The sequence below is a fragment of the Streptomyces sp. NPDC002088 genome, from assembly GCF_040296605.1.
GTDB lineage: Bacteria > Actinomycetota > Actinomycetes > Streptomycetales > Streptomycetaceae > Streptomyces.
Map to the genome: position 1 here is coordinate 57,672 of NZ_JBEOXO010000025.1, position 57,671 is coordinate 115,342.

The following is a 57,671-nucleotide window of genomic DNA, read 5'->3' on the forward strand; positions in this document are numbered from 1 at the left end:
GCCGGCGCCGCCCGCCGGGCCGAGGCCATGCTCGCACCCGTCCTGCCGCGCCGCCGCGCCCCGCGGGACGCCCCACTCGACGCGGTCGCGGCCCCCGACGGCACGGAACTCTTCTTCTGCGCGACGGACCACCCCGAACTCCCCAGCTGGCGCGCCGACTTCGAGAACACCGACCACCGCCCGGCCGCCACCGACGTCACCCGCATCGACCACCTCGCCCTCACCCAGCCCTGGCACCACTTCGACGAGGCCGCCCTGTTCCACCGCAGCGTCCTCGGCCTGCACGCACAGGAGAGCGTCGACGTCGCCGACCCCTACGGTCTCTTCCGCAGCCGCGCCGTCACCAACGCCGACGGCAGTGTCCGTATCGCCCTCGCCGTCGGCCCGGCCCCCGCGGAGGACGAGGTCCGCGCCCAGCACATCGCGCTGGCCACCGCGGACGTGGTCGCCGCGGCCCGCCGCTTCCGCGCGGCCGGCGGCCGCCTGCTCCCGGTCCCCGCCAACTACTACGACGACCTGGCCGCCCGCCACGACCTCCCCGCCGACGAGCTGGCCACCTACCGCGACCTCGGCATCCTCTACGACCGCGACGCCCACGGCGTCTTCCGCCACTGCTACACCCACACCGTCGGCCGCGTCTTCTTCGAACTCGTCCAGCGCGACGGCGGCTACCGCGGTTACGGCGCCCAGAACGCCCCCGTGCGCCTGGCCGCGCAGCACACCGCGCGGTGACGGTGACGGTCACTCACTGACGGCTGACGGACCTGGTCACGCCCGCGACGACCGTCGTGGCCAGGATCCAGCCGGTGACGATGAGGACGTAGGACAGCGTCTGGTACCAGCCGTCCGGCGCGAAGGCTCCCTCCTGTCCGAAGGAGATCACCGGCAGCAGCAGGTCCAGGGTGTAGAACACCGGGTCGAAGTGGGGTGCCTCGGCCGCCTTGAGCGGGCGCGGGTGGTGCAGGGCGTACGTGACCGAACCGACGGCGAGCAGCGACAGCAGCCAGACGGCGGCACGCAACGGGCGGAACCCGTAGCCGACGGCCGCGTCCTGGAGGTGGCCCCACAGGCGGCCGTACCAGGGGAGCGTGGCGCGGTGGCGGCGCTGCTTGGCGAGCTGGACGAGACGGGCGGCCTGGTCGTCGCCGATGCGGCGGTAGGAGGCCGCCAGTTGCTCGTAGGCGTGGGGGACGTAGCCGTCGCCGTCCCGTTCCAGCATGGGCAGGCGGCGCTCGGCGGGCTCGTGCGGGGTGAGCGCCGTGTAGGTCAGGCTGTTGAGGCGGACCTGGCCCGGCACCATCTCCGGCTCCAGGTAAAGGACTTCGATCTGGGAGCGACGCAGGTTGACGGCTCCCTCCACCGGAGTCCCTTTCCGGAGCCACAGTTCCGCGATGGTGCAGCTGGTGGCGTGCAGAGCGGTGCCGTGGGGGTTCGACAGGTGGGAGCGCGACAGGACGAGACGCCCTGCGACCCGGGCGCCCTGCAACTCCAGCAGACCCCGTGTACGTGCCTTGCGCAGCACCAGATCGGCTCCCACATCGAGGGCCTCCGCGCTGAGGGCAGTGCCGCCAGGGCGATACAACTCGGCTTCATGAAGGTTCACCGCCCCGGTGATGCCGGCGCCGGTCAGTCGTACTTCGCCGTGCACGCGCAGCTCCGGCGCCCACAGGTCGTCGCCTGTCGTGACCTGGTTGAGCTGGAGCGCCGGCTCCGCAGCGTCCGGCGCCGTGACCTGAGCCCGGTCCATGAACAGCGCCCCGGAGATCCGCGCCCCGCCGAGCCGTACGGGGCCCCGGAGCCGACAGTCCGTCATCCGCAGGACGCCGTCCACCCGCAACGTCGCGGCGACCAGTCCGGGCAGGACGGAGCCGCTCAGGTTGAGCTGCCGGATCCGGCAGCCGTACAGCTGGGGGACGTCGTCGAAGAAGCAGTGGCTCAGGCGCACGGCGTGGTCGGTCGTCGCGTACCGAAGGTCCAGTACACCGGTGATGCGCGCACCCGCCAGCTTCAGTGCGGCTATCTCGCCCGGTTCCTGGGGGCCGTTGAGCAGAAGTGCCCGCAACACGGCGGCCCGTACGGTCCGTTCGGGACCCCAGCCGTCACCCTGCGCCGCATCCCCCTCGGCTCCCTCGCGGAAGTCGACCCCCGCGCCCGTGGCGAACGCCCGCCACACCCGCTCCTCGGCCGCCGTCAGATCGTTGATCTCCATCAGCGGGGACTCTGGCGCGACCCACGCCGACTGTCAACCAAGTACGGCCATGGCCCGGTCCGTTCACCGAACGGACCGGGCCATGGCGCACGGCGCTACGGCCGGGTGTTCCACTCCGCGATCACCGGTCGGCCGTGCTCCGTCGACAGCCGGCTGACCGTCCCCGTCGCCAGCTGGAACAGCCGGCCGTCCGCCGGGGTCAGTCCCAGCCGCCGGGCCGTCAGGACCCGCAGGAAATGGGCGTGGGCGACGAGGATCACGTCGCCGTCGCCGCTCGCGAGTGCCGCGTCGACCCGGGACAGCAGACGGTCGGCGCGCCGGCCCACCTCCGCGGGCGACTCGCCCGGGTGGCCTTCGGGGCCGGGCGGGACCCCGTCGGTCCACAGGTACCAGTCGGGGCGGGTGCGGTGTATCTCGACGGTGGTGACGCCCTCGTAGGCGCCGTAGTCCCACTCGTGCAGGTCGGGGTCGGGTACGGCCCCCATCACACCGGCGAGTTCGGCGGTGCGCAGCGCGCGGTGCAGCGGGCTGGTGAGTGCGAGTGCGTAGGTCCGGGCGGAGAGGAGGGGAGCGAGGGACTTGGCCTGTTCCTCACCGTGCTCGGTGAGGGGCAGGTCGGTGTAGCTGGTGTGCTGACCCGACACGCTCCACTCCGTCTCGCCGTGGCGGACCAGCAGGAGATCCCCCACGGCCGGGCCTACTCCGCCGACTCGACGGCGTGACCGCCGAACTGGTTGCGCAGGGCGGCGATCATCTTCATCTGCGGGGAGTCGTCCTGACGGGACGCGAACCGCGCGAAGAGGGAGGCGGTGATCGCCGGGAGCGGTACGGCGTTGTCGATGGCCGCCTCGACGGTCCAGCGGCCCTCGCCGGAGTCCTCCGCGTAGCCGCGCAGCTTCTGAAGGTGCTCGTCCTCGTCGAGGGCGTTCACGGCCAGGTCCAGCAGCCAGGAACGGATGACCGTGCCCTCCTGCCAGGAGCGGAACACCTCGCGGACGTCCGTCACCGAGTCCACGGCCTCCAGGAGCTCCCAGCCCTCGGCGTAGGCCTGCATCATGGCGTACTCGATGCCGTTGTGGACCATCTTGGAGAAGTGGCCGGCGCCCACCTTGCCCGCGTGGACGTAGCCGTACGGGCCCTCCGGCTTGAGCGCCTCGAAGATCGGCTGGAGACGGTCGACGTGCTTCTTGTCGCCGCCGACCATCAGGGCGTAGCCGTTCTCCAGGCCCCACACGCCGCCGGAGACGCCCGCGTCGACGAAGCCGATGCCCTTGGCGCCGAGCTCCGTGGCGTGCTTCTCGTCGTCCGTCCAGCGGGAGTTGCCGCCGTCGACGACCGTGTCGCCGGCCTCCAGCAGACCGCCGAGCTCGTCGACGACGGACTGGGTGGCGGCGCCGGCCGGGACCATCACCCAGACGGTGCGCGGCGCTTCGAGCCGGTCGACCAGTTCGGCCAGGCTGCTCACGTCGGAGACTTCGGGGTTGCGGTCGTAGCCGATGACGGTGTGGCCCGCGCGGCGGATCCGCTCGCGCATGTTGCCGCCCATCTTGCCGAGACCGATCAGACCGAGCTGCATGTCAGTTCACTTCCTAAGCGTGCGGTAGGCCGCGACGAGGGCCGTGGTGGAGGGGTCCAGACCGGGCACGTCCGCGCCCTCGGTCAGGGCGGGTTCGACGCGCTTGGCGAGGACCTTGCCGAGCTCGACGCCCCACTGGTCGAAGGAGTCGATGTTCCACACCGCGCCCTGGACGAACACCTTGTGCTCGTAGAGCGCGATCAGCTGGCCGAGGACCGACGGGGTCAGCTCGCGCGCCAGGACGGTCGTGGTGGGCTTGTTGCCCTTGAAGGTGCGGTGCGGCACCTGCTCCTCGGACACGCCCTCCGCGCGGACCTCCTCGGCGGTCTTGCCGAAGGCGAGCGCCTGGGTCTGGGCGAAGAAATTGGCCATCAACAGGTCGTGCTGGGCCTTGAGTTCGCCGCTCAGCTCGTCCACGGGCCGCGCGAAGCCGATGAAGTCGGCCGGGATCAGCTTGGTGCCCTGGTGCAGCAACTGGTAGTAGGCGTGCTGCCCGTTGGTGCCGGGCGTGCCCCACACCACCGGGCCGGTCTGCCAGTCCACCGGGTTGCCGTCGCGGTCCACCGACTTGCCGTTGGACTCCATGTCCAGCTGTTGCAGGTAGGCGGTGAACTTCGAGAGGTAGTGCGAGTACGGGAGCACCGCGTGCGACTGGGCGTCGAAGAAGTCGCCGTACCAGATGCCCAGCAGGCCCAGCAGCAAGGGGGCGTTGGCCTCGGCGGGCGCGGTGCGGAAGTGCTCGTCGACCGTGTGGAATCCGTCGAGCATCTCGCGGAACCGGTCCGGGCCGATGGCGATCATCAGCGACAGGCCGATCGCGGAGTCGAAGGAGTAGCGGCCGCCGACCCAGTCCCAGAACTCGAACATGTTGTCCGGGTCGATACCGAACTCGGTGACCTTCCCGGCGTTCGTCGACAGCGCCACGAAGTGCTTCGCGACCGCCTTCTCCTCGCCGCCCAGCCCCTGCAGCAGCCAGGACCGGGCCGAGGTGGCGTTGGTGATGGTCTCGATCGTGGTGAACGTCTTGGACGCGACGATGAACAGCGTCTCGGCCGGGTCCAGGTCCCGTACCGCCTCGTGCAGGTCGGCGCCGTCCACGTTGGACACGAAACGGACGGTCAGATCGCGGTCGGTGTAGGCGCGCAGCGCCTCGTACGCCATCGCCGGGCCGAGGTCGGAGCCGCCGATGCCGATGTTGACGACGGTGCGGATCCGCCGGCCGGTGTGGCCGGTCCACTCGCCCGAGCGGACGCGGTCCGCGAAGTCGCTCATCTTGTCGAGGACCGCGTGGACCTGCGGGACCACGTTGGTGCCGTCGACCTCGACCACCGCGTCCCGAGGCGCCCGCAGCGCGGTGTGCAGCACGGCCCGCCGCTCGGTGACGTTGATCTTCTCGCCGCGGAACATGGCGTCCCGCAGCCCGAACACGTCGGTGGCGGCGGCCAGCTCCTGGAGCAGGGCGAGGGTCTCGTCGGTGACGAGGTGCTTGGAGTAGTCGATCCGCAGATCGCCCACGCGCACCACGTAGCGCTCCGCGCGCCCGGGATCCGTGGCGAACAGCTCACGCAGGTGCGTCTGCGGCTGCCACTCGGCGCGGTGGTCGGCGAGCGCCGTCCACTCCGGGCGCCGGGTGAGCCGGGGAGAGTCAGACATGGGAGGGGGTCTCCTTGGTGCCCTCGCCCCGCAGGGCGACGGCGTACATCTCGTCGGCGTCGAGGCGGCGCAGCTCCTCGGCGATGAGCTCGGAGGTGGAGCGGACCTTCAACGCGAGGGTGCGCGGCGGCTGGCCCGGCAGGGTCAGCGTGGCCAGCGGGCCCTCGGGGCGGTCGATGACGATCTCGCCGGCCGCGGTGCCGAGCCGCACGGCCGTGACGACCGGCCCGGCGGTGACCACGCGGTCGACCGTGACCTTCAGCCGGGCCTCCAGCCAGCGGGCGAGCAGCTCGGCGCTGGGGTTGTCGGCCTCGCTCTCCACGGCCGCCGAGGTGATCTTCGCCCGGGCCTGGTCCAGGGCCGCGGCCAGCATCGAGCGCCACGGGGTGAGCCGGGTCCAGGCGAGGTCGGTGTCGCCGGGCGCGTAGGACTTCACGCGCGTCTCCAGTGCCTGGATCGGGTGCTCGACGGCGTACAGGTCGGTGATCCGGCGCTGGGCCAGCGCGCCCAGCGGATCCTTCGAGGGGTTCTCCGGCGCGTCCACCGGCCACCACACGACGACCGGCGCGTCCGGCAGCAGCAGCGGCAGCACCACCGAGCCGGCGTGGTCGGACACCTCGCCGTAGGTGCGCAGCACGACCGTCTCGCCGGTGCCGGCGTCGGCGCCCACCCGGACCTCGGCGTCGAGGCGGGAGTTGGTGCGGTCGCGCGGGGTGCGGGCGTGCCGCTTGATGACGACCAGGGTGCGCGAGGGGTGCTCGTGCGAGGCCTCCTCGGCCGCCCTGATCGAGTCGTAGGCGTTCTCCTCGTCCGTGACGATGACCATCGTCAGAACCATGCCCACGGCGGGCGTGCCGATGGCGCGGCGGCCCTGCACCAGCGCCTTGTTGATCTTGCTTGCCGTGGTGTCGGTGAGGTCGATCTTCATGGCCTGCGCCAGCTCCGTCCGTCTCGTGCGAGCATCTCGTCGGCTTCCTCGGGTCCCCAGCTGCCCGACCGGTACTGGGCCGGCCTGCCGTGCTCCGTCCAGTACTCCTCGATCGGGTCGAGGATCTTCCAGGACTCTTCCACTTCCTGGTGACGGGGGAACAGGTTGGCGTCGCCGAGCAGCACGTCCAGGATGAGACGCTCGTACGCCTCCGGGCTGGACTGCGTGAACGACTCGCCGTAGGCGAAGTCCATCGTCACGTCCCGGATCTCCATCGACGTGCCCGGCACCTTGGAGCCGAACCGGACCGTCATGCCCTCGTCGGGCTGGACGCGGATGACGATCGCGTTCTGGCCGAGTTCCTCGGTGGCGGCGGAGTCGAAGGGGGAGTGCGGGGCGCGCTTGAAGACGACCGCGATCTCGGTGACCCGGCGGCCCAGGCGCTTGCCGGCGCGCAGGTAGAAGGGGATGCCCGCCCAGCGGCGGTTGTCGATCTCCAGCTTGATCGCGGCGTACGTGTCGGTCTTCGACTTGGGGTCGATGCCGTCTTCCTGGAGGTAGCCGATGACCTTCTCGCCGCCCTGCCAGCCCTCCGCGTACTGCCCCCGGACGGTGTGACTGCCCAGGTCCTCGGGCAGCCGTACCGACTTCAGCACCTTGAGCTTCTCGGTGAGCAGCGCCTCGGCGTCGAAGGCGATGGGCTCCTCCATGGCGGTGAGGGCCATCAGCTGGAGCAGGTGGTTCTGGATGACGTCACGGGCGGCGCCGATGCCGTCGTAGTAGCCGGCGCGGCCGCCGATGCCGATGTCCTCGGCCATGGTGATCTGCACGTGGTCGACGTAGGACCGGTTCCAGATCGGCTCGTACATCTGGTTGGCGAAGCGCAGCGCCAGGATGTTCTGGACGGTCTCCTTGCCCAGGTAGTGGTCGATGCGGAACACCTGGTCCGGCTCGAACACGTCGTGCACGACCCGGTTGAGCTCGCGGGCGCTGGCCAGGTCGTGGCCGAACGGCTTCTCGATGACCGCGCGCCGCCAGGAGCCTTCCGGCGCGTTCGCGAGGCCGTGCTTCTTCAGCTGCTGGACGACCTTCGGGAAGAACTTCGGCGGTACGGAGAGGTAGAAGGCGAAGTTGCCGCCGGTGCCCCGGGAGGCGTTCAGCTCCTCGACGGCCTCGCGCAGCTGCTTGAACGCGGTGTCGTCGTCGAAGTCACCGGGGATGAACCGCATGCCCTCGGCGAGCTGCTGCCAGACCTCTTCGCGGAACTCCGTCCGGGCGTGGTCGCGGACCGCGTCGTGCACGACCTGCGCGAAGTCCTGGTCCTCCCAGTCGCGGCGGGCGAAGCCGACGAGCGAGAAGCCCGGCGGCAGCAGACCGCGGTTGGCCAGGTCGTAGACGGCCGGCATCAGCTTCTTGCGGGAGAGGTCGCCGGTCACACCGAAGATGACGAGCCCGGACGGGCCGGCGATCCGCGGGAGGCGGCGGTCGCGCGGGTCACGCAGCGGGTTCACCCACTCCGACGCCGGGACGACCGGGATCCGCGCCTGGGCCGGTGCCGACTCCTTGGCCGGCGCCGTCTCCTGGTCAGGAGTGCTGGTCATTACGCGTCAACTCCCTTGCTGTTCAGTGACTTCGTCACGGCGTCCAGCAGGTCCTGCCAGGCCACCTCGAACTTGGCGACGCCCTCGTCCTCGAGCTGCTTGACGACCTCGTCGTAGGAGATCCCGAGCCGCTCGACGGCGGCGAGGTCGGCGCGGGCCTGTACATAGCCGCCGGTCACCGAGTCGCCGTGGATGTCACCGTGGTCGGCGGTGGCGTCCAGGGTGGCCTCCGGCATGGTGTTGACGGTGCCGGGGGCGACCAGCTCGTCGACGTACAGGGTGTCCTTGTACGAGGGGTCCTTCACGCCCGTCGAGGCCCACAGCGGGCGCTGCTTGTTGGCCTTGGCGCCCCCGAGGGCGGTCCAGCGGCCGCCGCTGAAGACATCCTCGTACGCCTCGTAGGCGAGCCGCGCGTTGGCCAGCGCGGCCTTCCCCTTCAGCGCCAGGGCCTCGTCCGTGCCGATGACCGTCAGCCGCTTGTCGATCTCGCTGTCGACGCGGGAGACGAAGAAGGAGGCCACGGAGTGGATCGCGGACAGGTCCAGGCCGGCCGCCTGGGCCTTCTCCAGGCCGGCGAGGTAGGCGTCCATGACCTCGCGGTAGCGCTCCAGGGAGAAGATCAGCGTGACGTTGACGCTGATGCCGAGGCCGATGACCTCGGTGATGGCCGGGAGGCCCGCCTTCGTCGCCGGGATCTTGATCATGACGTTGGGACGGTCGACCAGCCAGGCGAGCTGCTTGGCCTCGGCGATGGTGGCCTGCGTGTCGTGGGCGAGGCGGGGGTCGACCTCGATGGAGACACGGCCGTCGCGGCCGGCGGTCGCGGTGTATACAGAATGCAGGATATCGGCGGCTGCACGCACATCGGCGGTCGTCATCATGCGTACGGCCTCGTCGACGGTGACGCCCCGCACGGCCAGGTCGGCGAGCTGCTCCTCGTAGCCCTCGCCGGAGCCGATCGCGGCCTGGAAGATCGACGGGTTGGTGGTGACACCCACCACGTGCTTGTTCTCGACGAGTCCGGCGAGGTTGCCGGATGTGATCCGCCTGCGCGAGAGGTCGTCCAGCCAGATCGAGACGCCTTCTTCGCTGAGGCGCCCCAGGGCTCCCGCGGTCGCGGTTGCTTCGGTCACTGTGATCATCTTCTTTCTGGCGATCGGATCAACCGCGGGCGGCGGCCAGGGATTCCCGGGCGGCTGCGGCGACGTTCTCGGGGGTGAAGCCGTATGCGGCGAAGAGGGTCTTCGCGTCGGCGGAGGCGCCGAAGTGTTCGAGGGAGACGATGCGTCCTGCGTCACCTGTGAACCGGTACCACGTCAGACCGATCCCCGCCTCGATCGCGACGCGCGCCCGCACGGACGGCGGAAGGACGCGCTCGCGGTAGGCGAGCGGCTGCTCCTCGAACCACTCCACGGACGGCATCGACACCACCCGGGTACCGATCCCCTCGGCCTCCAGCAACTCGCGTGCGGCGACGGCCAGCTGGACCTCGGAGCCGGTGGCGAGGAGGACGACGTCGGGGGTCTGCGTCGACGCGTCACGCAGGACGTAGCCGCCCTTGGCCGCGTCCGGGTTCGGCGCGTACGTCGGTACGCCCTGACGGGTGAGCGCGAGCCCGTGCGGGGCCGGGGCGGTGCTGTGCCGGCGCAGGATCTCGGCCCAGGTGACGGCCGTCTCGTTGGCGTCGGCCGGGCGGACCACGTTCAGGCCCGGGATGGCGCGCAGCGAGGCCAGGTGCTCGACCGGCTGGTGCGTCGGGCCGTCCTCGCCCAGGCCGATGGAGTCGTGCGTCCACACGTACGTCACCGGCAGCTGCATCAGCGCGGACATGCGGACGGCGTTGCGCATGTAGTCGGAGAACACCAGGAAGGTGCCGCCGTAGACGCGCGTGTTGCCGTGCAGGGCGATGCCGTTCATCTCCGCGGCCATCGAGAACTCGCGGATTCCGAAGTGGATCGTACGGCCGTACGGGTCCGCCTCCGGCAGCGGATTGCCCGCGGGGAGGAAGGACGACGTCTTGTCGATGGTGGTGTTGTTCGAACCGGCCAGGTCGGCCGAGCCGCCCCACAGCTCGGGGAGCACCGCGCCGAGGGACTGGAGCACCTTGCCGGAGGCTGCGCGGGTGGCGACCGCCTTGCCCTCCTCGAAGACCGGCAGGGCGTCCTGCCAGCCCTCGGGCAGCTGACCGGCGACGACGCGGTCGAACAGCTGCGCGCGCTCCGGTTCGGTGCCGCGCCACTCCTCGATCCGCTTGTGCCAGGCGGCGTGCGCCTCGGCGCCCCGGTCGAGGGCCGTACGGGTGTGGGCGAGGACGTCCGCGTCGACCTGGAAGGACTGCTCGGGGTCGAAGCCGAGGACGCGCTTGGTGGCGGCGACCTCCTCCGCGCCGAGGGCGGAGCCGTGCGAGGCCTCGGTGTTCCGCGCGTTCGGAGCCGGCCAGGCGATGATCGTACGCATCGCGACGATCGACGGGCGCCGGGTCTCGGCCCGCGCCGCCGTCAGCGCCGTGTGCAACGCGTGGACGTCGATGTCCCCGTCGGCGGTGGGCTCGATCCGCTGTACGTGCCAGCCGTAGGCCTCGTACCGCTTCAGCACGTCCTCGGAGAACGCGGTGGCGGTGTCGCCCTCGATGGAGATGTGGTTGTCGTCGTAGACGAAGACCAGGTTGCCGAGCCTCTGGTGGCCGGCGAGGGAGGAGGCCTCCGCGGAGACGCCCTCCTGGAGGTCGCCGTCGGAGACGATCGCCCAGATGGTGTGGTCGAAGGGGGACTCGCCCTCGGGGGCGTCCGGGTCGAACAGGCCGCGCTCGTAGCGGGCCGCCATCGCCATGCCGACGGCGTTGGCGACCCCCTGGCCCAGCGGGCCGGTGGTGGTCTCGACGCCGGCCGTGTGTCCGTACTCGGGGTGACCCGGCGTCTTCGAGCCGTGCGTGCGGAACGCCTTCAGGTCGTCCAGCTCCAGCTCGTACCCGGAGAGGAAGAGCTGCGTGTAGAGGGTCAGCGAGGTGTGACCGGGGGAAAGTACGAAGCGGTCACGGCCGGTCCACTCGGGGTCCGCCGGATCGTGACGCATCACCTTCTGAAAGATCGTGTATGCGGCCGGGGCCAGGCTCATCGCGGTGCCGGGATGGCCGTTGCCGACCTGCTGTACGGCATCCGCCGCCAGAAGGCGGGCGGTGTCGACGGCACGTCGGTCGAGTTCGGTCCACTCGAAGCTGTCGGGCGTCTGCCTGCTCATCTTCAAGAAATCCTCGATGGGAGCGGTAACTATCGTCTGATGCGTTCAACCTTAAAAGTCTGACTTTTACGAGGGAAGGTGATCGTGTGCCAGCCTGTGGTGAAAGTGGGACACCGGTAGCACGACCAGGGCGGCACGAGAAGGACATGGCGGACACAAGCACCCAAGGTGCAACCACCCAGGGCAAGACCAGGGGCGCGGACAGCGGCGGCGGCGATGACGGGATCAGAACCTTCCCCTTCCCGGTCGATCTGAGCGTCGGCGGTGTCGGCATGCAGGCCGGCCCGATGGGCACCGGCCGCACCTGGCACGCCGACGCGCCCCTCGAACGCGTCCACCGCATCGACTTCCACGTCGTGATGCTCTTCGACGAAGGCCCCGTACGCCACATGATCGACTTCGCTGAGTACGAGGCCGCGGCCGGTGACGTGCTGTGGATCCGTCCGGGCCAGGTCCACCGCTTCTCCAGGACGAGCGAGTACCGCGGAACCGTCCTGACCATGCAGCCCGGCTTCCTGCCCCGCGCCACCGTCGAGGCCACCGGCCTCTACCGCTACGACCTGCCGCCCCTGCTCCGCCCCGACGCGGCGCAGCTCGCCGGGCTGCGGGCCGCCCTGGCCCAGCTGGAGCGCGAGTACGAGGACAGCGCGACCCTGCCGCTGAGCCTGCACACGGCGGTGCTGAGGCACACCCTGACCGCGTTCCTGCTGCGGCTGGCCCATCTCGCCGCGAGCTCCGCCGAGGCCGCGCGTCGCCAGGCCGACACCACCTTCACCCTCTTCCGGGACGCGGTCGAGCGGGACTTCGCCACCAACCACAGCGTCAGCGCCTACGCCGACGCCCTCGGCTACTCCCGCCGCACCCTCGTCCGCGCGGTCCGCGCCGCCACCGGCGAGACGCCCAAGGGCTTCATCGACAAACGCGTCGCCCTGGAGGCCAAGCGCCTCCTCGCCCACACGGACCTGCCGATCGGCCGGGTCGGCGCGGCCGTCGGCTTCCCGGACGCGGCGAACTTCTCCAAGTTCTTCCACCAGCACACGGACCTGACGCCGGCGGCGTTCCGGGCGGAGCTGCGCTAGCCGGGGTGCTTACGACAGCCTCTACGACAGCTCCCGCGATCGCTCCTGCGACGCGACCTGCTCGCCCAGCCAGGGCATCCGGCGCACCAGCGTGTCGCGCATCCTGCCGAGGGCCGCGATCCGCTCCTCCAGGTCGGCGACCCGCTGGGCGCCGACGGCGTAGTTGGCGGCGCACGACGCCGAGTACGCGAACACCTCGGGCAGATCGGCGTCGAGGAAGCGGACGAAGGACTTGACGTTCTCCACCGTGAACCCGGAGGCCAGCAGGTCGCGGATGTTGTGGACCCGGGCCACCGCGCCCGGCCCGTACACCCGGTAGCCCGCCGAGGTCCGCTCGGAGTCCAGCAGTCCCTGCTCCTCGTAGTAGCGCAGGGCGCGGGTGGTGGTCCCGGTCCGCGCGGCCAGGTCACCGATCAACATCGAAAGCCACCTCCGTCGTCACATGTACGACACGGTCAACTCCCCAGCCGTACCACGGTCTTCCCGGTGTACGCGCCGCCCACCAGGTCCCGCAGGGCCCGGGGCGCGTTCGCCAGCCCGTCGACGACCGTCTCGTCGTGGACGATCGATCCGTCGCGCAGCCAGCCGCGGAACTGCTCCCCGAACTCGGCCGCCCGGTCCAGGTGGTCCCGGAGAGTGAAGCCGCGGATGGTCAGCCGCTTGCCGACGACACTCAGCAGATCGCCGGGACCCGCGTCGGGGCGGGCGGCGCGCTGCCGGTTGAGCGCCCCGCACACCGCGATGCGGCCGTGCACGTTCATGACCTCGATCGCGGCCCGCAGCTGCTCGCCGCCCACGTTGTCGAAGTACACGTCGATGCCGTCGGGCGCGGCCTCGCGCAGCCGGTCCACGACGGGACCGTCGTGGTAGTCGAAGGCCGCGTCGAAACCGAGCTTCCCGGTCAGGTGGGCCACCTTCTCGGGCGATCCGGCGCTGCCGATCACCTGGGCCGCCCCCTTCAGCCGGGCGATCTGACCGGCCATGCCGCCCGTGGCACCGGCCGCGCTGGAGACGAACACGGTGTCGCCCGGACGCAGTTCGGCCGCCTCCAGGAGACCGACGTAGGCGACCAGGCCGAAGGAGAGGTGCAGGGACGGGCTCGGGTAGGCGGCCCGGTCGACCCGGCGGAACGCCCCGGCCCCCGCCACCGCGTACTCCCGCCAGCCCAGCCGGTGCACCACCAGGTCCCCCTCGGCCAGGGAGGTGTCGGCCGAGGCGATCACCTCGCCGACCGCGTCCCCGTACATCGGCTCGCCGACTTCGTAGCGCGGCATCGGAAGGCCGGGCTCGTCCGCGATCAGCAGGAGCATGCCGGGGTCGAGGGACATGAACAGGTTGCGGACGAGTACCTGCCCGGGTGCCGGATCGGGGACCGGGACCTCGGCGATCTCGAAGGCGTCGGGGGCCGGGAACCCGTCCGGCCGGGCGGCGAGACGAGCCTCCAGGCCGGTGCGGGACGTGCTCGTGCTCTTCGGAGTGGTGTTCGGGGAGGTGGTCATGTCGGCGACGCTAGAGGTTGACGCATACGTGAAGGTCAAGCCGCCCGGCGCCGCCGACGGTCGGTCACGGCACCCGTGTCAGTGGCCGAAGTCGAACCAGTTGACGTTCACGAAGTCCGCGGACTGGCCGCTGGTGAAGGTCAGGTAGACGTCGTGGGTGCCGGTCACGGAGCTGATGTTCGCCGGGACCGTCCGCCAGGACTGCCAGCCCCCGGTGTTGGCCAGCGAGAAGCTGCCTATGGGGGTGCTGGTACGGCTGTCCAGGCGCACCTCGACCAGACCGCTGACGCCCGATCCGGCACCGCTCGCGACCCGGGCGTAGAACTGCGTGGCCGCCGTGGAGCCGAAGGCGACGCTCTTGTACAGCGCCCAGTCGCCGTTTGCGAGCGAACCGATGTCCTGGCCGCCGCCGGTGTCGGTGGTGGTCTCGGTGCTGGTGCCGGACTGGCTGTCGTAGGACTCGGCCTGGATGGCGCTGTAGGCGTCGCGGTTGCCGGACGGCGGGGATGTGGTACCGCTCCCACTTCCCGTCGACTGGAGCACCTGCACGTAGTCCACGACCATCGGGTGGCCGGACTCGGTGGCGCTGTCCAGGCCGCCGCCGAGCGCGTCCGGGAAGGCGCCGCCCATCGCCACGTTCAGGATGAGGAAGTAACCGTGGTTGGTGGCGTTGGTCCAGGTCGTCGCGTCGACCTGGTTGGCGGTGACGGTGTGGTAGTTGACGCCGTCGACGTAGAAGCGGATGGCTTCCGGGCTCACCGAGCGGTCCCACTCCATGGTGTAGGTGTGGAAGCCGGACTGGCAGGTCGTGCCGGGACATGCGACGGAGTTGCCGATGCCGGTGGTCTCGTTGCACGGGCCGCCCGGGTTGGTGCCGCAGTGCATCGTGGCCCAGACCTTGTTCAGGCCCTGGACGTTCTCCATGATGTCCAGCTCACCGACGCCCGGCCAGTTCTGGTAGTTGCCCCGGTAGGGCGCGCCCAGCGCCCAGAACGCCGGCCAGTAGCCCTCGGCGGCGGTGCCGGTGACGTTGGGCATCTGCAGACGGGCCTCGACGCGCAGCTTGCCGCCGGCCGGGGGCTGGAAGTCGGTCCGCGTGGTCTCGATGCGGCCCGAGGTCCAGTTGCCGGCGGAGTCGCGCAGCGGGGTGATGCGCAGGTTGCCGCTGCCGTCCAACGAGACGTTGTTCGTGCTCGACGTCATCGTCTCGACCTCGCCGGTGCCCCAGTTTGCGGGGCCGCCGGGATACGAAGTTCCGGTGTCGTACTGCCAGTCGGAGGTGTTGACGCCGGAGCCGGCGGTGCCGTTGAAGTCGTCGAGGAAGACCTGCGTCCAACCGGACGCAGGGGTGGGGGCGGAGGCGTCGGCGGACTGGGTGGCGGCCGTGGCGACCGCGGCCGCCAGGCCGAGCGTGCTGAGTACGGCGATGAGCGCGCGTCGCCGTCTGGGTATGCCGGAGGTTGCACTCATGGGGTGCCTCTCGGGTACGGAGTGATGGGCTGCGGGGATGCCCTTGAGAGCGCTCTCAAAGTGGGCCCAATGTGCTCTCCGTCACCGGGGTCGTCAAGAGTTAAAGCAGGGAAAGTCCTTTCGGGGCAGGGACGTTCACGCCATGAACGCCGTATACGTGCTAAAGCGCACTCCCCGCCTTCCAGTCCGCCCAGGACAGGTTCCAGCCGTTGAGGCCGTTGGACGGGGTGACCGTCCGCTCGCCCGAGTTCTTCACGATCACCACGTCGCCGAGCATCGAGCTGTTGTAGAACTTGTAGCCCGCCACGGAGGAGTCGTTCGCGCCCTTGGCGTCGTGCAGGCCGACGCAGCCGTGGCTGGTGTTCTGGCTGCCGAACACCGATGTGGAGGCCCAGTAGTTGCCGTGGATGAAGGTGCCGGACGTGGTCAGGCGCTGGGCGTGCGGGACGTCCGCGATGTCGTACTCGTCGCCGAGCCCGACCGTCGAGGACTCCATGCGGGTCTCCTTGAGCCGCTCGCTGATCACCATGATCCCGGACCAGGTGGTGTGGTCGGAGTCGCCGCCGGTGACCGGGTAGGTGGCGAGAGTCGTGCCGTCCCTCTTCACTGTCATCTGCTTGCTGGCGAGGTCGACCGTGGTGATCTGCTCGCGGCCGATGTGGAAGGTGACGTCCTTCGACTGCATACCGTAGACACCATCCGTTCCCTCGACGTCCTTCAACCGCAGACTGAGCGTGATCTTCGTACCGGCCGCCCAGTACGTCTCCGGCCGGAAGTCGAGTCGGGTGTCGCTGAACCAGTGGCCGACCACCTCGACGGCGGGCTCGGCGGTCACGGTGATCGCCTTCTCGACCGCGGCCCGGTCCGCGACCGCATGGGTGAAGTTGATCGACACGGGCATGCCGACGCCGGAGGTGGAGTTCGCCTCGGGCGTGAAGTAGCCGACGAACGTCTCACCGGGCGACTTCGTGGTGAAGGTCGCGGTCCGGGCGGCGGCCCCCTGCACCTGGGTCGTGACCGTGTACTTGGTGCCCGAGTACGGGTTCTTCGCCGAGGTCCACTTGGTCTTCGCGTCGTTGAAGGACCCGGCCAGGGTGGAGCCGTCATTGCCGGTGACCGTCACGGACGCGAAGGTGCCGTCGGTCACGGTGACCTCGACGGGGCTGGTGAAACCGGCCTTCTTGGTGCCGTCGGCGGGCGTGACCGAGACGACCGGCTTCTTCGTCGCCGCCGCCTTCACGGTTGCCGTCGTCCCCTCCGAGGCGTCCGCCGTTCCGCTGCTGCACCCGGTCAGTGCGGCACCCGACACGGCGCCGAGGATCGCGAGGACCCCACGCCGGGACCACCTCTCCGGCAGCTGCTCCGACCGGTTCGATATGTGCGAGACGCCCACGGTTCGCCTTCCTGAGATGTCCACGTATGCGGGTGCATCCTGCGACTCCTACCTGGGGCGCTCCTTTGAATCCCCGGTCAGTGGCCTGAGATTTCCGTGAGGATGTGTGCAGTCGCTAACCTGCCGTGATCAGGTCCGGACCACGACAGGGGAACCATGAGTCTGCGCCGTAACCGTCTGCTGTCCGTCTGCGCCGCCGTCTGCGCCGTCGCCCTCACCGCCTGCTCGGGCTCGGGTGGCACGGGGGGATCCTCCGAGGGCAAGGGCGAGGGGGGTGGCACGGGCGGGGTGGTCTCGCTGGCGGAGGCGAAGGGCGTCCTGCGCGCCTACGTGAAGGTCAACAACGCGGCGAACGCCACGCAGGACGCCGAGAAGACGGCGACCGTGGAGAGCGGCGCGCTGCTGTCGCAGAGCCAGGCGTCCTTCCAGCAGTACCCGGCGTGGACGAAGAAGGAGCAGGCGGACTCCGAGGTCCCCTTCTCCTACCCCGTCGCGGACGCCCACTTCTACATCCCGCCGAAGGGATCCGCCGAGTTCTTCATGGTGGACACCCGGATCACCGGCGCGAGCATCGACAAGGACCGCCGTCGGCTGGTCGCCTTCAAGCAGGTCGTCGACGAGACGGCCAAGAGCGGCAAGACCTGGAAGGCGGTCGCCGTCGGCGAGATCACCGACGGGCTGCCGGCCGTCGCCGAGGACGGCGACGGGTTCGTCACCCCGGTCGCGGCGACCGACAAGGTGGGGTCGGTGAAGGCGGGCGACCTGATCGGGCTGTCCCAGGACTTCTACGTGACCGGCGGCAAGAAGGCGGCCGGCGCCTTCACCGACACGGACTCCGTCAAGGCCTGGAAGAAGGCGTATGCCAACCGTGCGTCCTTCAAGGACGACTGCGTCGACGGCAGCTACGAGGCCGGTGCCGGCGGCGCCGACGCGGCGTACGGCGTGAAGACCGAGGACGGCGGCGCGCTGGTCCTCTACGACTTCGGGTTCGTCTACAAGAACTGGACGAAGGCCGAGTGCCCCGGCAGTGAACTGCACCTCGACGACCTGCCCGTCGTCACCAAGATCTATCTGAACGGCAGGACCACGATCCTGAACCTCAGCCGCACCGAGTCGGTGATCGCCATGGCCGTGGTGCCCCCGTCCGGGAAGAAGGTCCGCGTCACCGGATACCAGGAGCAGCTGACCTACGCCCAATGACACCCATCGGGCGCGTACGACCGCGGTCCCGGTAGGTGCCGCGCGGGTGGGCCGGGTGGGCCGGGCGGTCAGCAGCGCTGCTGGTCCTCCGGGCGCCAGCCCAGCGCCCGCGAGATCCCGCGCGCCGCGAGCCGCACCGCCGGTATCAACACCGCTATTCGGGCGTGGATGTGGGGTACGACGACCGATGCGGCGGCGACCACCGTACCGCCCGGACCGCGCACCGGGGCCGCCACCGACAGCGCGTCGTCGGTGACCTGACGGTTGCTCACCGCCACTCCGGCACGCCGCACTTCGGCCAGTTCGCGGCGCAGGCGTGCCGGGTCGGTGAGGGTGTGCGGCGTGAAGGAGGCCAACGGGCCCGCGCAGTACCGTTCCTGGAACTCCGGCTCGCCGTGGGCCAGCAGCGCGAGCCCGACGCCGGTGGCGTGCAGCGGCCAGCGCGCGCCGACGCGGATGTGGACGCCGACCGACGAGCGGCCGGAGAGCCACTCGATGTAGACGACGTCCGATCCGTCCCGCACCGCCAACTGCACGTTCTCGTGCGTCGCCTCGTACAGGTCCTCCAGGTAGGGCAGTGCGACCTGGCGCAGCGCGAGACCGCGCGGTGCGAGTGCCGCGACTTCCCAGAGTCTGAGCCCGACGTGGTAGACGCCGGTCGCGTCCCGTTCCAGCGCGCCCCACTCGGTGAGCGCGCCCACCAGTCGGTGCGCGGTGGTCAGCGTCAGTCCGGCCCGGCGGCTGATGTCCGTCAGGGACAGCGCCGGATGCTCGTGGTCGAACGCGGCCAGCACCGACAGCAGGCGGTCGGGCGCGGAACGCGTGGTGGTCATGGCCGGGTTTCTCCGCCGAGCCCCGCCTCCGCCGCCCGCTGGAGCAGCGTGTGCAGGGTCTCCCGCTCGGCGGGGTCGAGGGGCGCCAGCAGTTCGTTGGTGACGTGCAGGCTCGCCTCGTCGGTGCCGTGCAGGAAGGCGCGGCCGGCCTCGGTCAGTACGACGATCCGGCTGCGGCGGTCGTCCGGGGCGGGACGGCGCTCGGCGAAGCCCAGTTTCTCCAGGTCGTCCACCAGGCCGACGATCGCGCTCGGGTCGTAGCCCAGCCGCTCGCTCAGCTCGCGCTGGAGGACGCCGTCGCCGGCGGCGAGGAAACGCAGCAGCGCGTAGTGGCGCAGGCGCAGGCCCGACTCCTGGAGGAAGGCGTTGAACAGTTGCCCCGAGCGCAGGCCCAGCCGGTACAGCAGATAGCCCGTGTCGGCGTGCAGCGTACGCATCCACGGCTCCTGCGCGTCGACGGAAACGGGGTTCGTGGCGTGCTGGCGGGCGATGGCGGGCTCCCTGGTCGAGGCCCCGGTCGGGGGCGGTTCTGCGGTACTGGTCCCAGTCTGACTCACCCCATCGGTCGGCAACAACTATTGACGTCAACAATTATTGCTCTTAGCTTCGATCTCGTGGTCGCGGCGACTGCAACCAGCCGCAACCAGCCGCGGTCAGTTGCAACGGCCGCAATCAGCCGCACCTGGCCGCATCGCCCGCAGCACCTCGTGAAGGGACTCTCCCGTGTCCAGCATCGATCTCACCGGCAAGGCCGCCGTCGTCACGGGCAGCGGCCGGGGCCTCGGCCTCGCCTATGCGCACGCCCTGGCCGCCCACGGCGCGTCCGTGGTGGTCAACGACGTCGACGAGGCCGTGGCCGAGCAGGCCGTCAAGTCCATCACCGAGGCGGGCGGCACGGCCGTCGCCGAGGTGGTCGCGGTCGGCACCGCGGCGGCCGCGGACCGGCTCGTGAACAGGGCGGTCGAGGAGTTCGGGCGGCTGGACATCCTGGTCACCAACGCGGGCATCCTGCGCGACAAGGTCCTGTGGAAGATGACCGACGACGACTTCGACGCGGTGCTCACCACCCACCTCAAGGGCACCTTCACCTGCGCCCGCGCCGCCGCCGTACGCATGCGCGAGCAGGGCGAGGGCGGCAGTCTGATCCTGGTCGGCTCCCCGGCCGGGCAGCGCGGCAACTTCGGGCAGACGAACTACGCCGCGGCCAAGGCCGGCATCGCCGCCATGGCCCGCACCTGGTCCATGGAGCTGGGCAGGGCCGGCATCACCGTGAACGCGATCGTGCCGGTCGCCGCCACCGCCATGACCGAGACCATCCCCGCCTTCGCCCCGTACGTCGAGGCCATGAGGAACGGTGAGCCGCTGCCGGACTTCCTGCGCAAGGGCGAGGGCTTCGGCACCCCCGAGGACTGCGCCGCCCTCGTCCCCTTCCTCGCCTCCGAGGCGGCCCGCGGCATCACCGGCCAGGCCATCGGCATCGGCGGCGACAAGGTGGCACTCTGGTCGCATCCGCAGGAGATCAGGGCGGCATACGCCGACGGCGGCTGGACCCCCGACGCCCTGGCCGACGCCTGGCCCACCTCGGTCGGCGCCGAGCTCCAGACGGTGGGCATTCCGGCCCCCAAGTTCCCGGAGGCGTGATGACCCCCTCCACGAACCCCTCCATGAACCTCGACGACCTCGTCGCGATCGACGTCCACACCCACGCGGAGGTCTCCTCCAAGGGGCACTCCTCCCTGGACGACGACCTGCACGACGCCTCCTCCGCCTACTTCAAGGTCGAGGGCAAGCGGAAGCCGACTCTGGAGGAGACCGCCGCCTACTACCGGGAGCGGAAGATGGCCGCCGTGATCTTCACGGTGGACGCCGAGTCCGCGACGGGCACGGAACCGGTCCCGAACGAGGAGGTGGCGGAAGCGGCGGCCGCCAACCCGGACGTCCTCATCCCCTTCGCTTCCATCGACCCCTTCCGCGGCAAGGCGGGCGTCCGGCAGGCCCGCCGTCTGGTCGAGGAGTACGGGGTGAAGGGCTTCAAGTTCCACCCCAGCATCCAGGGCTTCTTCCCCAACGACCGCTCGGTGGCGTACGACCTCTACGAGGTGATCGAGGAGACCGGCGCCATCGCCCTGTTCCACACAGGCCAGACGGGCATCGGCGCCGGCGTCCCGGGCGGCGGCGGAATCCGCCTCAAGTACTCCAACCCCCTGCACGTGGACGACGTCGCCGCCGACTTCCCGCATCTGAAGATCATCCTGGCGCACCCGTCCTTCCCCTGGCAGGACGAGGCCCTCGCCGTGGCCACGCACAAGCCCGGTGTGCACATCGACCTGTCCGGCTGGTCGCCGAAGTACTTCCCGCCGCAGCTCGTGCAGTACGCCAACACCCTGCTCAAGGACAAGGTCCTCTTCGGCTCCGACTTCCCCGTCCTCACCCCCGACCGCTGGCTCGCCGACTTCGCGAAGCTGCCGATCAAGGACGAGGTCAGGCCGAAGATCCTCAAGGAGAACGCCGCCCGTTTGCTCGGGCTGACGAAACCGTAAAGGGGCCGGAGATGCGCAACGAGGGACTGGGGTCGTGGCCCGCACGCCGGGCCCGCAAGACCCCGCACCGCACCGCCCTGGTCCACGGTGAGACGTCGACCGACTACCGCACACTGCATACACGCACCACCCGTCTGGCCCACGCCCTGCGCGCCCGGGGTATCCGGCGCGGCGACCGCGTCGCCTACCTCGGACCCAACCACCCCTCCTACCTCGAGACGCTGTTCGCGTCGGGCACGCTCGGCGCGGTCTTCGTCCCCCTCAATACCCGCCTCGCCGGACCGGAGATCGCCTACCAGCTCGCCGACTCCGGCGCGAAGGCCCTCGTCCACGGCCCCGCGTACGCCGGTCTCGTCGCCGGACTGCCGGGCAGCACGGACGTACGGACGTACGTCGCGGTCGGCGCCGAATACGAGGAGGCGCTGGCGTCGGCAGCCGAAGAGCCCATCGACGAGCCGGTCGGCGCCGACGACACCTGCATCATCATGTACACCTCGGGCACGACCGGCCGCCCCAAGGGCGCCATGCTCACCCACGGCAACCTCACCTGGAACGCGATCAACGTCCTCGTCGACACCGACCTGATCGCCGACGAACGCGCCCTGGTCTGCGCCCCGCTGTTCCACACCGCCGGCCTGAACATGCTCACCCTGCCGGTGCTGCTGAAGGGCGGCGCTTGCGTCCTGGTCGAGGCCTTCGACCCGGACGCGACCTTCGACCTGATCGAACGCCACCGGATCACCTTCATGTTCGGGGTGCCGACGATGTTCGACCAGATCGCCCGGCATCCGCGCTGGCCGGATGCCGACCTGTCCTCCCTGCGCATCCTCACCTGCGGCGGCTCCCCGGTTTCGACCCCGCTGATCGCCGCCTACCAGGAACGCGGGCTGACCTTCCTCCAGGGCTACGGCATGACGGAGGCCGCGCCCGGAACCCTCTTCCTGGACGCGGAACACGCGGTGAGCAAGGCGGGTTCGGCGGGCGTGCCGCACTTCTTCAGCGACGTACGGGTCGTACGCCCCGACCTCACGGCGGTCGGACTCGGCGAGACCGGCGAGGTCGTGGTCCGCGGGCCGCACGTCATGCCCGGCTACTGGGGGCTGCCGGAGGAGACCGCGGCCTCCTTTGCCGACGGCTGGTTCCGCAGTGGGGACGCGGCCCGGGTCGACGAGGACGGCTACGTCCACATCGTCGACCGCATCAAGGACATGATCATCTCCGGGGGCGAGAACATCTACCCCGCCGAGATCGAGGACCTCCTCCTCGCCCACCCCGGCATCGTCGAGTGCGCGGTCATCGGCGTGGCCGACGACAAGTGGGGCGAGGTGCCGCGCGCGGTCGTCGTGCCCCGCGAGGGCATCGACCTCGACCCCGAGGAGGTGCTCGCCTCCTTGGCCGGCCGCCTCGCCAAGTACAAGATCCCCAAGTCGGTGGTGGTCGCGGCCGAACTCCCGCGCACCGCCTCCGGGAAGCTCCTCAAGTCCCGGGTCCGCAAGCGCTACGGTAACCAACTCCCCTAAGGAACAAGCCACTTATGAGCATCACCGTCAACGGCCTCGACGAACTCAAGAAGCTGGCCGGCAGCGAACTCGGCACCAGCGAGTGGATCGACGTCACCCAGGAACGCATCGACACCTTCGCCGACGCGACGGGCGACCACCAGTGGATCCATGTCGATCCCGAGCGCGCGAAGGAAGGCCCGTTCGGCGCCCCCATCGCCCACGGCTACCTCACCCTCTCCCTCTTCATCCCCCTGTTCACCGAACTGCTGGACGTCCAGGGGGTCACCACGAAGGTCAACTACGGCCTGAACAAGGTGCGTTTCCCCTCCCCGGTGAAGGTCGGCTCCCGGATCCGCCTCATCGGGAAGCTGGCGGAGGTCGAGGACGTGCCGGGCGGAGTCCAGATCACCGTCGACGGCACGATCGAGATCGAGGGCGCCCCCAAGCCGGCGGCGGTGCTGCAGAGTCTGTCGCGGTTCTACGCCTGACGGTTCCAGGCGTGACGGTTCACGCGCCCGGTTGATGGGGTCGGCCACGCAGAGTCATCCACGGCCGGGCGCAGCCGGAATCAGCTGCGCCCGGAGGAACTCGGCCCCCCACCGCGCGTCCTCCTGACGACTCGGGCACTCTTGCGTGCCGGGGCCCTGGCCAAGGATCGTCGGCTGCGCGACGGCGGCCGTCAGTCCGTGACCTGGCGGTACGCGTACACGGTTGTCGCGAGCGCGCACACCCCCGGCGGGATCATCTCGGCGCGCAGTGTGCCGCTGTTCACGTCGTAATCCACGCCCTCCGCCTCGAACGTGCCGTCCGTGCACAGGCTGCGCTGCGGCAGGGCGAAGAGGCTCTTCACCGAGCCGGTCACCGGCCGGCCGTCCAGCTGGTGCGGCAGGTCGACCTGGAGGACGGGGCGCGACTCGGGGAACAGCGTGCCCGAGGCGTCGTCGGAGGCGCACACCAGGCGGGTGCCGGTGACGAAGTCGCAGCCCTGGATGTCGCGCACCGGCTTGTCCAGGGTGATCTGCCCGGCCGCCTGCAGCGCGCCTCCGGTCGGCGGCGTGGACGGGTTGAGCAGGGGAGCGGGGAAGACCTGGAGTCTGTCCTGGTCGCCCCACTCGCCCGACACCAGCCACTGCCCGTCGGGTGAGACGGTCGCGAAGGAGTTGTTCACCTTCTCGCCCGGGTCGAGCTGGTGGACGTACTCGTGGCGCTTCCCGGCCGGCGTGGTGACCGCGAACATCTTCGACGTGGCCGTGTCGGCGCCCTGGTAGGCGTCGAAGGTGTAGCCGCGCGCGACGTCCGGGTCGCCGACGTGGTTCCAGCCCTTGATCCGCAGGTCGAGGGGGATGGAGGCCAGACCGCGGTGCAGCAGTGAGCCGTCGGCCCGGCTCGCGAGCCCCTGGCCGCCGCCCAGCGTGTCCGTGTACGCCGTGCCGGTCTGCGCCCAGTGCGGCTCACCGGCGGCGAGCGCGGGGCCGGTGCCGAGCGTGAACGCACCCAATAAGAAGGAGGCGACGAGGATATGGCGCTTCATCAGGGTCAGGCTCCCGCTACGTCGACGAAGATGGGGTTGGCATAGAACCACGTATCGGCCCACGGGTCACCGTTTCCGGGCTCGTGCGGGATCGGCCCGTTCGGGTCGACCGACGCGCCGAGGTGGCCGGCGCCGTGCCGGTTGCCGTCGCTGCCGCGCAGCCGGACGTAGAAGGACTCGTCACCCGCGGTCAACGGAATGCGCAGGGTGTACGTCCCCTTGCGGCCGGCCACGTCCTCGGTCCGTACGACCCTGGTGTCCGGCGCCCGCCACGCGTCACGGTCGGACACCGCGCCGCGCACCGCGCCCCGGATCACGTCCACGTGCGCCAACTCGGGCAGGATTCCCTGGGGGTTGGGCCTGGACGCGGTCGTCACCGTCACGTTCAGCGTGAGCTTCTCGCCCTTGTGGACCCGCAGCCGGCCGCCCAGCGTGACGCCCCGGCCGTGGTCGCGGTCCCGCTTCAGCCGGACGTCGAGCCCGTCCAGCAGGTGCCCGTGGTCGAGCCAGACCCGGCCCGCGCGCAGGGCCGCCATGACCGAGCGGTAGCCGTAGCGGGTGACGCCGACGTGGGTGCGGCTGAACTGGCCCGGCCAGAAGTCGCTGCCCGGCTGCGGGCTGTCGGTGTCGACCGGGTCGGGCAGCTTACCGGTGTTGTCGAAGTTCTGTCCGGCCGGCCAGTCACCGTTCTTCCAGGTGTCGAAGACGATCCGGTGGGCGTCGGAGTTCGAGGTGATACTGAACAGCCTGCCCTCGGCCAGCATCGAGTCCCACAGGCCGCCGACCGTCGCGGTCGCCCAGTCGAAACCGCCGTACGTCAGATACGCGGCCGCCGGATAGCCCGCCCACGACTGTGCGGACGGCTTGTTCTCGTACTCGCCGCGGATCGACGTCGCACCGCGCCAGCCGGGGACGGCCGCGCCCTGGGCGCCCGGCGCACCCTCCATGCCGATCATGATCTCGGGGGCCGCGTCCCGCCAGTTGCGCATCTCGTGCGGGGTGTCGATGCCCAGGCGCATCGGGTGGTTGGCGAGGACCAGTACGTCGTCGACGTAGCCGGTGCGGCGCTGTTCGGCCAGCCACTGGATCGCCTTGACCGCGTGGGCCTCGTTGCGGGCGGTGTCCGCGGCACCGGCCGCACCCTCCGTGTAGCCGAGCAGCTTGCCGTCGTAGGCGCTCTCGAACCGGGTGAGCAGGTCCACCTCGTGCGGGCCCGGCGCGGCGAAGACCGTGCAGTGCTCGGCGGCCGGGATGTACCACTCCAGGCCCTGGAAGATCAGCTGGCGGGGGTTCTCGGCCCGGGCCCGCAGGATCTCGTCGTGCTCCAGCGGGGCCCCGTACTCGGCGTGTCCGAAGTTGGAGTGCTCGGTGAACACCATCCAGTCGAGGCCGTACTTCGCGCCCGCGGCGGCCAGTTGGGAGAACGTGTACTTCGCGTCGTGGCTGTAGACGGAGTGGATGTGGTGGTCGCCCACGAGATAGGCGAGGTGCGGGTCCTCGCCGCCGAACCCGCGCTCCGCGGCGACCGCGGGCGCCGCCGCCGACCCGAGGGCGAAGGTGGCGCCGAACAGTCCCGCGCGGCGCAGGAGTTGGCGGCGGGAGACACCCTGTGCGTCCAGGAAGGCGGGGGAGACGGACGGGTCGGCCCAGGAGGGCAGTTGCTGCTCGGTCATGGTGATCCTCGGGGAACCTGAAGTGACGGGTCAGTGGTTCATGAACGACGTGGCGGGCAGTGCCCGTTCGACGATGCGGACGTCGCCCAGCCGGCCGTGCAGGATCTGGTCGATCCGTCCCGCGTACTCGTAGCCGCCGAGCAGCCACGGCATCCCGACAGAGGTGATCCCCACGGCGGCCGCCGTCGGATTGCGGACGACCGGGCAGCCCTCGACGTACAGCGTGGTGTGCCTGCCGTCGTTGACGACGGCGAGGTGCCACCAGGTCTCCAGTGGTGTCTCCTGGCCCCAGTTGGTGGCGATGCCGTCCTGGTTGAGCGGGCGCATCGCCCACTGCGGCTCCCGGTCGTTCGACAGGGACAGCGTGGCCAGCGGTTCGTCCGGGTCGTCGGCGGTCTTCCCGGCGGCCCCGCCCGTGCCGGTGCGGCCGACGATGCCGGACCAGGCGTGGTGGGCGGGGTCCCAGTCGGCGGGGAGGCGGTAGAAGGCCTCGATGGTGTAACCGGAGTCGAAGGTGGCCGAGTTGAGCGGGGCGCCGTCGACCGTGCGCAGGTAGCCGCCCTTCAGCGGTGACTTGAAACCCTGGAACTCCAGGCTGCCGTGGCCGGGCTGGTCCGGGTGGTGGTCCGACGACCAGGTCAGCGAACCGCCGCCCACGGTCACCGGAGTGAGGTCGTTGCCGTGGCCGGACAGGTCACGGACCGTGCCGGAGACGGCGGTGGCGTCGTCGTGGCCGTCGAAGCGCCAGTAGGCGACCGTGCCGGGGACGAGCACCCGGGACGCGGGCCGCGCCGCACGGGCGGGCACCGGAGCGAAACCGGCGAAACGCTCGGCGAAGTCGATCCCGACCGAGAAGCGGTCCGCGTCACCGCTCAGCTCGATCTCCTGCCGCTCCAGCTCGTTGAGCCCCTTCGCGGCCCGGCCCAGGATCCACGGGGAGACCGTTTCGACGTCGATGACGTTCCGGTCCAGGTCGAAACGGTAGAGGCGGATCATCGCCGCACCGCCGAAGTAACGGTTCTGGTAGTTCGTCAGGTGCAGATGAACGTCGTTCCCCGCCGCGTTTGTGCGCGTTGCACGGGCGGCGGGCCAGTAGTGACCGTTGAGGGTGAGGAAGATCTGGTCGTGGTCCTCGATCAGCCGGTCCCACAGCTGCTGCCCGTACGTGGACAGCGAGTCGTCCTCGGCGACCAGTTCGTGCGTGGTGAGGACGACCGGCGCCTTCGGATGCCGGGCCAGGACCTCCTCCGCCCACGCGTACCCCTGCGCCGAAAGCCGCCAGTCCAGCGCCAGCACCAGCCACTCCCGGCCGGCGGCCCGGAACAGGTGGTACGTGTTGTAGCCGTCCGGGGAGGCGCCGCCGTAGGTGGACCTGCCCTTGAAGCGGTCCGGCCCGAAGACGTCCAGGTAGGGCGTCGGACCACGCTGGTCGTCGGTCGACGACCGCACGTCGTGGTTCCCGGTGAGGACGCTGTAACCGACGTCCCGCCGGTCGAGCATCCCGAACGCCTCGCCGATCGCGGCGACCTCGGCCTCGGCGCCGTTCTGCGTGAGGTCCCCGAGATGGGACAGGAAGACGATGTTCTCGTCCTCGCCGTGCTCCAGGAGGTAGCGCAGCGATGCCTCGACCGGCGCCCTGTCGATGCTCGGCCGGTCGAAGAGGTACTGCGTGTCCGGCATCACGGCCAGCGTGAAGCGCCGGCTGTCCGGGTCGGGCCGCCGGCGGCCCGACGGCGCGGCCTCGGCGATCGTCGGCAGCGCGACCCCGGCCGTGGCGGCGGCACCGAGAAGCGCCGTGGCTCTCAGAAAGCTACGTCGTCCGGCGCAGGCCTGCGCGGCCTCGCCGTGGTCGTGGGCATGCGAAGTACACACGTGTGCTCCGTGAGAGAGGACAGTCGGGGATTCAGAGAGTGCGCAGGGTCCAGCTCCAGCGGTGGACGCCCGGTGCGACGAGGTAGGAGGGGAAGGTGTCGGGGCCGCAGGAGGCCGTACCGAGCCCCCGGTGCGCCGCGTCGATGTGCACCACGCAGCCGGGGCGCGGCACCAGTTCGTCGTGGTGCGCGGCGGCGGTCAGATCCTCGGCGCGGTAGCGGGTGACGGAGACCTGGCGCGGCTCGTCCAGCGCGACCGCGAGTCCGGTGCCGTCCGGCGCGGACAGCGTGAAGCGCCGTACACCGTGCCGGCCGCCGCTCTCCTGCGGACGCAGGTAGGGGGTGAACAACGAGTCGACGGGGACCGAGTGGTGGCCGACGGGAGCGCCCGCGCTGCGGTCCGGGTACGACTCCCAGGGCCCCTGTCCGAACCACTCCAGCAGATCGAGCCCCGCCACCGTCTCGAACACCGTGCCGACCCGCGCCACGTCATCGAACTCGTCCGGCAGTTCGGCCTCCTCGTCGACCCGGATCCCGCCCTCGACCGGAGTGAACACCTGCCGGTGGCGGACCACGCCGACCGAGCCGGCGTACTCGGCGAGGACGCTCACCCGGCCCTCCTCGCGCCGTACGGAGACGACCTCGCGGACGAGCGCGTCGAGCCCCCAGGCCCGCCAGCGCAGCGCGATGCCGCCCAGTGCGTCGTTGTCGGTCGGCGCCCGCCACAGCGACAGCGTGGGAGCGGCCGTGAGCAGCGGGTGGACCAGGAGCCCGTCGGCGTCGACCTCGACGCGGCGGCCCGGCACGGTCACCTCCGCCACGGGCACGTCCGCCGGTACCGGGGCCGCGCGCAGCCGTACCTGCGGCGCGCACACCTCCGTGCCGCGCGGCGCCCACGGCTGGTCGTCCGCCGTCGTCACGCGCAGCGTCAGCCAGGCCTCGCCCCCGTCCCGCGGCAGCGCGAACGGCAGCGGCACAGCCGCTGTCTCGCCCGGGCGCAGGTCGGGCAGTTCCGCGGGCGCCCGCAGTGTGCCGCCGTCGGCGAGGGACAGCTCCCACTCGGCGGCCAGCCACTCCAGGCCCCGGAAATGCTGGTGGTTGGAGACGACGAGCCCCTCGTGCCGGAACGGCTCCAGCCGTACCGGCGCCGCGATCTCCCGGTGCTCGTACATCACGGGTTTGGGCGTGCGGTCGGGGAAGACGACCCCGTCGGCGATGAAGGCGCCGTCGTGGATCGGCTCGCCGAAGTCGCCGCCGTACGCCCAGCGGTGGCCGGGCGCGGCGACACCGCTCTCGTACAGCCTGGCGCCCCCACGCCCGGCCGGTCTTCCGTCGTTCACACGCTGGAGGATGCCGTGGTCCCAGAACTCCCAGATGAAGCCGCCCTGAAGTCCTGGGGTGGCCTCGATGGCGGCCCAGTGGTCGGCGAGCGTGCCGTTGCTGTTGCCCATGGCGTGCGAGTACTCGCACTGGATGAGCGGCTTGGTCTGCTCGCCCGACAGGGCATGCGCCACGCAGTCCTCCAGCGGCGCGTACATGGGACAGGCGATGTCGGAGGCGTCGTCGGTCGCCCCCCAGTCGAGCTTGGCGGCACCCTCGTACTGGAGAGGCCGCGTGGGATCGTGCCGGCGCACCCAGCCCGCCGCCGCGTCGTGGTTCGCGCCGTAGTCGGACTCGTTGCCCAGCGACCAGATGATGACCGACGGGTGGTTCTTGTCCCGCAGCACCATCCGCGAGACCCGGTCCACGAACGCGCCGAGGTAGCGCGGGTCGTCGGCGATCTCGTGGGCGTGGTCGTGGGACTCGATGTCCGCCTCGTCGACGACGTACAGGCCGAGCTCGTCGGCGAGGTCGTACAGCGCCGGGTCGTTCGGGTAGTGCGCGGTGCGGACCGCGTTGAAGCCGAAACGCTTCAGCAGGCTCAGGTCCGCGCGCATGTCGTCGTACGACACCGTCCGCCCCGTCAGCGGATGGAAATCGTGCCGGTTGACGCCCCGGATGTAGACGCGCTCGCCGTTGACCAGCAGGTCCCGGCCGACGATCTCGACGTCGCGGAAGCCGATGCGGTGGTACGAGGTGTCGGCGACCGTTCCGTCGGCGCGGTGCAGCCGGACGGTCAGGTCGTACAGCTCGGGCGTCTCCGCGTTCCAGGTGCGCACGTCCGCGACGGTGGTCAGCAGCCGTGCCTCGCCGAGGAAGCCGGAGACCCGCTCGTCCTCGGCGTTGATCCGGTCCAACTCCGTGTCCCGCGTGAGTGGTTGACCGTCCAGCTCGCCGCTGACGTACCACCCTTCGGGCAGCGCACCGCCCGAGTCCCGCACGCGGCAGTCGACCCGCAGGTCGCCGTGGCGCCCCGCCCGCACGGTCACGTCGGCGAGGTGCAGGGGATCCGTCGCGTACCACAGCACCGACCGCGTGACGCCGCCGTGCCACCACTGGTCCTGGTCCTCGATGTGCGAGGCGTCCGACCATTTCACGACCGTCAGCCGCACGACGGACCGCTCGCCGGGACGCACCACACCCGTGAGGTCGAACTCTGCGGCCAGATGGGAGTCTTTGGAGATCCCGACGGGCCGCCCGTCCACGTGCACCAGCAGCACGCTCTCGGCGGCTCCGACATGGAGCACGATCCGGCGTCCGGCCCAGTCGTGCGGGACGTCCACCTCGCGCTCGTAGACACCCGTCGGATTGGCCGCGGGCGACTGGGGAGGGAATTCCGCAAACGGCATACGGACGTTCGTGTACTGCGGACGGTCGTCAGTGTCCTGAATGGTCTGCATGGTCCATACGCCGGGGACGTACGCCGACGACCAGGCAGCGCCGACCGGAGCGTCCGGAGCGGGCAGCAGCTGGAAGCGCCAGTCACCGTCGAGACAGAGGGCTCCGGAGCGCCGGCCGACGGCGTTCATCGGCAGCCGCCCCCAGGAGGTCACCTCGGGTGCCTCCCAGGGGCGGAGCGCGAGCAGCGGGTCTGCCATCAGCGGATGGCTCCCTTGCCGAGATCGCCGATGATCTGCCTGGCGCCGATCGCGAAGACGATCAGCAGGGGTATGAGGGCGAGAAGTGCGCCGGTCATGACCATTCCGTAGTCGGTGGTTCCGTGGGTTCCGTTGAGCTGGGACAGCGCGACCTGGAGGGTGACGTTGTCCGGGTCGGTGAGGACGATCAGGGGCCAGGCGTAGTCGTTCCAGGTGCCCATGAAGGTGAAGATGCCGAGGAAGGCGAGGCCCGGCCGGACCACCGGGAGGGCCACGTGCCAGTACTGGCGCAGGAAGTTCGCCCCGTCGATCCGCGAGGCGTCGAGGAGTTCGTCGTGGATGGCGCTCTGCATGTACTGGCGCATCCAGAAGATACCGAACGCGTTGGCCGCCGCCGGCACGATCAGCGCGGTCATCGAACCGACCCAGCCGAGCTTCGCCATGATCACGAACTGCGGGATGGCCGACAGCTGCGCCGGCACCATGAAGATGACCATCAGCAGCGCGAAGAGCACCCGGCGGCCGGGGAAGTCGAACTTGGCGAAGACGAAGGCCGCCAGCGAGTCGAAGAACAGGACCAGGAAGGTCACCGAGCACGCCACCAGCAGCGAGTTGAACATCGAGCCGAAGAAGTCGATGTTGTCGAAGAGGTGGCGGGCGTTCTCGAGGAAGTGCGAGCTCGGCAGCAGCTTCGGCGGGTAGGAGAAGATCTCCGACGTCGTGTGGGTCGACATGATGATCGCCCAGTAGAACGGGAAGGCCGACAGCAGCAGACCGATGACGAGTACGGCGTGCAGCGCGATGCCCCGGCTCCGGGTGCCCCGGACGGCCCTGGGCCGGCGTGATCCTTGGACGGATGCCATGGTGACCGGCCCCCTAGTCTTCGCCCCGGCGCTGCACCAGGCGCCAGTTGATGATCGAGAAGATGATGACGACGAGGAAGATGCCCCAGGCCACGGCAGCGCCGTAGCCGAAGTCGTTGTTGTCGAAGGTCTGCTGGAAGAAGTAGAGGACCATCGTGCGGCCCGCGTGTCCCGGACCGCCCGAGAACGGCGAGTCGTTGGTGTTGGTCTGCAGCAGCACCTGCGGTTCGGAGAAGCTCTGCAGACCGGTCACCGTCGAGATGACGAGCACGAACAGCAGCACCGGGCGCATCATCGGCAGGGTGATCCGGAAGAAGGTCTGCACGGGACCGGCACCGTCCATGCGGGCCGCCTCGTACAGCTCGCCCGGGATGGTCTGCAGCCCGGCGAGGAAGATGATCGCGTTGTAGCCGGTCCACTGCCAGGTCATCAGTGTCGCGACGGCGACCTTGATGCCCCACGGTGTGTTCAGCCACGCCACCTGATCCAGACCCACCGCCTGCAACAGGCCGTTCACCAGGCCGAAGTTGGTGGAGAAGACCGACCCGAAGATGATGGCGATCGCGACGACCGAGGTGACGTTCGGCAGGAAGTAGGCGACGCGGTAGACGTTCTTGAAGCGGACCGCGGAGTTGAGCAGTACGGCCGTCACCATCGCCAGGAAGATCATGGGGAAGGTGGCCAGCGCCCAGATGACGATCGTGTTCCCGACCGAGCTCCAGAAGTCGCTGTCGCTCAGCAGGTACCGGTACTGAGAGAGGCCCGCCCACTCCATCGAGCCGAGGCCGTCCCAGCGGTGAAAGGAGACCCAGAGCGAGAAGCCGACGGGGATCAGGCCGAAGCCGAGGAAGAGGAGGTAGAAGGGGGAGATCGCGGCGTACAGGTGCCAGTACTTGCGCAGGCCCTTCTTCGGCCGGACCGTGGAGGTCCGCGTCACGGCGGGCGGGGTCTGCTCGATGACGGCCATCAGTAGCTCACCCCCAGGTGCTTCGCGATGCGACGGCACTTGCTCATGGCGTCGCTCCAGGCCTTCTTCGGGTCCTTGCCGAGGACGCCGACGTTCTTGATCTCGTCCTTGATGGGCTGCCCGAGCGCGATGTCGTACGGGCTGTTGTAGGCGACCGCGATCCTCTGCGCGGCGGGCCCGAAGATGTCCGTCGTGATCTGGCCGCCGAAGAAGGGGTCCGGGGCGCGCAGTTGCTTCAGGTCGTAGGCGGCGGGCGTGGAGGGGAAGAGGCCCGCGTCGATGTAACCCTGCGCCTGGTTGGCGGCGTTCATCATCCAGGTGATGATCTCGAAGGCCCGCTCCGGCTCCCGGCACGCCTTGGTGATCGACAGGAACGATCCGCCGTTGTTGGCCGGCCGCACGGGCATCTGGGCGATCCGCCACTTGCCCTTGGTCTTCGCCATGCCGCTCTTGAGGTCGTACGTCGCCCAGGAGGCGCCCAGCTGGCTGGGCAGTTTGCCGTCCACCGTGGCCGAGATCTGGTCCGGGGTGCCGGTGACGAGAGACGAGAGGAGCCCCTGCCGCTTGGCCTCCAGGGACAGCGCCCAGGCGTCCCGCACGTGTTCCTGGTCGCCGATGAAGTGGCGGTCCTTGTCGACGTACCGCTTGGTGCCCTGGTTCACCACGTTGTCGAAGACGCCGTTGATGTCGGTGAGCAGGAAGGTCCCGGGGAGGCGCTTCTTCAGCTGCGCGCCCGCGGCGAAGTACTTCTCCCAGGTGTTCAGCTCCTTGGTCACGTCGTCCGGTTCGTACGGCAGCCCCGCCTTGCGGAACACCTCGTACTGGTAGAGGTGCGCGACGGGGCCGCAGTCGATCGGGAAGGCGATCATCGAGCCGTCGTCGGCGGTGCCCTGCTCCCACTTCCACGCCAGGTACTGGCTCTTGTACTTGTCCGCCCCCAGCGTGCGCAGGTCCACGAACTGGTCGGAGTTGGGCAGGTAGGACGCCATGTCCTCGCCCTTGAGGCCCGCGATGTCGGGGATGCGGGCCCGCCCGGTCATCGTGGTGATCAGCTTGGAGCGGTAGTAGCCGCCGATCTTGATGGCCTGGAGGTCCACCGTGGAGTCGTAGCGGGCCTCGGTCTTCTTGACGACGGTGTCACCGAGGCCGCCGTCCCAGTACCACAGGACCATGTTCCGGCCGGTCGAACCGGTCGGAACGGCACAGCCGGTTGCCAGGCCGCCGAGTGCCGTGGCGGCTGTACCGCCCAGGCCCGCGCGGAGCAGGCCTCTTCGTGAGAGCCGCACAGCTCCCACCGCCTTTCGGATCTGTTCGGGACTTCGCATACGAGGGGTCAGCACGTGACGTGCGGGTGGGTCGTACCAGGGGTCGGTCAATACGGACGTGCGGGTGGGTCGTACCAGGGGCCGGTCAGTACGGACGTGCGGGTGGGGTCACGGGGGCGTACCGGACGGGTGGGCCGGGGTCCGCGGGGATGCGGTCGTCGAGGAAGCCGTACGCCCGCAGCAGTTCCGGGTCGTCGACCGAGCGCCACCAGCGGTCGACGCCGTACCAGCCGGGTGCCGCCAGTGCCCCGCCGTGGTGCCCCACGGACAGCCCCGCGGCGAGTACGGCGAACCGCAGCCGTTCCTCCAGCGGCCAGCCGCCGAGCGAGGCGGCGACGAAGCTCGCGCCGAAGACGTCACCGGCGCCCGTCGCGTCCAGGACATCGATGTCGAGGGCCGGGACCTCGGCGAACTCGCCCGTCGTCTGGTCGACGGCGACCGCGCCGTCCCCGCCGCGCGTGACGACGGCCACCGGGACCAGTTCGGCGAGCGCGCCGAGGGCCGCGATCGTGCTGTCGGTGCGGGTGTAGGCCATCGCCTCCGCCTCGTTGGGGAGGAAGGCGTGGCACAGGGAGAGCTGGCCGAGGAGATCGGTGGACCACTGCTGGGTGGGGTCCCAGCCGACGTCGGCGTAGATCAGCGTGCCGTTCGCGGCCGCCTTGGCGAGCCACTCGCTCGGCTCGGCCTCGATGTGCACGAGAGCCGTGCGCGCCTCGGGCGGGTCGCCCATCAGCGCATCCTGCGAGTACGGGGGTTCCTGGCCGTGGGTGACGAGGGCCCGGTCGTGGACGGGGGTCCCCCCTGCTCGGGCGGAGCCGAGCGCCGCGGGGAGCGCAAGGGCGACGGTGACGGGGGTGGGCCAGCCGTCCGCCCTGCGGGAGAGGGACAGGTCGACGCCCTCCTGCCCGGCCAGGACCTCCTGGCAGTACGCGCCGTAGAAGTCGTCCCCGAAGACGGTGGCCAGGGAGGTCTTCAGACCGAACCGGGACGCGGCCACCGCCAGGTTGGCGATGCCGCCCGGGCCGCAGCCCATTCCGGCCGTCCAGATCTCCTCGCCCGGCGTCGGCGGCCCGCCCAGACCCGTGAGGACGAGGTCGTAGAAGAGCAGCCCGGTCAGCAGCACATCGGGCCGGTCGTCGTCCACGCGCGCTTCCTCTCGTCGACACGTGCAGGAGGTCGTCAAAACTCTTCAATTCGGTGACCGGAATCGTGCGCTGCTCGGCGACATTGGTCAATGCCTGAGCAGAACTGAGCATAGAAATGATTGAAGATGACGAGTAGTGTTCAGGCCGTGCTGGCAGAACGACGACATCAACTCATCCTGCGGGCCCTGCGCTCCGGCGGTCCCGCGGCCGTGACGGATCTCTCCGAACAGCTCGGTGTAAGCCCCGCCACCGTCCGACGTGACCTGCTCAAACTGGAGGAAGAGGGCCTGCTCACCCGCGTGCACGGCGGCGCCGTCGTCGACGAGGGCGACCAGCCCTTCGCCGAGGTCGCCGAGGTGCGCGTGGCCGAGAAGGACGCCATAGCGGCGCGCGCGGCGGCGATGGTCGCGGACGGCCAGTCGGTGCTGCTCGACATCGGTACCACCGCCTTCCGGCTGGCCCGGCAGCTGCACGGCCGCCGGCTCACCGTGATCACCAGCAACCTGGTGGTCTACGAGGAGCTCGCCGACGACGAGGGCATCGAGCTGGTGCTGCTCGGCGGCATGGTCCGCCGCGAGTACCGCTCCCTGGTCGGCTTCCTCACCGAGGACAACCTGCGCCAGCTGCACGCCGACTGGCTCTTCCTCGGCACCAGCGGAGTGCGGCCCGGCGGGCAGGTGATGGACACGACGGTCGTCGAGGTGCCGGTCAAGCGGGCCATGATCAAGGCCAGTGACAAGGTCGTGCTGCTCGCCGACGCGGCGAAGTTCCCGGGTACGGGCATGGCGAAGGTCTGCGGTCCTGAGGACCTGGATGTGGTGGTGACCAACGCGCCGGTGGACGCGGTGACCCGGTCCTCCCTGGAGGAGGCGGGGGTGCGGGTGTTCCTGGCAGGAGAGGCGGGAGCAGCGTGAAGCTGACGATTTTGGGCGGCGGCGGATTCCGGGTGCCGCTGGTGTACGGGGCGCTGCTGGCGGACCGCGGTGAGGGGCGGGTGACGGAGGTCGTTCTGCATGATCTGGACGACAGTCGACTGTATGCAGTCGCCCGTGTGCTGGCTGAACAGGCGTCGACCGTATCCGACGCCCCCCGCGTGACGGTGACGACCGACCTCGACGAGGCCCTGCGCGGCGCCGACTTCGTGTTCTCCGCGATCCGCGTCGGCGGCCTGGAGGGGCGAGCGAACGACGAGCGGGTGGCGCTCGCGGAGGGTGTGCTGGGCCAGGAGACGGTCGGCGCGGGAGGGATCGCATACGGTCTACGGACGGTTCCCGTCGCCGTCGACATCGCCCGACGGGTGGCCCGCCTGGCCCCCGACGCCTGGGTCATCAACTTCACCAACCCCGCGGGCCTGGTCACCGAGGCCATGTCCCGCCACCTCGGCGACCGTGTCATCGGCATCTGCGACTCCCCGGTCGGCCTCGGCCGCCGTATCGCCCGTGTGCTCGGCGCGAACCCGGGTGAGGCCTGGATCGACTACGTCGGCCTCAACCACCTCGGCTGGGTGCGCGGCCTGCGCGTCGCGGGCCGCGACGAACTCCCACGCCTGCTCGCCGACCCCGAACTGCTCGGCTCCTTCGAGGAGGGCAAGCTCTTCGGTGTCGACTGGCTCCAGTCCCTGGGCGCGATCCCCAACGAATACCTGCACTACTACTACTTCAACCGGGAAGCCGTACGCGCCTACCAGCAGGCGGAGAAGACCCGCGGCGCCTTCCTGCGCGACCAGCAGGCCCGCTTCTACGAGGAGGCCGGGCGCGTCGGCGCCTCGGCGCTTCAGGCTTGGGACCGCACCCGCGCCGAGCGCGAGGCCACGTACATGGCGGAGAACCGCGAGACGGCGGGCGCCGGCGAGCGCGAGGCCGACGACCTGTCCGGCGGCTACGAGAAGGTGGCCCTCGCCCTGATGCGGGCCATCGCCCGCGACGAACGCACCACCCTGATCCTCAACGTGCGTAACCAAGGCACCCTCTCCGTCCTGGACGCGGACGCCGTCATCGAGGTGCCGTGCCTGGTCGACGCCAACGGCGCGCACCCCGTCGCCGTCGCCCCGCTGCCCGAGCACGCCACCGGCCTGGTGTGCGCGGTCAAGGGCGTAGAGCGCGAGGTGCTGTCGGCGGCCGAGTCCGGCTCCCGTGCGACGGCGGTCAAGGCCTTCGCGCTGCACCCGCTCGTCGACTCCGTGAACGTGGCCCGCAGGCTGGTGGAGGGCTACGCCGCGGTGCATCCGGGCTTGGCGTACCTTGCTTGAGTAAGCGCTTTCCCTCCGTCTGCCTCCCTGCCGTCTGCCTCCCTGCCGTCTGGACTCCCTGCCTTCTGGCCTCCCGCTGTTTCCTGGAGACTTCCCATGCACGACGAACGCCGCCGGATCGAGGAGCGCGTAGAGCGCGTCCACAACCAGCGCATCAAGCCCGCGATCTACGCCGCCACCGTCCCCTTCGAGGTCGAGGCCTGGCAGGCGCCGGGGGAGCCGGTCCCGTTCGAGGAGGCCGCCGCCGCGCCGTACGAGCCCTTCGTCATGGACACCCCGTGGGGGCCGCCCTGGGGTACGACCTGGTTCCGCATGCGCGGGCAGGTGCCCGCTGCCTTCGCCGGCCGGCGCGTGGAGGCGGTCATCGACCTCGGCTTCGTGGGCGACTGGCCCGGCAACCAGGCCGAGGCCCTGGTCCACCGGACGGACGGGATGCCCCTGAAGGCGGTCAACCCGCTCAACCAGTACGTCCCGATCGCCAACCCGGCGACCGGCGGCGAGGAGATCCACTACCTCGTCGAGGCGGCCTCCAACCCGGACATCCTGGCAGGCGACTTCGCCGCCCCGACCCCGCTCGGCGACGTCCTGACCGCCGGCGACAAGCCCCTCTACACCTTCCGCCGCGCCGACATCGCCGTCCTCGACGAGGAGGTCTTCCACCTCGACCTCGACATCCAGGTACTGCGCGAACTGATGCTGGAACTCGGCGAGCACGACCCGCGCCGCCACGAGATCATGCATACCCTCGACCGCGCCCTGGACCTGCTCGACCTGGACGACATCTCCGGCTCGGCGCCCGCCGTCCGCGCCGCGCTGAAGCCGGCCCTGTCCAAGCCCGCGCACGCCAGCGCCCACACCGTCTCCGGCGTCGGCCACGCGCACATCGACTCCGCCTGGCTGTGGCCGATCCGCGAGACCAAGCGCAAGACGTCACGCACCTTCTCCAACGTCACCGCGCTCGCCGACGAGTATGACGACTTCATCTTCGCGTGCTCGCAGGCCCAGCAGTACGAGTGGGTGCGCGACAACTACCCGCACGTCTGGGCCCGGATCCAGGAGTCGGTGAAGAAGGGCCAGTGGGCGCCGGTCGGCGGCATGTGGGTCGAGGCCGACGGCAACCTGCCCGGCGGCGAGGCCGTCGCCCGCCAGTTCATCCACGGCAAGCGGTTCTTCATCGAGCACTTCGGCATCGAGACCAAGGGGGTCTGGCTGCCGGACTCCTTCGGCTACAACGCGGCCTACCCGCAGCTCGCCAAGCTCGCCGGCAACGAGTGGTTCCTGACCCAGAAGCTGTCCTGGAACCAGACCAACAAGCTGCCCCACCACACCTTCTGGTGGGAGGGTATCGACGGCACCCGCATCTTCACCCACTTCCCGCCGATCGACACCTACAACGCCCGCTTCAGCGGCGTGGAGATGGCCCGCACGGTCCGCAACTACGAGGAGAAGGGCCGCGGTACGCGCTCGCTGGCCCCGTTCGGCTGGGGCGACGGCGGCGGCGGACCCACCCGCGAGATCATGGAACGGGCGCGCAGGCTCGCCGACCTGGAGGGCTCGGCGAAGGTCGTCGTCGAACACCCCGACAAGTTCTTCGAGGCGGCCCGCGCGGAGTACCCCGACGCCCCCGTCTGGGTCGGCGAGCTCTACCTGGAGCTGCACCGCGCCACCTACACCTCCCAGGCCCGTACCAAGCAGGGCAACCGGCGCAGCGAACACAAGCTGCGCGAGGCCGAGTTGTGGGCGACGACCGCCGCGCTGCACGCGACGGGGTACGTGTACCCGTACGAGGAGCTGGACCGGCTGTGGAAGACGGTCCTGCTCCACCAGTTCCACGACATCCTGCCGGGGTCGTCCATCGCCTGGGTGCACCGGGAGGCGGAGGCCGAGTACGCCCGCGTGGCCGAGGAGCTGGAGGTGCTGACGGCCGAGGCGGTCGCCGCGCTGGGTGGTGGCGCCGGCGGGGCGCGCGTGTTCAACACGAGCCCGTACGACCGCGCCGAGGTGGTCCGCACGGCCGAGGGCGTGCCGGTGTACGTGGAGGTACCCGCGAGCGGCAGCGCGCCCCTCGCCGGCGCCGAGCCCCCGCAGCCCGTGACGGTCGCCGGCCGTGTTCTCGACAACGGTCTGGTCCGTGTGGAGGTGACAGAAGACGGCACACTGTCTTCTGTATACGATCTACGGGCGAAGCGCGAAGTCCTCGCAGACAGGGGCAACCTGCTCCGCCTGCACACCGACCTCCCGAACTACTGGGACGCCTGGGACATCGACAAGCATTACAAGAACAGGTACACGGACCTGCTGGACGCCGACTCCGTCACGGTCGTCGAAGAGGACCCGCTCCTCGGCGCGATCCGCGTGGAGCGGAGCTTCGGCAAGGGCTCGAAGATCACCCAGACGATCACCGTCCGGGCCGGCAGCCCCCGTATCGACATCGAGACCGACATCGACTGGCACGAGGCCGAGAAGATCCTCAAGGCGGCCTTCCCGGTGGACATCCGGGCGCCCCACTCCTCCGCCGAGATCCAGTTCGGCCACGTCCAGCGCCCGACCCACACCAACACCAGCTGGGAGGCCGCCCGCTTCGAGGTGTACGGCCACCGCTGGGTGCACATAGGCGAGCCCGGCTACGGCGTCGCCGTCATCAACGACTCGACGTACGGCCATGACGTGACCCGCACGGTTCGCGAGGACGGCGGTACGACGACCACCGTCCGCCTCAGCCTGGTCCGCGCCCCGCGCGTCCCGGACCCCGAGGCCGACCAGGGCCGCCACCGCTTCACGTACTCGCTGCTGCCCGGCGCGAGCATCGAGGACGCGGTCGCTGAGGGCTACGCCCTCAACCTCCCGCTGCGGGTGGCGGATTCGGCGGGCGCGCCACAGCCGGTCGTCTCCGTCGACGGAGACGGAGACGGAGACGGCGAGGGCGTGACCGTCGAGGCGGTCAAGCTCGCCGACGACGCGTCCGGTGACGTGGTCGTACGTCTCTACGAGTCCCGCGGCGGCCGTGCCCAGGGCACCCTGCGCGCCGGCTTCCCGCTCGCCGGCGCCCAGGTCACCGACCTGCTGGAGCGACCGCTGGAGGAAGCCGCCACCGACGGTGACGGCGGGGTCCCGGTCGAGCTGCGGCCCTTCCAGATCCTGACCCTTCGTCTCCAGCGCGCCGACGCGGGCCGATAGGAGGGCGGCAGCCGTGCCCATGCACCCCTGGTTCACCGACGCCAAGTTGGGGATCTTCATCCACTGGGGCATCTACGCCGTCGACGGCGTCCAGGAGTCCTGGTCGTTCTACGACGACATCGTCCCGTACGACCAGTACATGTCCCAGTTCGACCGCTTCACCGCCGCCCGTTACGACCCCAGCGAGTGGGCCGCCCTCTTCGCCCGCGCGGGTGCCCGGTACGCGGTGCTCACCAGCCGCCACCACGACGGGGTCGCCCTGTGGGACACCGCCCACGGTGACCTGAACGTGGGCCGGGACCTGATCTCCGGCTACGCCGACGCCCTGCGCGAGCAGGGCATCAAGGTCGGCCTCTACTACTCGCACTCGGACTGGAGCCACCCCGACTACGCCTCCACACGCAAGCCCGGCCGCCCGCCGGAGCTGGAGGACAACCGGTACTCCGAGGTCGCGGCCGAGTGCGAGGACCTGGACGCCTGGGAGCGGTTCATCGCCTACCGGGACGGCCAGATCCGCGAGCTCACCTCCCGCTACCGGCCCGACCTGATGTGGTTCGACGGCGAGTGGGACCGCAGCGAGGAGCAGTGGCGCATTCCGGAGCTTGCCGCGCTCATCCGCTCCGAGGTGCCGGACGTCGTCTTCAACGCCCGCATGCTCAGCGAGGGCGACTACGCGACCCCCGAACAGGGCGCCCCCGTCGTCCCGCCCGAGGGTCCCTGGGAGCTGTGCCTGACGATCAACGACTCGTGGGGTCATCAGCATCACGACCACAACCACAAGTCGGTCGACCAGCTGATCCGCTACTTCGCCGAGACGATCGGCGGCGGTGGGAATCTACTGCTCAGCGTCGGACCGCGGGAGGACGGCACGATCCCGGCCGAACAGGCCGAGCGGCTGGAAGGGCTCGGCGACTGGATCGCCAAACATGCGGACGCCGTGTACGGGACCGGCCGCGGGCTGCCCGCGGGCCACCACTACGGCCCGAGCACCCTGGCGGCGGACCGGCGCACGCTGTATCTGATCCTCTTCGACGCCCCACGGGCGGAGATCAACGTACGTGGCCTGCTCGGCTCGGTGCGGCGGGTCACGGTGCTCGGCAGCGGGACCGAGCTCGCCCACCGGATCACCGGCGGCCTGCACGAGACCCCTGGTGTGCTCTGGATCGAGCCGCCCGCAGCGGCGGACCTCGACCCGCACGCCACCGTGCTCGCCGTCGAACTGGACGGGGAGCTGGAGCTGTACCGCGGATCGGGTCGCTTCTGAGGTTTCCCTCTTCGGGTCGGCCGGTCGCCCCCCGTGACAGCGGCCGACCGACCCGAGTCCCCGTTCCCCCGTGTTTCCCCCGTACCCCCGTGTTCCCCCGTTGTCTTTCACTCTTAAGAGCCCGCGGCCCGCTCCCTGATACACCCCGGGCAGAAAAAAGTCCCCCCGGCTCAAGGAACCGGGGGGACTTCTCGGTTTCGGGTTCGGTTTCGGGTTCGGAGTTGGCGTTGCTCAGCCGGTGAAGCCGGCCGTGATGGACGTGAACTGCCAGTTGGTCTGGCTGATGCCGGAGCAGTTGCTGACCACGCCTCCGCCCGCGCACGGCCGGTCGCGGTTGACCGACCAGTAGGCGAGTCGGGCGATGTGGTGGGAGTTGGCCCAGTCGCGGATCTGGGTCCAGATCGCCGGGGTGGTGTTCTCCTGCTGGTCGGACAGGCCGTTCATGCCGGAGATGCCGATGTGGGCGTAGGCCGTGGCGTCGTCCCACCCGAAGGTGGACTTCAGCTTGGTCTTCAACCCCTCAGTGGCGTTGACGGTGTTCCCGTACATGTCGGAGCCGCCGCCGAAGTCGAACGGCATGATCGTGAAGACGTCGATGTCGGCGTTCAGCGACTGGGCCTGTTCGATGAGGCGGTTGCCGTAGTAGGTCGGGCCGGTGGTCGAGGTGCCGAAGGTGACGATCGTCTTCAGGCCGGGGTTGTTCGCCTTGACGGTCTTCAGCGCGGTGAGGATCTTCGCCTGCACGGCCTCGTTCTCGAACTCGTCCGAGTTCTCGATGTCCATGTCGATCGCCTTGAGGGAGTAGGCGTCGATCACCTTCTGCAGGGCCGCCGCGAGCGCGCTCGCGGAGGAGCAGTTGGCGCCGAGCTTGCTGCCCTGCCAGCCGCCGAACGAGGGGACGATGTCACCGCCGGCGGAGCGGATCTGGTTGATGACGGTCTGGTCGGTGCCGCCGGTCAGCGGCCGGCTGCTGTCCCAGGCGGGGTTGCAGCCGCCGGAGTCCAGCATGAACGCCATCGTGTACCACTTGATCCCGGTCGCGCTCATCACCGAGGTCGCGCTCGGCGGGTCGCCCCAGCCGAGGTAGAGGTAGGGCGCGGCCTGTTTGAAGCCGGTGCCGCCGCTGCTGCCCGCGTCGGTGGTGACAGTCACGGAGTTGGAGGCCGCGGAGGTGTTCCCGGCCGCGTCCCGTGCCTTGACGGTGAAGGTGTACGAGGTGCTGGAGGAGAGTCCGCTGACCGTGGCGGTCGTCCCGGAGACGCTCAGCACCTGACTGGAGCCGCTGTACACGTCGTACGCCGTGACACCGGTGTTGTCGGTCGAGGCGCCCCAGGACAGGGACACGCTGGAGGAGGTCTTGCCGGTGGACGTCAGGCTGGTCGGGGCGGTCGGTGCCTGGGTGTCGCCGCTGCCACCGCCGCCCGGTCCGTCCAGGCTGATGTCGTCGGCGTAGTAGGTGCCCTGCGCGTACCAGCCGTGTACGTAGATCGTCGCGCTCGTCTGGGCGGCGCCGGTCGTGAAGGACACGGACAGCTGGCTGTACGCCGATGGCGACGTCGTCCAGGTGGAGGCGCCGCCGTCCACGCCGAGGTAGACGTAGCTGCCGCGCACCCAGCCGCTCAGCGTGTACGCCGTGTTCGGCTGGACGGAGACGGTCTGGCTGCACTGGGCGTTGTCGCTCGAACTCACCGCACCCGCAAGGGCCTTGGAGCCGCCGTGCACGGGGGAGGAGACGATCGAGCCGAGGTTGCCGGTGCAGGACCAGGGGGAGAGGGCGCCCGACTCGAAGCCGGGGTTGGTCAGGATGTTGGCCGCCTGTGCGGTGCCCGGGAGGGCGATGGCTCCGGTGACGGCGAGCGCCACGGAGCCGAGCAGGGCGAGAAGGCGACGTCTGGAACGTACGAGAAGTGTGGTGCGCACGTGATCTCCCTGGAGGAATGGGGGTGTTCGGGAGTGCACAGATGTGCGGAGGGAGTGCAGAGAGGTGCGCAACCAAGTTGGTATGGACCAATCATGGTGTCAAGATGCTGAGCCATGATTGGTCCAGACCGGTATGAAGATGTGGTGGGGGGGAAGGTCTGTGTCTACGCCGGGGCGGTGGCCGCGGCTCCGGCTTCCGAGCTGACGGGCTCGACCCGTCCGACCTGCTCGACCGCCTGGGCCGGGACGGCCGGCAGCAGGGCCTCGGTCTCCTCCAGCCGCTGCTGCGGCAGCGACACCTGCCGCAGCGGGCGTGGGCCCGACACCACCGTGTAGTCCTGGCCGAGGAACGGCGGCACGACCTCGCCCGGGTCCTCGCCGAGCGCCAACTGCACGGCCGCCCAGGGCGCGTTGACGCCGCACAGGGACAGCTGGTGCAGCCCCCCGGCCGGGCGGGTGTTGACGTCCATGAGGACCGGCTGGTCGCCGAACATGCGGAACTGGATGTTGGACAGGTAGTGCAGCCCGAAGCCCTCCGCGATCCGCCGTGCCGGCTCCAGCCACTGCTCGTGGAGGGTGAAGCCCCGGCGGCGGCCGTTCTTGGTGCGGCCCACGGCCAGCCGAACGCGGTTGTCGGTGCCGGTCAGGCAGTCGACGGAGACCTCCGGCTGCTCCAGGCGCGGCATCACCAGCCAGTCGACCGGCTCCTCGGCCCGCCGCAGCGCGTCCTCGACCACGTCGAGCGGCACGTACGGGGTCGGGAACCCGTTGAGGTGAACGAGCGAGAAGGGGGCGCGTGTGACGATGCGGAAGCCCACGCCGCCCGCCCCGGAGGCCGGCTTGAAGCATGCCTTGTGCCCGGCGGCCTCCAACTCCTCGACGGCGGCCAGGAGTTCGTCCGCCGTACGGACCCGCCACCACGGCGGCACGGGCACGCCGATCGCCTGGACCGCCTCATAGGCGATCACCTTGTCGTGGAAGACGGCCACGGCCTCGGGCGTCGGTGCCAGCAGCGCCGTACCCACCGCCGCGAAGTCGGCGCGGTGCGCCACGATCGCCGACTGGTGCAGCCGGGGTACGAACACGTCGATGCTGCGGCGCTGGCACTGGTCCAGCGCGTACTCGACGTAGGCGGCCGGGGACAGGCCCTCCGGCTCGAGGTCGGCGGTGTCGGCGGCGGCCAGCACGGGGGAGTCCGCGTCGCCGTGCGTGGCATGGATCTCGACGGCGCGGTCGCTGGGATTTCGCCGTAGCTGATCCATGAAGAACACGTTCTCCGCGTACGTGCGGTTGAGCCAGACGCGTACGCGAGAGAGCATGCAGGCCGCCTTTCGGGGCATTTCGGGCAGGGCAGAGCAGCCCGTGCCCGGGCAGGGGGAGTGGAGGGACACCAAGCCGCCCTGTGCGAAGGGATTCGTGGCGGTGGCGTTGGGGCGATCATACGGCTTGCCGGGGCCCCCGCGTGCAACGTGCGTGTTACGGATTTTCCGATCATGCCCAGCCGGAGGACGGGTCCGGTATGCCCCTGTAGTTCCCGGCAGCCGCGGGCCGCTCTTGTCCCCCGGACACGGATGTGATCTCGTGGTGCCGTAGGTGCGGACGTACGTGCCGCCGTACGCGCGGACGTAGGTGTGGGCGACCGGGAGGCGAGAGGTGACGTCGACGGCCGGCGGTGCCGGACAACTGCTGGCCATCAGCGATCTGCACATCGGCTACGCGGAGAACCGCGTGCTCGTCGAGCGGATGCGCCCCGACTCCGAAGACGACTGGCTCCTCGTGGCCGGCGACGTATCGGAGACCGTCTCCGACATCCGCTGGGCCCTGAAGACCCTCGCGAGCCGCTTCCGCAAGGTCGTCTGGGCCCCCGGCAACCACGAACTGTGGACCCACCCGAAGGACCCGGTCACCCTGCGCGGAGTCGCCCGCTACGAGCACCTCGTCGAGGTGTGCCGCGAACTGGGCGTGACCACCCCCGAGGACCCGTACCCCGTCTGGGACGGTCCCGGCGGACCCGTCGCCGTCGCACCCCTGTTCCTGCTGTACGACTACTCCTTCCTGCCGGCCGGCTGCACGACCAAGGAGGACGGGCTGGCGTACGCGCAGGGCACCGGCATCGTCTGCAACGACGAGTACCTGCTGCACCCCGACCCCTACCCGACCCGCGAGGCCTGGTGCCGGGCCCGGGTCGCCGAGACCGAGCGCAGGCTCGCCGCCCTCCCGGACGACCTGCCCACGGTCCTCGTCAACCACTACCCGCTGGACCGCCACCCCACGGACGTCCTGTGGCACCCCGAGTTCGCCATGTGGTGCGGAACCCGGCTGACCGCCGACTGGCACCGCCGCTTCCGCGTCGCGACCATGGTCTACGGCCATCTCCACATCCCGCGGACCACCCGGCACGAGGGCGTCCGCTTCGAGGAGGTGTCCGTGGGATACCCCCGTGAGTGGCGGGGGCGCCCGCAGCCGCCGGGACGGCTGCGCCGCATCCTGCCGGAGGAGGTCGTGGCCCGGTGATCGACGAGCTGCTGCCGCAGTCGGTGGTCGTCGTGGAGGCGCACGGGCACGAAGGGACGGACGGGTCCGAGGAGGCGGCGCTGTACCCCGAGGAGGCGGCCGTCGTGGCGCGGGCCGTCGCCAAACGCCGCCGCGAGTTCGCCGTCGTACGCTCCTGCGCCCGCCGCGCCATGGAGAAGCTCGGCGTGCCGCCGCAGCCCATCCTGCCGGGCGAGCGCGGAGCGCCGCGCTGGCCGGCCGGGCTGACCGGCAGCATGACCCACTGCGACGGCTACTGCGCCGCCGCCCTGGTCCGCGCTGGCGACCTGGCCTCCCTCGGCATCGACGCCGAGCCCCACCAGCCGCTGCCGGACCGCGTCCTGCCCGCGGTGGCGCTGCCCACGGAGGCGGAGCGGCTGCGCCGCCTGACCGCGGACCACCCCGAGATCCACTGGGACCGGCTCCTGTTCAGCGCCAAGGAGTCCGTCTACAAGGCATGGTTCCCCCTCACCGGGCAGTGGCTGGATTTCGCGGAGGCCGACATCGACCTCCGCGTCCACCCCGGCGAGCGGCTGCGCGGCAGTCTGCGCGCCGAACTCCTCGTCCCCGGGCCCGTGCTGGACGGCCACCGGCTGCGGTGCTTCGAGGGCCTGTGGACCGCCCAGCGGGGGCTCGTGGCCACGGCCGTCACCGTGCCGCACGCCTGAGCACCGTCACGGCTGAGGGCACCAGGTGTGCAGCAGGCGGAAGAACTCCTCCTCGTTCCCCGCGAGTCCCGCGTCCGCCAGCGCCCGCTCCGCCTCGGCGAGCACGCCGGGCGGGACGACGGCCGGACGACGGCCGTCCGGCGGACCGGCACCCGCGTCGTCGAAGGCGGCCCGCACGGTGTGCAGCAGCCGCAGATAGGCCTGTACGGCGGTGCGCTCGCGGTCGGTCATTACGGCAGTACGCATCGGTCGGCTCTCCCCGCGTCGGCGTCGTCATCTCCCGCGCCCCGTCGGCGCGTGCGCCCCCGCACGGCGGCGCATCTCCAGCTTGCCGCCCACCACTGACAATCCGGTTTCTCGTCCACTGCCGACTTCGCTGAGCGGGGCGACCCCGCCGCGTCGGTTCGCCCGCTCGGTGGAGGCGAACCTCCCCGCCGGCCGCCCCGGCCACGACCGCGCCACGGAACGCGAACTGCGCGAGGCGAGCGAACGCAGCACGACGTGAGGGGGAAGGGCCTTGGGCCTTGGGCCTCTTGGGCCTCTTGGGTCTTGGGTCTTGAACCTTGGGTCTTTACCGGGTCGACCCCGGATCAGCCCTGAGGCCCCAGATACCCCAGTGACGCCTCGATCCGCCCCGCCAGATGATCCCGCGGCACCGGCCCGCGCAGCGCCGAGCCGGCCAGCCACGTACGGCACTTGCTGGCGAGCAGCAGCCCGAAGGCCTCGGCGTCCCGCTCCTCGGCCTGGTCGAAGCGGGTGCGCGCGGCCACCGTCCGGACGGTCGCCTGGAGGTCGGCCCCGTCGCCGAGCAGCCGCGCCGCGACCACGGCCCCGTCGACGTGGTGGCCGCAGTGCCCGGCCGTCATGTGCCACAGCTCGTGCCCCAGGATCACCAACTGGTGGTCGGGGACGGTGCGTTCCTCGATGACGACGAGGTCCTGGTCGGCCATGTCCACCCACAGCCCGCTCGCCGTCCCGGCCGGGAAGGCGGCCGTACGGAACTGCACGGGGCGGCCGCGGCGCCGGCTCATCGCGTCACACAGTGCCGCGTACAGGTCGGCGGGCGGTACCGGTCCGGAGGGCGACAGCTCCGCGACCAGCTCGCCGCAGAGGCGGCGCATGTCCCTGGCGATGCCCACAGTTCTCCCCCGGATCACGACTCGGGCCGCTTGACGCTCTCCAAGAGCATGTCCAGCCACTCGGCGACCTTGTCGCGGTGCTGGTCGGTGGGCAGCTGGGCGGCCCGCCAGGCGATGCCGCGGACGCCGTGGTCCTGCAACAGCCTCTCCAACGGGTCGTCGGCGGCAGCCGACGCTTCCCGTTCGCGATCGGCCAGCTTCTGCAGGAGGTCCTGCTCGGTGTGCTGAAGGGCGCCCGCGAGAGCCTCGGGGTCCTCGGCCGTGAGGAAGCCGGCGTGCACGCGGAAGAAGCGCTGGAGGGCGTCGCAGTGCTCCATCGTGGGGCGCCGGTCGCCGTTGATGAGGGCGCCCGCCTGCTGCCGCGACATGCCCGCGCCGTCGGCGATCTCCTGCTGGGTGTACTTGCGGCCGTTGGGCTTGAGCCGGGTGTGGCGCAGCAGGTCCAGACGTTGCAGGAAACGCGCCTGCACATCCGGCTCGCCCGCGGGCCGGCCGCTGAGCAGCGCCCTGACGACGGCCTCGGGAACGCCGGAGGCCACCGACAGACGGCCGGTGCGCAAGACCTCCGCGTGCGCCACGCCGAGCCGGTCGGCGAGCGCGGTGACACGGGCGACGACGGCGGACAGCACAGACGTCGCCGCGGCGCCCGGAACCTCGAAGCCATCCGCCACCGACAGATCTCCTACGTCTCTCACAGACCTTCCACGAGCGCTCGCGCTTCTCCCGGCGGTCGCCGTGAACTGCCCGGAGATTAGCCCGTGGTTCGAACTCACATCCAGGTCTCGCCACAACTGTGGCCAATTTCAGCCGTCAACGAACGTGAAATGCCACGATAGTTGACACGCCTCGCGCCTGGGCAGCAGGATCGGGGCGCCGCGTGAAGGCCGCATAGGCAAGAGGGGTGACCTCCCGATGGCATATCAGGCAGGTGGGCAGCGGTCGGCACCGCGGCCCGTCCCCGAGAGTCCCGAGGCCCGGGCGTACCTCCAGGACTACGCCGTGCTCCTGGAGTCGACCCCCTTTCCGTCCCTCGTCGTCGACCACGTCTGGGACGTGGTCCTGACCAACACCGCTTTCGAGTCACTTTTCCGTGACGTGAGCCCGCACCCGACGGCGATGCCCGGCGACAACTTCCTCAGGTTCGTGCTGTTCCACCCGGACGCGGGCACAGTCCTCGGCGACCACGAGTCGAGCTGGTGCCTGCCGATGCTGGCGCACTTCGAGGCCGCCGTGCAGCGGCACGGCCACGACCTCGCACTGCAGGCGATCCGCCGGGACATCGCCCAGGATCCGATCATGGACGCCGCCTACCGGCAGGGCCTGCCCCACTGGATCCGCGCGGTGGGCGAGGGGGCGCTGGAGCACGACGGCGCGGTCCGCCCGCTGCTGCATCCCGACCCGCGCTGGGGTGCCACCGACTGCCGCATCGTCGCCGAGACCCCCAAGAACCTCCACGACATGGGCTACAGCCGCCTGACGATGGTCCTGCGCGAGAGCCGCCGCCCCGCCCCCGCCCCTCGGCGTCCGCGCCGCACCGCGGCCCACCTCATGGTGGTGCCGTCCCCCGAGTCCTGACCGGGCACCGCCGGCGTTCAGGTCGCCGACGGCGCTTCGGTCAGTGAGCTTCCCGCAGGCTTGCGGCTTCTCGCGGGCCTGGAGTCTCCCGCAGGGTCTTTGAACCCAAGCCGATCTGAGACGCCCAGCAAGCTCAGCAAGCTTACGCAAGCGGCTTGCGTGACTTGCGCTATTCTTGCGCGTATGACGCGACGACTTGCTGAGGTGGCGAAGAAGGTCGGGGTCAGCGAGGCCACGGTCAGCCGGGTGCTCAACGGCAAGCCCGGGGTCTCGGCGGCCACCCGGCAGGCGGTGCTGAGCGCCCTGGACGTCCTCGGCTACGAGCGGCCCACGCAACTGCGCGGCGAGCGGGCGCGGCTCGTGGGGCTCGCGCTGCCCGAGCTGCAGAACCCGATCTTCCCGGCGTTCGCCGAGGTGATCGGCGGGGCACTCGCCCAGCTCGGACTGACCCCGGTGCTGTGCACCCAGACCAAGGGCGGTGTCTCGGAAGCCGACTATGTGGAGCTGCTGCTGCAACAGCAGGTCTCCGGGGTCGTCTTCGCCGGAGGCCTCTACGCCCAGGCCGACGCGCCGCACGACCACTACCGCACGCTCGCCGAGCGCAACATCCCGGTGGTGCTGGTCAACGCGTCCATCGACGACCTGGGCTTCCCGGGCGTCTCCTGCGACGACGCCGTCGCGGTGGAGCAGGCCTGGCGGCACCTCGCCTCGCTCGGCCACGAGCGGATCGGGCTGGTGCTCGGGCCTGCCGACCATGTGCCGTCGGCCCGCAAGCTGACCGCGGCGCGGGCTCTGGCGGACGTCCCGGACGAACATGTCGCCCGGGCCATGTTCTCGATCGAGGGCGGGCACGCGGCCGCGTCCCGGCTCATCGACCGGGGCGTCACCGGCATCATCTGCGCAAGCGACCCGCTGGCCCTGGGTGCGATCAGGGCCGCCCGCCGCAAGGGGCTCGACGTCCCCGCGCAGGTGTCGGTCGTCGGCTACGACGACTCAGCGTTCATGAACTGCACCGAGCCTCCGCTGACGACCGTCCGCCAGCCCATCGAGGCCATGGGCAGAGCGGCCGTGGAGCTCCTGAACGCGCAGATCAACGGCGCTGCCGTAGCACCGGAGGAGCTGCTGTTCGAGCCCGAGCTGGTGGTACGCGGGTCGACCGCGCAAGCACCCCGTCGCTGAGATCCACTCTACTGTCGAACAATTACAGATTCTGCACGACATCTTGCGGACCGATCGTGCCGGTGCTTGAGTGTGCGGCGCCCACCGCTCCTGCCCAGAGGGGTCCACACCGATGAGAAGCACCGGGTTCCGCCGTACCCTCGCCGCGATCGGCGCCTGTTCGCTCGCGTTTGCCGCCTCGGCCTGCGGATCGGGCGACGACGACACGGCGAGTGGCAAGACACGCATCACGGTCAACTGCATGCCGCCCAAGAGCGCCAAGGTCGACCGGCAGTTCTTCGAGCAGGACATCGCCTCCTTCGAGAAGCAGAACCCGGACATCGACGTCGTCGCGCACGACGCGTTCCCCTGCCAGGACCCGAAGACGTTCGACGCCAAGCTCGCCGGCGGGCAGATGGAGGACGTCTTCTACACCTACTTCACCGACGCCAAGCACGTCGTCGACATCAACCAGGCAGCCGATCTCACTCCGTACCTCAAGGAGTTGAAGAGCTACGGCACCATCCAGAAGCAGCTGCGCGACATCTATACCGTCGACGGGAAGGTATACGGTATACCGCGTACTGGATACTCCATGGGGCTCATCTACAACCGCAAGCTCTTCGAGAAGGCCGGCCTCGACCCCGACCAGCCGCCCGCCACCTGGGAGGAACTGCGCGCCGACGCCAAGAAGATCGCCGCGCTCGGCGGCGGCACCGTCGGCTATGCCGACTACAGCGCCCAGAATCAAGGGGGTTGGCACTTCACCGCCGAGCTGTACTCCCAGGGCGGCGACGTCGTCGGCGCCGACGGCAAGAAGGCCACCATCGACACCCCCGAGGGCTACGCCGTCCTGCAGAACCTGCACGACATGCGCTGGACCGACAACTCGATGGGCAGCAAGCAGCTCCTCGTCATCAACGACGTCCAGCAGATGATGGGTTCGGGCAAGCTGGGCATGTACCTCTCCGCCCCGGACAACATCCCGATCCTGGTCAAGGAGAAGGGCGGCAACTACAAGGACCTGGCCCTCGCCCCCATGCCCGGCGGCAAGGGCACCCTCATCGGCGGCGACGGCTACATGTTCAACAAGAAGGCGAGCCCCGCCCAGATCCGGGCCGGCCTCAAGTGGCTCGACGCCATGTTCCTCACCCCTGGCGACGGTTTCCTCGGCGACTACGCCCGCGCCAACAAGGCGGACGCTCCGGTCGGACTGCCCGAGCCGCGCCTGTTCACCGGCGCCGCCGACGAGAAGGACCAGCAGGTCAAGAAGGCCAACGCCAATGTGCCGGTGGAGAACTACCAGGCCTTCCTCGACGGCAACCAACAGCTCCAGATGAAGATCGAGCCGCCGAACGCCCAGCAGATCTACTCCGTCCTCGACGGTGCCGTCTCCGCCGTCCTCACCAAGAAGGACGCGGACATCGACCAGCTCCTCAAGGATGCCTCTGGCAAGATCGACAGCATCCTGGCCCGGAGCTGACCCCCATGAGGACGGTGAAAAGCCCGCCCCACGAAGCCTTCGCAGTACATCCGGTGCCGGCGCCGCCTCCGGCAGGGGACCGGAGGCGGCGCCGCCTCGCCGACCAGGTGCGCGCCTACGGCTTTCTCGTCGGCGGCCTGATCTGCTTCGCCCTCTTCTCCTGGTACCCGGCGATCCGCGCCGTCGTGATCGCCTTCCAGAAGTACACGCCGGGCACCGAGCCCGAATGGGTCGGCACCGCCAACTTCACCCGCGTCTGGCACGACCCGGAGTTCACCGCCGCCTGGCGCAACACCCTCACCTTCACCCTGCTCGCCCTGCTGATCGGCTTCGCGATCCCCTTCGTGATGGCCCTCGTCCTCAACGAACTCCGGCACGCCAAGGCCTTCTTCAGGGTCGTCGTCTACCTCCCGGTGATGATCCCGCCGGTGGTCAGTGCCCTGCTGTGGAAGTGGTTCTACGACCCCGGAGCCGGCCTCGCCAACGAGGCGCTGCGCTTTCTGCACCTGCCCACCTCGAACTGGTCCAACGGCGCCGACACCGCCCTGATCTCCCTGGTGATCGTGGCCACGTGGGCCAACATGGGCGGCACCGTCCTGATCTACCTCGCCGCCCTCCAGTCCATCCCGGGCGAGCTGTACGAGGCGGCCGAACTGGACGGCACGAACCTCCTTCAGCGCATCCGACACGTGACGATCCCTCAAACTCGGTTCGTCATCCTCATGCTGATGCTCCTTCAGATCATCGCGACGATGCAGGTCTTCACCGAGCCGTTCGTCATCACCGGCGGCGGCCCGGAGAACGCCACGGTCACCGTCCTCTACCTGATCTACAAGTACGCCTTCCTCTACAACGACCTCGGCGGCGCGTGCGCGCTCAGCGTCATGCTGCTCGTGCTGCTGGGCGCCTTCTCCGCCGTGTACCTGCGTCTGACCCGCTCCGGAGAGGAGGACTTCGCGTGAGCACCCGCACCCTGCTCTCCCCGGCGGTACTCGCCCGCCCACGCGGCAGAGCCGTCTACTGGACGGTCTTCACCACCGTGGTCGTCCTCTTCGCGCTCGCCTTCCTCTTCCCGGTCTACTGGATGGTGACCGGCGCGATGAAGTCGCCGGACGAGGTGACACGGACCCCGCCGACCCTGCTCCCCGAGCGCTGGCACCTCAGCGGCTACACCGACGCCTGGGACCTCATGCAGCTCCCGCAGCACCTGTGGAACACGGTGGTGCAGGCGGCCGGTGCCTGGGCGTTCCAGCTGGTGCTCTGCACGGCCGCCGCCTACGCGCTGTCCCGGCTGAAACCGGTCTTCGGCAAGGTGATCCTCGGCGGCATCCTCGCCACGCTGATGGTCCCGGCCCAGGCGCTGGTCGTGCCCAAGTACCTGACCGTGGCGGACCTGGGGCTCCTCAACGACCCTCTCGCGATCTGGCTGCCGGCCGTCGCCAACGCCTTCAACCTCTACCTGCTCAAGCGGTTCTTCGACCAGATCCCGCGGGACGTCCTGGAGGCCGCCGAGATCGACGGCGCCGGGAAGCTGCGGATCCTGTGGTCGATCGTGCTGCCCATGTCGAGGCCGGTGCTGGGCGTGGTCTCGATCTTCGCCCTGGTCGCCGTGTGGCAGGACTTCCTCTGGCCGCTGATGGTCTTCTCCGACACCGACAAACAGCCCATCAGCGTGGCACTGGTCCAGCTGTCGCAGAACATCCAGCTCACCGTGCTCATCGCCGCGATGGTGATCGCCAGCATCCCGATGGTCGCGCTGTTCCTCGTCTTCCAGCGGCACATCATCGCCGGGATCAGCGCGGGCAGCACCAAGGGCTGACACCGAAGCCCGTCTACAGAAAGGGAAGCTCAGTGGGACAGCCCACCCATGCCCAAAAGGAGTGGTGGCGCTCCGCCGTCATCTACCAGGTGTACGTCCGCAGCTTCGCGGACGGCGACGGCGACGGCACCGGCGATCTCGCGGGCGTCCGGTCGAAGCTGCCGTATCTCGCCGAACTCGGCGTGGACGCCCTGTGGTTCAACCCCTGGTACCAGTCACCGATGAAGGACGGCGGCTACGACGTCGCCGACTACCGCGCCATCGACCCGGCCTTCGGTACCCTCGCGGAGGCGGAGAAGCTCATCGCGGAGGCCCGCGAACTCGGCATCCGCACGATCGTCGACATCGTGCCCAACCATGTCTCCGATCAACACCACTGGTTCCAGGCCGCGTTGGCGGCAAGCCCGGGCAGTGCGGAGCGGGAGCTGTTCCACTTCCGGCGCGGACGCGGACCGGACGGTGAACTCCCGCCCAACGACTGGCCGTCCCAGTTCGTCGGCTCCACCGAGCCCGTGTGGACCCGGTTGCCCGACGGCGACTGGTACCTCCACCTGTTCACGCCCGAGCAGCCCGACCTCAACTGGGCCCACCCGGCCGTGCGTCAGGAGCACGAGGACATCCTGCGCTTCTGGTTCGAGCGCGGTGTCGCGGGCGTGCGCATCGACTCGGCCGCCCTGCTCGCCAAGGACCCGCAACTGCCCGACTTCACCGAGGGCCGGGACCCCAACCCCTTCGTCGACCGCGATGAACTCCACGACATCTACCGCTCCTGGCGGGCGGTCGCCGACGACTACGACGGTGTGTTCGTCGGCGAGGTCTGGCTGCCGGACACCGAGCGCTTCGCCCGCTACCTGCGCCCCGACGAACTGCACACCGCCTTCAACTTCTCCTTTTTGTCCTGCCCTTGGGACCCGGACCGGCTCCGCACGTCCATCGAGACGACCCTCGCCGAGCACGCCCCGGTCGGCGCCCCCGCCACCTGGGTGCTGTGCAACCACGATGTCACCCGCACTGTCACCCGCTACGGTCGCGAGGACACCGGCTTCGACTTCGCCACCAAGGCCTTCGGCACCCCGACCGACCTCGCCCTCGGTACCCGGCGGGCCCGCGCCGCTGCCCTGCTGTCGCTCGCGCTGCCCGGCGCCGTATACGTCTACCAGGGCGAGGAACTGGGCCTGCCCGAGGTCGACGTTCCGCGCGACCGCATCGAGGACCCGATGTACTTCCGCTCCGGCGGCACCGACCCTGGCCGCGACGGCTGCCGGGTCCCGCTGCCCTGGGTCGCCGGGGCGCCGTACGCGGGTTTCGGTTCGCAGCAGGAGCCGTGGCTGCCGCAGCCCGCCGAGTGGTCCGCCTACGCGGCCGACCTCCAGGCCGCCGACTCCGGCTCGATGCTCGCCCTGTACCGCACGGCGATCGGCCTGCGCTCCGCCTTCGGCGACGGCCCGCTGACCTGGCTGCCTGCTCCCGAAGGCGTCCTCGTCCTCGCCCGCGCAGGCGTCCTGTGCGCGGTGAACCTCGCCGAGACCCCGGCCGAGCTGCCCGCGCACACCCAACTCCTTCTTTCCAGCGGCCCATTGGACACCCACGGTCGTTTGCCGAAGGACACCGCGGTCTGGCTGCGCACCTGAGCCCGTACCGCATCCGACCCCGCTATCCCCGCACCCCCACCACGAAGGGATCAGCACATGTACGGATCTGTCAGGAGCATGTCAGAACTGCTGGTGGTGGCCCTCTCCGCCGGCCTTCTCACCGCGACCACCCCCACCGCCCACGCGACCACCCCCACCGCCCACGCGACCACCCCCGCCGCCCACGCGGCCGCCGGCGCCGGCCTCCCCTTCACCTCGGTGGAGGCCGAGTCCGCGACCACCACCGGCAGCAGGATCGGCCCCGACTACACGCAGGGCACCCTCGCCTCCGAGGCGTCCGGGCGCCAGGCCGTACGGATCGCCTCCGGCCAGCGCGTGGAGTTCACCGTGCCGAGCGCGGCCAACGCGGTGAACGTCGCCTACAGCGTCTTGGACGGCCAGTCCGGCACGCTCGACGTGTACGTCAACGGCACCAAGCTGGCGAAGACGCTCACGGTCACCTCCAAGTACTCCTACATCGACACCGGTTGGATCCCCGGCGCCAAGACCCACCACTTCTTCGACAACGCCCGGCTGCTGCTCGGGCAGAACGTGCAGGCGGGCGACAAGGTCGCGTTCCAGTCGACGGGCATCCAGGTCACCGTGGACGTCGCCGACTTCGAGCAGGTCGCGGCAGCCGCCGCACAGCCCGCCGGATCGATCTCGGTCACCTCCAAGGGCGCCGACCCCAGCGGAAACGGCGACTCCACCCAGGCCTTCCGGGACGCCATCGCCGCCGCCCAAGGGGGAGCGGTCTGGATCCCGCCGGGCGACTACCGCCTCACGTCCTCCCTCAGCGGCGTCCAGAACGTCACCCTCCAGGGCGCCGGCAGTTGGTACTCCGTCGTGCACACGTCCCGCTTCATCGACCAGGCCGGCTCTTCCGGTGGCGTCCACATCCGGGACTTCGCGGTGTTCGGCGAGGTCACCGAACGCGTCGACTCCAGCCCCGACAACTTCGTCAACGGCTCGCTGGGCCCGAACTCGAGCGTCTCCGGCATGTGGCTCCAGCACCTCAAGGTCGGCCTCTGGCTGACGGGTGACAACGACAATCTGGTCGTCGAGAACAACCGCATCCTCGACACCACCGCCGACGGCCTCAACCTCAACGGCAACGCGCGCGGCGTCCGCGTCCGCAACAACTTCCTGCGCAACCAGGGCGACGACTCGCTCGCCATGTGGTCGCTGTACGCGCCGGACACCGACAGCAGCTTCGAGAACAACACCATCTCGCAACCGAACCTGGCCAACGGCATCGCCATCTACGGCGGCACGGACATCGCCGTCAGGAACAACCTGATCTCCGACACCAACGCCCTCGGCAGCGGCATCGCGATCTCCAACCAGAAGTTCCTCGACCCCTTCTCCCCGCTGGCCGGCACGATCACCGTCGCGGGCAACACACTCGTCCGCGCCGGCGCCATGAACCCCAACTGGAACCACCCCATGGGCGCGCTGCGCGTCGACTCCTACGACAGCGCGATCAACGCCACCGTCAACATCACCGACACGATCATCACCGACAGCCCCTACAGCGCCTTCGAGTTCGTCTCCGGCGGCGGGCACGGCTACCCGACAGGCAACGTCACCGTCACCGGAGCGACCGTCCGTAACACCGGCACGGTCGTCGTCCAGGCCGAGACGCAGGGCGCGGCCACCTTCCGCGACGTCACCGGCACCTCCGTCGGCGCCGCCGGCGTCTACAACTGCCCCTACCCGACCGGCTCGGGCAGCTTCACCCTCACCGACGGCGGCGGCAACTCCGGCTGGAGCAGCACCTGGTCGGACTGCTCGACCTGGCCGCAGCCCGGCCAGGGCAACCCCGACCCGGACCCGACCCGTAACCTCGCCAAGGGCCACCCCGCCACCGCCACCGGCTCGCAGGACGTCTACACCCCCGGCAACGCGGTGGACGGCGACGCGAACAGCTACTGGGAGTCCGCCAACAACGTCTTCCCGCAGTCCTGGACGGTCGACCTGGGCT

At 70.2% G+C, this 57,671-nt stretch carries 48 protein-coding genes (2 of these 48 cut by a window edge); 21 read left to right on the forward strand and 27 right to left on the reverse strand.

Going from position 1 to position 57,671, the window contains the following annotated elements; translation table 11 throughout:
• A protein-coding gene (locus ABT114_RS38520) for a bifunctional sugar phosphate isomerase/epimerase/4-hydroxyphenylpyruvate dioxygenase family protein (RefSeq protein ID WP_351148356.1) crosses the window boundary here: on the forward strand, positions 1–732 show its 3' end. It extends 1,059 nt beyond the left edge of the window; 732 of the gene's 1,791 nt are visible here — the last part of the coding sequence; its start codon lies beyond the left edge, outside the window; it ends in the stop codon at positions 730–732.
• A gap of 13 nt (positions 733–745) precedes the next feature.
• On the opposite strand, the gene ABT114_RS38525 is transcribed toward ABT114_RS38520, so the two are convergent.
• From ABT114_RS38525 to tkt, 8 genes are all read right to left on the reverse strand, one after another.
• Entirely contained in the window at positions 746–2,209 is a 1,464-nt protein-coding gene (locus ABT114_RS38525; protein WP_351148359.1) for a membrane-associated oxidoreductase, read from the reverse strand.
• Positions 2,210–2,304: 95 nt separating this feature from the next.
• Entirely contained in the window at positions 2,305–2,898 is a 594-nt protein-coding gene (locus ABT114_RS38530; RefSeq protein WP_351148361.1) for a histidine phosphatase family protein, read from the reverse strand.
• A gap of 8 nt (positions 2,899–2,906) precedes the next feature.
• Positions 2,907–3,785, reverse strand: a complete 879-nt coding sequence (gnd, locus tag ABT114_RS38535; RefSeq protein ID WP_351148364.1) for a phosphogluconate dehydrogenase (NAD(+)-dependent, decarboxylating) — start codon at positions 3,783–3,785, stop codon at positions 2,907–2,909.
• Between the two features lie 6 nt (positions 3,786–3,791).
• The gene (gene pgi / locus ABT114_RS38540) at positions 3,792–5,438 is read right to left on the reverse strand and encodes a glucose-6-phosphate isomerase (RefSeq protein WP_351148366.1); all 1,647 of its coding nucleotides are present in this window, start codon (positions 5,436–5,438) and stop codon (positions 3,792–3,794) included.
• Positions 5,431–6,366 carry a glucose-6-phosphate dehydrogenase assembly protein OpcA gene (gene opcA, locus ABT114_RS38545; protein WP_351148369.1) on the reverse strand — a complete coding sequence of 312 codons (936 nt, stop codon included), beginning with the start codon at positions 6,364–6,366 and terminating at the stop codon, positions 5,431–5,433. Before opcA ends, pgi begins: the two co-directional genes overlap by 8 nt.
• Complete coding sequence (gene zwf, locus ABT114_RS38550; RefSeq protein ID WP_351148372.1) at positions 6,363–7,967, reverse strand: glucose-6-phosphate dehydrogenase; 1,605 nt, start codon at positions 7,965–7,967, stop codon at positions 6,363–6,365. Before zwf ends, opcA begins: the two co-directional genes overlap by 4 nt.
• Positions 7,967–9,109 (reverse strand): transaldolase, encoded by a 1,143-nt coding sequence (tal, locus tag ABT114_RS38555; RefSeq protein ID WP_351148374.1) that lies wholly within the window; start codon positions 9,107–9,109, stop codon positions 7,967–7,969. Before tal ends, zwf begins: the two co-directional genes overlap by 1 nt.
• 19 nt (positions 9,110–9,128) lie before the next feature.
• Complete coding sequence (gene tkt, locus ABT114_RS38560) at positions 9,129–11,204, reverse strand: transketolase (protein WP_351148377.1); 2,076 nt, start codon at positions 11,202–11,204, stop codon at positions 9,129–9,131.
• A 146-nt stretch (positions 11,205–11,350) separates the two neighbouring features.
• Between tkt and ABT114_RS38565 the strand changes: the two genes are divergently transcribed.
• Positions 11,351–12,283, forward strand: coding sequence for a helix-turn-helix domain-containing protein (locus ABT114_RS38565; protein WP_351148380.1), 933 nt, complete (start codon positions 11,351–11,353; stop codon positions 12,281–12,283).
• 21 nt (positions 12,284–12,304) lie between these two features.
• Here the strand turns inward: ABT114_RS38565 and ABT114_RS38570 are convergent, their stop codons facing one another.
• The 4 genes from ABT114_RS38570 to ABT114_RS38585 all read right to left on the reverse strand — a co-directional run bounded on the left by ABT114_RS38570 (position 12,305) and on the right by ABT114_RS38585 (position 16,645).
• Positions 12,305–12,703 (reverse strand): MerR family transcriptional regulator, encoded by a 399-nt coding sequence (locus ABT114_RS38570; protein ID WP_351148383.1) that lies wholly within the window; start codon positions 12,701–12,703, stop codon positions 12,305–12,307.
• 35 nt (positions 12,704–12,738) lie between these two features.
• On the reverse strand, positions 12,739–13,782 hold the full coding sequence (locus ABT114_RS38575; RefSeq protein ID WP_351148386.1) for an NADP-dependent oxidoreductase: 1,044 nt from the start codon (positions 13,780–13,782) through the stop codon (positions 12,739–12,741).
• A gap of 78 nt (positions 13,783–13,860) precedes the next feature.
• Entirely contained in the window at positions 13,861–15,252 is a 1,392-nt protein-coding gene (locus ABT114_RS38580; protein ID WP_351148388.1) for a glycoside hydrolase family 16 protein, read from the reverse strand.
• Between the two features lie 160 nt (positions 15,253–15,412).
• A complete protein-coding gene (locus ABT114_RS38585) occupies positions 15,413–16,645 on the reverse strand; it encodes a L,D-transpeptidase (RefSeq protein ID WP_351148390.1) in 1,233 nt (410 codons plus the stop codon).
• Positions 16,646–16,801: 156 nt separating this feature from the next.
• Between ABT114_RS38585 and ABT114_RS38590 the strand changes: the two genes are divergently transcribed.
• Entirely contained in the window at positions 16,802–17,845 is a 1,044-nt protein-coding gene (locus ABT114_RS38590; RefSeq protein ID WP_351148393.1) for a DUF8094 domain-containing protein, read from the forward strand.
• Between the two features lie 68 nt (positions 17,846–17,913).
• Here ABT114_RS38590 and ABT114_RS38595 read toward each other — a convergent pair whose 3' ends face one another.
• The gene (locus ABT114_RS38595) at positions 17,914–18,678 is read right to left on the reverse strand and encodes an IclR family transcriptional regulator (protein ID WP_351148395.1); all 765 of its coding nucleotides are present in this window, start codon (positions 18,676–18,678) and stop codon (positions 17,914–17,916) included.
• Entirely contained in the window at positions 18,675–19,115 is a 441-nt protein-coding gene (locus ABT114_RS38600) for a MarR family winged helix-turn-helix transcriptional regulator (protein ID WP_351148398.1), read from the reverse strand. The genes ABT114_RS38595 and ABT114_RS38600 overlap by 4 nt, the downstream gene beginning before the upstream one ends.
• Positions 19,116–19,401: 286 nt before the next feature.
• Here ABT114_RS38600 and ABT114_RS38605 point away from each other — a divergent pair, with 286 nt between their 5' ends.
• From ABT114_RS38605 to ABT114_RS38620, 4 genes are read left to right on the forward strand one after another with little or no spacing between them, the layout of a single operon-like run.
• Complete coding sequence (locus tag ABT114_RS38605; protein ID WP_351148401.1) at positions 19,402–20,319, forward strand: SDR family NAD(P)-dependent oxidoreductase; 918 nt, start codon at positions 19,402–19,404, stop codon at positions 20,317–20,319.
• Between the two features lie 23 nt (positions 20,320–20,342).
• Entirely contained in the window at positions 20,343–21,218 is an 876-nt protein-coding gene (locus ABT114_RS38610) for an amidohydrolase family protein (RefSeq protein ID WP_351148582.1), read from the forward strand.
• 11 nt (positions 21,219–21,229) lie between these two features.
• Positions 21,230–22,738, forward strand: a complete 1,509-nt coding sequence (locus ABT114_RS38615) for an acyl-CoA synthetase (RefSeq protein ID WP_351148404.1) — start codon at positions 21,230–21,232, stop codon at positions 22,736–22,738.
• A 14-nt stretch (positions 22,739–22,752) separates the two neighbouring features.
• Positions 22,753–23,208: a MaoC family dehydratase gene (locus tag ABT114_RS38620; protein WP_351148407.1), complete on the forward strand. Its 456-nt coding sequence runs from the start codon at positions 22,753–22,755 to the stop codon at positions 23,206–23,208.
• Between the two features lie 191 nt (positions 23,209–23,399).
• Here ABT114_RS38620 and ABT114_RS38625 read toward each other — a convergent pair whose 3' ends face one another.
• The 8 genes from ABT114_RS38625 to ABT114_RS38660 all read right to left on the reverse strand — a co-directional run bounded on the left by ABT114_RS38625 (position 23,400) and on the right by ABT114_RS38660 (position 35,072).
• Positions 23,400–24,251 carry a hypothetical protein gene (locus ABT114_RS38625; protein WP_351148409.1) on the reverse strand — a complete coding sequence of 284 codons (852 nt, stop codon included), beginning with the start codon at positions 24,249–24,251 and terminating at the stop codon, positions 23,400–23,402.
• A 5-nt stretch (positions 24,252–24,256) separates the two neighbouring features.
• Entirely contained in the window at positions 24,257–25,924 is a 1,668-nt protein-coding gene (locus ABT114_RS38630; protein WP_351148412.1) for a PHP domain-containing protein, read from the reverse strand.
• 30 nt (positions 25,925–25,954) lie between these two features.
• Positions 25,955–27,796 carry a LamG-like jellyroll fold domain-containing protein gene (locus ABT114_RS38635; protein WP_351148414.1) on the reverse strand — a complete coding sequence of 614 codons (1,842 nt, stop codon included), beginning with the start codon at positions 27,794–27,796 and terminating at the stop codon, positions 25,955–25,957.
• 31 nt (positions 27,797–27,827) lie between these two features.
• The gene (locus ABT114_RS38640) at positions 27,828–30,773 is read right to left on the reverse strand and encodes a glycoside hydrolase family 2 TIM barrel-domain containing protein (protein WP_351148417.1); all 2,946 of its coding nucleotides are present in this window, start codon (positions 30,771–30,773) and stop codon (positions 27,828–27,830) included.
• Positions 30,773–31,636 (reverse strand): carbohydrate ABC transporter permease, encoded by an 864-nt coding sequence (locus ABT114_RS38645; RefSeq protein WP_351148420.1) that lies wholly within the window; start codon positions 31,634–31,636, stop codon positions 30,773–30,775. The genes ABT114_RS38640 and ABT114_RS38645 overlap by 1 nt, the downstream gene beginning before the upstream one ends.
• A gap of 13 nt (positions 31,637–31,649) precedes the next feature.
• Positions 31,650–32,603, reverse strand: a complete 954-nt coding sequence (locus ABT114_RS38650) for a carbohydrate ABC transporter permease (protein ID WP_351148423.1) — start codon at positions 32,601–32,603, stop codon at positions 31,650–31,652.
• Positions 32,603–33,889: an ABC transporter substrate-binding protein gene (locus ABT114_RS38655; protein ID WP_351148426.1), complete on the reverse strand. Its 1,287-nt coding sequence runs from the start codon at positions 33,887–33,889 to the stop codon at positions 32,603–32,605. The genes ABT114_RS38650 and ABT114_RS38655 overlap by 1 nt, the downstream gene beginning before the upstream one ends.
• 124 nt (positions 33,890–34,013) lie before the next feature.
• A complete protein-coding gene (locus ABT114_RS38660) occupies positions 34,014–35,072 on the reverse strand; it encodes a carbohydrate kinase family protein (protein ID WP_351148428.1) in 1,059 nt (352 codons plus the stop codon).
• A gap of 147 nt (positions 35,073–35,219) precedes the next feature.
• On the opposite strand from ABT114_RS38660, the gene ABT114_RS38665 reads away from it, so the two are divergent.
• From ABT114_RS38665 to ABT114_RS38680, 4 genes are all read left to right on the forward strand, one after another.
• A complete protein-coding gene (locus ABT114_RS38665; protein ID WP_351148585.1) occupies positions 35,220–35,987 on the forward strand; it encodes a DeoR/GlpR family DNA-binding transcription regulator in 768 nt (255 codons plus the stop codon).
• Positions 35,984–37,321 carry a 6-phospho-beta-glucosidase gene (locus tag ABT114_RS38670; RefSeq protein ID WP_351148430.1) on the forward strand — a complete coding sequence of 446 codons (1,338 nt, stop codon included), beginning with the start codon at positions 35,984–35,986 and terminating at the stop codon, positions 37,319–37,321. The genes ABT114_RS38665 and ABT114_RS38670 overlap by 4 nt, the downstream gene beginning before the upstream one ends.
• Before the next feature lie 96 nt (positions 37,322–37,417).
• Positions 37,418–40,498 (forward strand): alpha-mannosidase, encoded by a 3,081-nt coding sequence (locus ABT114_RS38675; protein WP_351148432.1) that lies wholly within the window; start codon positions 37,418–37,420, stop codon positions 40,496–40,498.
• A 13-nt stretch (positions 40,499–40,511) separates the two neighbouring features.
• The gene (locus tag ABT114_RS38680; RefSeq protein ID WP_351148433.1) at positions 40,512–41,762 is read left to right on the forward strand and encodes an alpha-L-fucosidase; all 1,251 of its coding nucleotides are present in this window, start codon (positions 40,512–40,514) and stop codon (positions 41,760–41,762) included.
• A 231-nt stretch (positions 41,763–41,993) separates the two neighbouring features.
• Here the strand turns inward: ABT114_RS38680 and ABT114_RS38685 are convergent, their stop codons facing one another.
• Positions 41,994–43,682 (reverse strand): carbohydrate binding domain-containing protein, encoded by a 1,689-nt coding sequence (locus tag ABT114_RS38685; RefSeq protein ID WP_351148435.1) that lies wholly within the window; start codon positions 43,680–43,682, stop codon positions 41,994–41,996.
• A 164-nt stretch (positions 43,683–43,846) separates the two neighbouring features.
• Positions 43,847–45,001 carry an ATP-grasp domain-containing protein gene (locus ABT114_RS38690; RefSeq protein ID WP_351148438.1) on the reverse strand — a complete coding sequence of 385 codons (1,155 nt, stop codon included), beginning with the start codon at positions 44,999–45,001 and terminating at the stop codon, positions 43,847–43,849.
• Between the two features lie 334 nt (positions 45,002–45,335).
• On the opposite strand from ABT114_RS38690, the gene ABT114_RS38695 reads away from it, so the two are divergent.
• Both ABT114_RS38695 and ABT114_RS38700 read left to right on the forward strand, forming a co-directional pair.
• Positions 45,336–46,196, forward strand: a complete 861-nt coding sequence (locus ABT114_RS38695) for a metallophosphoesterase family protein (protein ID WP_351148441.1) — start codon at positions 45,336–45,338, stop codon at positions 46,194–46,196.
• Positions 46,193–46,882: a 4'-phosphopantetheinyl transferase family protein gene (locus ABT114_RS38700; RefSeq protein WP_351148444.1), complete on the forward strand. Its 690-nt coding sequence runs from the start codon at positions 46,193–46,195 to the stop codon at positions 46,880–46,882. The genes ABT114_RS38695 and ABT114_RS38700 overlap by 4 nt, the downstream gene beginning before the upstream one ends.
• A gap of 6 nt (positions 46,883–46,888) precedes the next feature.
• Here ABT114_RS38700 and ABT114_RS38705 read toward each other — a convergent pair whose 3' ends face one another.
• Positions 46,889–47,128, reverse strand: a complete 240-nt coding sequence (locus ABT114_RS38705) for a hypothetical protein (RefSeq protein ID WP_351148447.1) — start codon at positions 47,126–47,128, stop codon at positions 46,889–46,891.
• 82 nt (positions 47,129–47,210) lie between these two features.
• Between ABT114_RS38705 and ABT114_RS38710 the strand changes: the two genes are divergently transcribed.
• Positions 47,211–47,387 carry a hypothetical protein gene (locus ABT114_RS38710; protein WP_351148450.1) on the forward strand — a complete coding sequence of 59 codons (177 nt, stop codon included), beginning with the start codon at positions 47,211–47,213 and terminating at the stop codon, positions 47,385–47,387.
• An 85-nt stretch (positions 47,388–47,472) separates the two neighbouring features.
• Here the strand turns inward: ABT114_RS38710 and ABT114_RS38715 are convergent, their stop codons facing one another.
• Together ABT114_RS38715 and ABT114_RS38720 are read right to left on the reverse strand one after the other, a co-directional pair.
• Positions 47,473–48,003, reverse strand: a complete 531-nt coding sequence (locus ABT114_RS38715) for a toxin-antitoxin system, toxin component (protein ID WP_351148588.1) — start codon at positions 48,001–48,003, stop codon at positions 47,473–47,475.
• A gap of 32 nt (positions 48,004–48,035) precedes the next feature.
• Positions 48,036–48,692, reverse strand: a complete 657-nt coding sequence (locus ABT114_RS38720; RefSeq protein WP_351148453.1) for a helix-turn-helix domain-containing protein — start codon at positions 48,690–48,692, stop codon at positions 48,036–48,038.
• 241 nt (positions 48,693–48,933) lie between these two features.
• Between ABT114_RS38720 and ABT114_RS38725 the strand changes: the two genes are divergently transcribed.
• The 7 genes from ABT114_RS38725 to ABT114_RS38755 form a co-directional block, all read left to right on the forward strand.
• Positions 48,934–49,596 carry an MmyB family transcriptional regulator gene (locus tag ABT114_RS38725; RefSeq protein ID WP_351148456.1) on the forward strand — a complete coding sequence of 221 codons (663 nt, stop codon included), beginning with the start codon at positions 48,934–48,936 and terminating at the stop codon, positions 49,594–49,596.
• A gap of 183 nt (positions 49,597–49,779) precedes the next feature.
• Positions 49,780–50,775: a LacI family DNA-binding transcriptional regulator gene (locus ABT114_RS38730; RefSeq protein WP_351148459.1), complete on the forward strand. Its 996-nt coding sequence runs from the start codon at positions 49,780–49,782 to the stop codon at positions 50,773–50,775.
• A 112-nt stretch (positions 50,776–50,887) separates the two neighbouring features.
• Entirely contained in the window at positions 50,888–52,237 is a 1,350-nt protein-coding gene (locus tag ABT114_RS38735; RefSeq protein ID WP_351148462.1) for an ABC transporter substrate-binding protein, read from the forward strand.
• 5 nt (positions 52,238–52,242) lie between these two features.
• Positions 52,243–53,199: a carbohydrate ABC transporter permease gene (locus ABT114_RS38740; RefSeq protein ID WP_351148465.1), complete on the forward strand. Its 957-nt coding sequence runs from the start codon at positions 52,243–52,245 to the stop codon at positions 53,197–53,199.
• Positions 53,196–54,056, forward strand: a complete 861-nt coding sequence (locus ABT114_RS38745) for a carbohydrate ABC transporter permease (RefSeq protein WP_351148469.1) — start codon at positions 53,196–53,198, stop codon at positions 54,054–54,056. The genes ABT114_RS38740 and ABT114_RS38745 overlap by 4 nt, the downstream gene beginning before the upstream one ends.
• Positions 54,057–54,088: 32 nt before the next feature.
• Entirely contained in the window at positions 54,089–55,687 is a 1,599-nt protein-coding gene (locus ABT114_RS38750) for a glycoside hydrolase family 13 protein (RefSeq protein WP_351148472.1), read from the forward strand.
• A gap of 78 nt (positions 55,688–55,765) precedes the next feature.
• A protein-coding gene (locus tag ABT114_RS38755) for a discoidin domain-containing protein (protein WP_351148474.1) crosses the window boundary here: on the forward strand, positions 55,766–57,671 show its 5' portion. 275 nt of this gene lie beyond the right edge of the window; 1,906 of the gene's 2,181 nt are visible here — the first part of the coding sequence; it begins with the start codon at positions 55,766–55,768; its stop codon lies off the right edge, out of view.

Bases quoted from the DNA above. Each gene is read 5' to 3' on its own strand.
- ABT114_RS38735 (WP_351148462.1), top strand. From the start codon at position 50,888: ATGAGAAGCACCGGGTTCCGCCGTACCCTCGCCGCGATCGGCGCCTGT.
- ABT114_RS38620 (WP_351148407.1), top strand. From the start codon at position 22,753: ATGAGCATCACCGTCAACGGCCTCGACGAACTCAAGAAGCTGGCCGGC.
- ABT114_RS38615 (WP_351148404.1), top strand. From the start codon at position 21,230: ATGCGCAACGAGGGACTGGGGTCGTGGCCCGCACGCCGGGCCCGCAAG.
- ABT114_RS38715 (WP_351148588.1), bottom strand. From the start codon at position 48,003: ATGCGCCGCCTCTGCGGCGAGCTGGTCGCGGAGCTGTCGCCCTCCGGA.
- ABT114_RS38725 (WP_351148456.1), top strand. From the start codon at position 48,934: ATGGCATATCAGGCAGGTGGGCAGCGGTCGGCACCGCGGCCCGTCCCC.
- ABT114_RS38565 (WP_351148380.1), top strand. From the start codon at position 11,351: ATGGCGGACACAAGCACCCAAGGTGCAACCACCCAGGGCAAGACCAGG.
- gnd (WP_351148364.1), bottom strand. From the start codon at position 3,785: ATGCAGCTCGGTCTGATCGGTCTCGGCAAGATGGGCGGCAACATGCGC.
- ABT114_RS38600 (WP_351148398.1), bottom strand. From the start codon at position 19,115: ATGCGTACGCTGCACGCCGACACGGGCTATCTGCTGTACCGGCTGGGC.
- tal (WP_351148374.1), bottom strand. From the start codon at position 9,109: ATGATCACAGTGACCGAAGCAACCGCGACCGCGGGAGCCCTGGGGCGC.
- ABT114_RS38625 (WP_351148409.1), bottom strand. From the start codon at position 24,251: ATGAAGCGCCATATCCTCGTCGCCTCCTTCTTATTGGGTGCGTTCACG.
- pgi (WP_351148366.1), bottom strand. From the start codon at position 5,438: ATGTCTGACTCTCCCCGGCTCACCCGGCGCCCGGAGTGGACGGCGCTC.
- ABT114_RS38690 (WP_351148438.1), bottom strand. From the start codon at position 45,001: ATGCTCTCTCGCGTACGCGTCTGGCTCAACCGCACGTACGCGGAGAAC.
- ABT114_RS38705 (WP_351148447.1), bottom strand. From the start codon at position 47,128: ATGCGTACTGCCGTAATGACCGACCGCGAGCGCACCGCCGTACAGGCC.
- ABT114_RS38610 (WP_351148582.1), top strand. From the start codon at position 20,343: ATGAACCTCGACGACCTCGTCGCGATCGACGTCCACACCCACGCGGAG.
- ABT114_RS38575 (WP_351148386.1), bottom strand. From the start codon at position 13,782: ATGACCACCTCCCCGAACACCACTCCGAAGAGCACGAGCACGTCCCGC.
- ABT114_RS38590 (WP_351148393.1), top strand. From the start codon at position 16,802: ATGAGTCTGCGCCGTAACCGTCTGCTGTCCGTCTGCGCCGCCGTCTGC.
- zwf (WP_351148372.1), bottom strand. From the start codon at position 7,967: ATGACCAGCACTCCTGACCAGGAGACGGCGCCGGCCAAGGAGTCGGCA.
- ABT114_RS38740 (WP_351148465.1), top strand. From the start codon at position 52,243: ATGAGGACGGTGAAAAGCCCGCCCCACGAAGCCTTCGCAGTACATCCG.
- ABT114_RS38580 (WP_351148388.1), bottom strand. From the start codon at position 15,252: ATGAGTGCAACCTCCGGCATACCCAGACGGCGACGCGCGCTCATCGCC.
- ABT114_RS38595 (WP_351148395.1), bottom strand. From the start codon at position 18,678: ATGACCACCACGCGTTCCGCGCCCGACCGCCTGCTGTCGGTGCTGGCC.
- ABT114_RS38650 (WP_351148423.1), bottom strand. From the start codon at position 32,603: ATGGCCGTCATCGAGCAGACCCCGCCCGCCGTGACGCGGACCTCCACG.
- ABT114_RS38675 (WP_351148432.1), top strand. From the start codon at position 37,418: ATGCACGACGAACGCCGCCGGATCGAGGAGCGCGTAGAGCGCGTCCAC.
- ABT114_RS38645 (WP_351148420.1), bottom strand. From the start codon at position 31,636: ATGGCATCCGTCCAAGGATCACGCCGGCCCAGGGCCGTCCGGGGCACC.
- ABT114_RS38525 (WP_351148359.1), bottom strand. From the start codon at position 2,209: ATGGAGATCAACGATCTGACGGCGGCCGAGGAGCGGGTGTGGCGGGCG.
- ABT114_RS38630 (WP_351148412.1), bottom strand. From the start codon at position 25,924: ATGACCGAGCAGCAACTGCCCTCCTGGGCCGACCCGTCCGTCTCCCCC.
- ABT114_RS38730 (WP_351148459.1), top strand. From the start codon at position 49,780: ATGACGCGACGACTTGCTGAGGTGGCGAAGAAGGTCGGGGTCAGCGAG.
- opcA (WP_351148369.1), bottom strand. From the start codon at position 6,366: ATGAAGATCGACCTCACCGACACCACGGCAAGCAAGATCAACAAGGCG.
- tkt (WP_351148377.1), bottom strand. From the start codon at position 11,204: ATGAGCAGGCAGACGCCCGACAGCTTCGAGTGGACCGAACTCGACCGA.
- ABT114_RS38570 (WP_351148383.1), bottom strand. From the start codon at position 12,703: ATGTTGATCGGTGACCTGGCCGCGCGGACCGGGACCACCACCCGCGCC.
- ABT114_RS38640 (WP_351148417.1), bottom strand. From the start codon at position 30,773: ATGGCAGACCCGCTGCTCGCGCTCCGCCCCTGGGAGGCACCCGAGGTG.